The sequence below is a fragment of the Desulfitobacterium sp. THU1 genome, assembly GCF_038181555.1.
In the GTDB taxonomy this organism is placed as follows: Bacteria; Bacillota; Desulfitobacteriia; order Desulfitobacteriales; family Desulfitobacteriaceae; genus Desulfitobacterium.
The window spans coordinates 1-57,671 of the sequence record NZ_JBBWUA010000004.1 but is presented as its reverse complement, the minus strand read 5'-3'; the positions used below and the strand labels follow the sequence as shown (position 1 = coordinate 57,671).

55 protein-coding genes and 1 riboswitch (1 of these 56 running past the window's edge) are annotated in these 57,671 nt (G+C 43.6%); of the genes, 6 read left to right on the top strand and 49 right to left on the bottom strand.

The window, feature by feature from the left end:
* The 21 genes from AAC978_RS05395 to AAC978_RS05295 form a co-directional block, all read right to left on the bottom strand.
* Nucleotides 1–753, bottom strand: partial view of a sodium:proton antiporter gene (locus AAC978_RS05395; protein WP_341547012.1) — the 5' portion only. 648 nt of this gene lie to the left of the window's left edge; only the first 753 of its 1,401 coding nucleotides appear in the window; the start codon lies at nucleotides 751–753; the stop codon falls past the left edge of the window.
* Nucleotides 754–849: 96 nt separating this feature from the next.
* Nucleotides 850–2,625, bottom strand: a complete 1,776-nt coding sequence (gene cydC, locus AAC978_RS05390; RefSeq protein ID WP_341547011.1) for a thiol reductant ABC exporter subunit CydC — start codon at nucleotides 2,623–2,625, stop codon at nucleotides 850–852.
* On the bottom strand, nucleotides 2,622–4,397 hold the full coding sequence (cydD, locus tag AAC978_RS05385; RefSeq protein ID WP_341547009.1) for a thiol reductant ABC exporter subunit CydD: 1,776 nt from the start codon (nucleotides 4,395–4,397) through the stop codon (nucleotides 2,622–2,624). Before cydD ends, cydC begins: the two co-directional genes overlap by 4 nt.
* Nucleotides 4,398–4,459: 62 nt before the next feature.
* On the bottom strand, nucleotides 4,460–5,464 hold the full coding sequence (cydB, locus tag AAC978_RS05380) for a cytochrome d ubiquinol oxidase subunit II (RefSeq protein ID WP_341547007.1): 1,005 nt from the start codon (nucleotides 5,462–5,464) through the stop codon (nucleotides 4,460–4,462).
* Complete coding sequence (locus tag AAC978_RS05375) at nucleotides 5,455–6,843, bottom strand: cytochrome ubiquinol oxidase subunit I (protein WP_341547005.1); 1,389 nt, start codon at nucleotides 6,841–6,843, stop codon at nucleotides 5,455–5,457. The genes cydB and AAC978_RS05375 overlap by 10 nt, the downstream gene beginning before the upstream one ends.
* A 430-nt stretch (nucleotides 6,844–7,273) precedes the next feature.
* Entirely contained in the window at nucleotides 7,274–8,410 is a 1,137-nt protein-coding gene (locus AAC978_RS05370; RefSeq protein ID WP_341547201.1) for a pyridoxal phosphate-dependent aminotransferase, read from the bottom strand.
* Complete coding sequence (locus tag AAC978_RS05365) at nucleotides 8,379–9,356, bottom strand: GHMP family kinase ATP-binding protein (protein WP_341547004.1); 978 nt, start codon at nucleotides 9,354–9,356, stop codon at nucleotides 8,379–8,381. Before AAC978_RS05365 ends, AAC978_RS05370 begins: the two co-directional genes overlap by 32 nt.
* Nucleotides 9,356–9,916: a cob(I)yrinic acid a,c-diamide adenosyltransferase gene (locus AAC978_RS05360; protein WP_341547002.1), complete on the bottom strand. Its 561-nt coding sequence runs from the start codon at nucleotides 9,914–9,916 to the stop codon at nucleotides 9,356–9,358. The genes AAC978_RS05365 and AAC978_RS05360 overlap by 1 nt, the downstream gene beginning before the upstream one ends.
* A 2-nt stretch (nucleotides 9,917–9,918) precedes the next feature.
* Nucleotides 9,919–11,400: a cobyrinate a,c-diamide synthase gene (locus tag AAC978_RS05355; RefSeq protein WP_341547000.1), complete on the bottom strand. Its 1,482-nt coding sequence runs from the start codon at nucleotides 11,398–11,400 to the stop codon at nucleotides 9,919–9,921.
* Between the two features lie 319 nt (nucleotides 11,401–11,719).
* Nucleotides 11,720–12,688 (bottom strand): adenosylcobinamide-phosphate synthase CbiB, encoded by a 969-nt coding sequence (gene cbiB / locus AAC978_RS05350; protein ID WP_341546998.1) that lies wholly within the window; start codon nucleotides 12,686–12,688, stop codon nucleotides 11,720–11,722.
* The gene (locus AAC978_RS05345; protein ID WP_445900286.1) at nucleotides 12,685–14,265 is read right to left on the bottom strand and encodes a cobyric acid synthase; all 1,581 of its coding nucleotides are present in this window, start codon (nucleotides 14,263–14,265) and stop codon (nucleotides 12,685–12,687) included. The genes cbiB and AAC978_RS05345 overlap by 4 nt, the downstream gene beginning before the upstream one ends.
* Before the next feature lie 71 nt (nucleotides 14,266–14,336).
* On the bottom strand, nucleotides 14,337–14,975 hold the full coding sequence (locus AAC978_RS05340; RefSeq protein ID WP_341546996.1) for a precorrin-8X methylmutase: 639 nt from the start codon (nucleotides 14,973–14,975) through the stop codon (nucleotides 14,337–14,339).
* The gene (locus tag AAC978_RS05335) at nucleotides 14,972–15,340 is read right to left on the bottom strand and encodes a sirohydrochlorin chelatase (RefSeq protein ID WP_341546994.1); all 369 of its coding nucleotides are present in this window, start codon (nucleotides 15,338–15,340) and stop codon (nucleotides 14,972–14,974) included. Before AAC978_RS05335 ends, AAC978_RS05340 begins: the two co-directional genes overlap by 4 nt.
* A complete protein-coding gene (gene cobK / locus AAC978_RS05330) occupies nucleotides 15,330–16,130 on the bottom strand; it encodes a precorrin-6A reductase (protein ID WP_341546992.1) in 801 nt (266 codons plus the stop codon). The genes AAC978_RS05335 and cobK overlap by 11 nt, the downstream gene beginning before the upstream one ends.
* Nucleotides 16,127–16,813, bottom strand: a complete 687-nt coding sequence (gene cobJ / locus AAC978_RS05325; RefSeq protein ID WP_341546990.1) for a precorrin-3B C(17)-methyltransferase — start codon at nucleotides 16,811–16,813, stop codon at nucleotides 16,127–16,129. The genes cobK and cobJ overlap by 4 nt, the downstream gene beginning before the upstream one ends.
* Nucleotides 16,814–16,839: 26 nt before the next feature.
* Nucleotides 16,840–18,006 (bottom strand): cobalt-precorrin 5A hydrolase, encoded by a 1,167-nt coding sequence (locus AAC978_RS05320; protein WP_341546988.1) that lies wholly within the window; start codon nucleotides 18,004–18,006, stop codon nucleotides 16,840–16,842.
* Complete coding sequence (gene cobM / locus AAC978_RS05315) at nucleotides 18,003–18,803, bottom strand: precorrin-4 C(11)-methyltransferase (RefSeq protein ID WP_341546986.1); 801 nt, start codon at nucleotides 18,801–18,803, stop codon at nucleotides 18,003–18,005. The genes AAC978_RS05320 and cobM overlap by 4 nt, the downstream gene beginning before the upstream one ends.
* Nucleotides 18,781–19,527, bottom strand: a complete 747-nt coding sequence (cobI, locus tag AAC978_RS05310) for a precorrin-2 C(20)-methyltransferase (protein ID WP_341546985.1) — start codon at nucleotides 19,525–19,527, stop codon at nucleotides 18,781–18,783. Before cobI ends, cobM begins: the two co-directional genes overlap by 23 nt.
* Before the next feature lie 87 nt (nucleotides 19,528–19,614).
* The gene (gene cbiE, locus AAC978_RS05305; protein WP_341546983.1) at nucleotides 19,615–20,841 is read right to left on the bottom strand and encodes a precorrin-6y C5,15-methyltransferase (decarboxylating) subunit CbiE; all 1,227 of its coding nucleotides are present in this window, start codon (nucleotides 20,839–20,841) and stop codon (nucleotides 19,615–19,617) included.
* Between the two features lie 77 nt (nucleotides 20,842–20,918).
* A riboswitch (cobalamin riboswitch) is annotated at nucleotides 20,919–21,095 on the bottom strand.
* A 35-nt stretch (nucleotides 21,096–21,130) separates the two neighbouring features.
* Nucleotides 21,131–22,276: a cobalt-precorrin-5B (C(1))-methyltransferase CbiD gene (gene cbiD / locus AAC978_RS05300; RefSeq protein WP_341546982.1), complete on the bottom strand. Its 1,146-nt coding sequence runs from the start codon at nucleotides 22,274–22,276 to the stop codon at nucleotides 21,131–21,133.
* Between the two features lie 42 nt (nucleotides 22,277–22,318).
* The gene (locus tag AAC978_RS05295) at nucleotides 22,319–22,774 is read right to left on the bottom strand and encodes a MarR family winged helix-turn-helix transcriptional regulator (protein ID WP_341546981.1); all 456 of its coding nucleotides are present in this window, start codon (nucleotides 22,772–22,774) and stop codon (nucleotides 22,319–22,321) included.
* Nucleotides 22,775–22,933: 159 nt separating this feature from the next.
* On the opposite strand from AAC978_RS05295, the gene cls reads away from it, so the two are divergent.
* Nucleotides 22,934–24,463 carry a cardiolipin synthase gene (cls, locus tag AAC978_RS05290; protein WP_341546980.1) on the top strand — a complete coding sequence of 510 codons (1,530 nt, stop codon included), beginning with the start codon at nucleotides 22,934–22,936 and terminating at the stop codon, nucleotides 24,461–24,463.
* A 119-nt stretch (nucleotides 24,464–24,582) separates the two neighbouring features.
* On the opposite strand, the gene AAC978_RS05285 is transcribed toward cls, so the two are convergent.
* From AAC978_RS05285 to AAC978_RS05220, 14 genes are all read right to left on the bottom strand, one after another.
* Nucleotides 24,583–26,856, bottom strand: a complete 2,274-nt coding sequence (locus AAC978_RS05285) for a molybdopterin-dependent oxidoreductase (RefSeq protein ID WP_341546979.1) — start codon at nucleotides 26,854–26,856, stop codon at nucleotides 24,583–24,585.
* Nucleotides 26,857–26,884: 28 nt separating this feature from the next.
* Complete coding sequence (locus AAC978_RS05280) at nucleotides 26,885–27,187, bottom strand: hypothetical protein (RefSeq protein ID WP_341546978.1); 303 nt, start codon at nucleotides 27,185–27,187, stop codon at nucleotides 26,885–26,887.
* Nucleotides 27,188–27,212: 25 nt separating this feature from the next.
* Nucleotides 27,213–27,776, bottom strand: a complete 564-nt coding sequence (locus AAC978_RS05275; protein WP_341546977.1) for a 4Fe-4S dicluster domain-containing protein — start codon at nucleotides 27,774–27,776, stop codon at nucleotides 27,213–27,215.
* Between the two features lie 3 nt (nucleotides 27,777–27,779).
* A complete protein-coding gene (locus AAC978_RS05270) occupies nucleotides 27,780–28,031 on the bottom strand; it encodes a chaperone NapD (protein WP_341546975.1) in 252 nt (83 codons plus the stop codon).
* A gap of 196 nt (nucleotides 28,032–28,227) precedes the next feature.
* Nucleotides 28,228–28,932: a response regulator transcription factor gene (locus tag AAC978_RS05265; protein WP_341546974.1), complete on the bottom strand. Its 705-nt coding sequence runs from the start codon at nucleotides 28,930–28,932 to the stop codon at nucleotides 28,228–28,230.
* A gap of 11 nt (nucleotides 28,933–28,943) precedes the next feature.
* Nucleotides 28,944–30,614, bottom strand: coding sequence for an ATP-binding protein (locus AAC978_RS05260; protein WP_341546973.1), 1,671 nt, complete (start codon nucleotides 30,612–30,614; stop codon nucleotides 28,944–28,946).
* Nucleotides 30,615–30,718: 104 nt separating this feature from the next.
* Complete coding sequence (locus AAC978_RS05255; protein WP_341546972.1) at nucleotides 30,719–31,225, bottom strand: iron reductase; 507 nt, start codon at nucleotides 31,223–31,225, stop codon at nucleotides 30,719–30,721.
* 38 nt (nucleotides 31,226–31,263) lie between these two features.
* Nucleotides 31,264–32,079, bottom strand: a complete 816-nt coding sequence (locus tag AAC978_RS05250; RefSeq protein ID WP_341546971.1) for a dimethyl sulfoxide reductase anchor subunit family protein — start codon at nucleotides 32,077–32,079, stop codon at nucleotides 31,264–31,266.
* 300 nt (nucleotides 32,080–32,379) lie between these two features.
* Nucleotides 32,380–33,219 (bottom strand): dimethyl sulfoxide reductase anchor subunit family protein, encoded by an 840-nt coding sequence (locus AAC978_RS05245; protein ID WP_341546970.1) that lies wholly within the window; start codon nucleotides 33,217–33,219, stop codon nucleotides 32,380–32,382.
* A 2-nt stretch (nucleotides 33,220–33,221) separates the two neighbouring features.
* Nucleotides 33,222–33,800, bottom strand: a complete 579-nt coding sequence (locus tag AAC978_RS05240) for a DMSO/selenate family reductase complex B subunit (protein WP_341546969.1) — start codon at nucleotides 33,798–33,800, stop codon at nucleotides 33,222–33,224.
* Nucleotides 33,800–36,397, bottom strand: coding sequence for a molybdopterin-dependent oxidoreductase (locus AAC978_RS05235; protein WP_341546968.1), 2,598 nt, complete (start codon nucleotides 36,395–36,397; stop codon nucleotides 33,800–33,802). Before AAC978_RS05235 ends, AAC978_RS05240 begins: the two co-directional genes overlap by 1 nt.
* A 9-nt stretch (nucleotides 36,398–36,406) precedes the next feature.
* Nucleotides 36,407–36,982: a 4Fe-4S dicluster domain-containing protein gene (locus tag AAC978_RS05230; RefSeq protein ID WP_341546967.1), complete on the bottom strand. Its 576-nt coding sequence runs from the start codon at nucleotides 36,980–36,982 to the stop codon at nucleotides 36,407–36,409.
* A 17-nt stretch (nucleotides 36,983–36,999) separates the two neighbouring features.
* Nucleotides 37,000–39,576 (bottom strand): molybdopterin-dependent oxidoreductase, encoded by a 2,577-nt coding sequence (locus AAC978_RS05225; protein ID WP_341546966.1) that lies wholly within the window; start codon nucleotides 39,574–39,576, stop codon nucleotides 37,000–37,002.
* Between the two features lie 93 nt (nucleotides 39,577–39,669).
* Nucleotides 39,670–40,362 carry a TorD/DmsD family molecular chaperone gene (locus AAC978_RS05220; RefSeq protein WP_341546965.1) on the bottom strand — a complete coding sequence of 231 codons (693 nt, stop codon included), beginning with the start codon at nucleotides 40,360–40,362 and terminating at the stop codon, nucleotides 39,670–39,672.
* Between the two features lie 318 nt (nucleotides 40,363–40,680).
* On the opposite strand from AAC978_RS05220, the gene AAC978_RS05215 reads away from it, so the two are divergent.
* On the top strand, nucleotides 40,681–42,306 hold the full coding sequence (locus AAC978_RS05215) for an ATP-binding protein (RefSeq protein WP_445900283.1): 1,626 nt from the start codon (nucleotides 40,681–40,683) through the stop codon (nucleotides 42,304–42,306).
* Nucleotides 42,307–42,320: 14 nt separating this feature from the next.
* Nucleotides 42,321–43,022, top strand: a complete 702-nt coding sequence (locus AAC978_RS05210; protein ID WP_341546964.1) for a response regulator transcription factor — start codon at nucleotides 42,321–42,323, stop codon at nucleotides 43,020–43,022.
* Here AAC978_RS05210 and AAC978_RS05205 read toward each other — a convergent pair.
* The 5 genes from AAC978_RS05205 to AAC978_RS05185 all read right to left on the bottom strand — a co-directional run bounded on the left by AAC978_RS05205 (nucleotide 43,019) and on the right by AAC978_RS05185 (nucleotide 46,407).
* On the bottom strand, nucleotides 43,019–43,654 hold the full coding sequence (locus tag AAC978_RS05205) for a GyrI-like domain-containing protein (RefSeq protein WP_341546963.1): 636 nt from the start codon (nucleotides 43,652–43,654) through the stop codon (nucleotides 43,019–43,021). The genes AAC978_RS05210 and AAC978_RS05205 overlap by 4 nt on opposite strands.
* A gap of 93 nt (nucleotides 43,655–43,747) precedes the next feature.
* A complete protein-coding gene (locus AAC978_RS05200) occupies nucleotides 43,748–44,386 on the bottom strand; it encodes a DUF3786 domain-containing protein (RefSeq protein WP_341546962.1) in 639 nt (212 codons plus the stop codon).
* Between the two features lie 113 nt (nucleotides 44,387–44,499).
* Nucleotides 44,500–44,952, bottom strand: coding sequence for a hypothetical protein (locus AAC978_RS05195; protein WP_341546961.1), 453 nt, complete (start codon nucleotides 44,950–44,952; stop codon nucleotides 44,500–44,502).
* A 23-nt stretch (nucleotides 44,953–44,975) separates the two neighbouring features.
* Nucleotides 44,976–45,245, bottom strand: a complete 270-nt coding sequence (locus tag AAC978_RS05190; protein WP_341546960.1) for a DUF2164 domain-containing protein — start codon at nucleotides 45,243–45,245, stop codon at nucleotides 44,976–44,978.
* An 88-nt stretch (nucleotides 45,246–45,333) separates the two neighbouring features.
* Nucleotides 45,334–46,407, bottom strand: coding sequence for a methionine synthase (locus AAC978_RS05185; protein ID WP_341546959.1), 1,074 nt, complete (start codon nucleotides 46,405–46,407; stop codon nucleotides 45,334–45,336).
* 270 nt (nucleotides 46,408–46,677) lie between these two features.
* On the opposite strand from AAC978_RS05185, the gene AAC978_RS05180 reads away from it, so the two are divergent.
* Both AAC978_RS05180 and AAC978_RS05175 read left to right on the top strand, forming a co-directional pair.
* Entirely contained in the window at nucleotides 46,678–47,784 is a 1,107-nt protein-coding gene (locus tag AAC978_RS05180; RefSeq protein WP_341546958.1) for a GIY-YIG nuclease family protein, read from the top strand.
* A 67-nt stretch (nucleotides 47,785–47,851) separates the two neighbouring features.
* On the top strand, nucleotides 47,852–48,118 hold the full coding sequence (locus AAC978_RS05175) for a DUF1905 domain-containing protein (RefSeq protein ID WP_341546957.1): 267 nt from the start codon (nucleotides 47,852–47,854) through the stop codon (nucleotides 48,116–48,118).
* 96 nt (nucleotides 48,119–48,214) lie between these two features.
* Here AAC978_RS05175 and pstB read toward each other — a convergent pair whose 3' ends face one another.
* The 8 genes from pstB to AAC978_RS05135 all read right to left on the bottom strand — a co-directional run bounded on the left by pstB (nucleotide 48,215) and on the right by AAC978_RS05135 (nucleotide 55,651).
* Complete coding sequence (pstB, locus tag AAC978_RS05170; RefSeq protein ID WP_341546956.1) at nucleotides 48,215–48,994, bottom strand: phosphate ABC transporter ATP-binding protein PstB; 780 nt, start codon at nucleotides 48,992–48,994, stop codon at nucleotides 48,215–48,217.
* A 14-nt stretch (nucleotides 48,995–49,008) separates the two neighbouring features.
* Nucleotides 49,009–49,902, bottom strand: coding sequence for a phosphate ABC transporter permease PstA (gene pstA / locus AAC978_RS05165; RefSeq protein ID WP_341546955.1), 894 nt, complete (start codon nucleotides 49,900–49,902; stop codon nucleotides 49,009–49,011).
* Complete coding sequence (gene pstC / locus AAC978_RS05160; RefSeq protein WP_341546954.1) at nucleotides 49,902–50,825, bottom strand: phosphate ABC transporter permease subunit PstC; 924 nt, start codon at nucleotides 50,823–50,825, stop codon at nucleotides 49,902–49,904. Before pstC ends, pstA begins: the two co-directional genes overlap by 1 nt.
* Before the next feature lie 92 nt (nucleotides 50,826–50,917).
* On the bottom strand, nucleotides 50,918–51,919 hold the full coding sequence (locus AAC978_RS05155; protein WP_341546953.1) for a PstS family phosphate ABC transporter substrate-binding protein: 1,002 nt from the start codon (nucleotides 51,917–51,919) through the stop codon (nucleotides 50,918–50,920).
* Between the two features lie 330 nt (nucleotides 51,920–52,249).
* Nucleotides 52,250–52,654 (bottom strand): hypothetical protein, encoded by a 405-nt coding sequence (locus AAC978_RS05150; protein ID WP_341546952.1) that lies wholly within the window; start codon nucleotides 52,652–52,654, stop codon nucleotides 52,250–52,252.
* A gap of 444 nt (nucleotides 52,655–53,098) precedes the next feature.
* Nucleotides 53,099–53,758 (bottom strand): phosphate signaling complex protein PhoU, encoded by a 660-nt coding sequence (phoU, locus tag AAC978_RS05145; RefSeq protein WP_341546951.1) that lies wholly within the window; start codon nucleotides 53,756–53,758, stop codon nucleotides 53,099–53,101.
* A 239-nt stretch (nucleotides 53,759–53,997) separates the two neighbouring features.
* On the bottom strand, nucleotides 53,998–54,702 hold the full coding sequence (locus AAC978_RS05140; protein WP_341546950.1) for a response regulator transcription factor: 705 nt from the start codon (nucleotides 54,700–54,702) through the stop codon (nucleotides 53,998–54,000).
* Between the two features lie 355 nt (nucleotides 54,703–55,057).
* Nucleotides 55,058–55,651, bottom strand: a complete 594-nt coding sequence (locus AAC978_RS05135) for a superoxide dismutase (RefSeq protein WP_341547198.1) — start codon at nucleotides 55,649–55,651, stop codon at nucleotides 55,058–55,060.
* A gap of 287 nt (nucleotides 55,652–55,938) precedes the next feature.
* Here AAC978_RS05135 and speD point away from each other — a divergent pair, with 287 nt between their 5' ends.
* Nucleotides 55,939–56,769 (top strand): adenosylmethionine decarboxylase, encoded by an 831-nt coding sequence (gene speD / locus AAC978_RS05130; RefSeq protein ID WP_341546949.1) that lies wholly within the window; start codon nucleotides 55,939–55,941, stop codon nucleotides 56,767–56,769.
* 105 nt (nucleotides 56,770–56,874) lie between these two features.
* On the opposite strand, the gene AAC978_RS05125 is transcribed toward speD, so the two are convergent.
* Nucleotides 56,875–57,492 carry a LiaF domain-containing protein gene (locus AAC978_RS05125; RefSeq protein WP_341546948.1) on the bottom strand — a complete coding sequence of 206 codons (618 nt, stop codon included), beginning with the start codon at nucleotides 57,490–57,492 and terminating at the stop codon, nucleotides 56,875–56,877.
* Nucleotides 57,493–57,671: the final 179 nt, after the last annotated feature.

Below are 57,671 nucleotides of genomic sequence, written 5' to 3'. Positions count from 1 at the left end.
CAAAAGGACAAAGTTCTGAGAACCCAATATTTCTAATTTCTTGCCTTTCGCAGTACTTGCTGAGATAGATTGGGATTCAATCCTCTCCCCATTAGAAGATACTAAACCTAAACTTCCTTCCTTTTGTTCCTTAGCGAGATAGTATTTATCAAAGGCAATATAAGTTAAGAGAAGGCCAAGTAATACAACAGCCATTGGAACGATGAGTCGTAAAGTCCAAAAGAAGGGGACTCCATGTAAGAAGCCGAGAAATAAAGGAGGATCGCCCAACGGGGTCAGAGCTCCTCCCACGTTTGCTACCATAAAGATAAAAAACACAACCATAAACGCTCTATATTTACGGTCTTTATTCACACGTAAAAAAGGTCGAATTAAAAGCATTGCCGCTCCAGTGGTCCCCATCCAAGAAGCAATGATTGCCCCAACCGTCAAGAATCCTGCATTAACCCAAGTCGTACCTTTTAAAGTGGTACGGACTAAAATACCACCACCCACTGTAAACAACGAACCGATCAGGATGATGAAAGGAATATAGTCGATAATCAGCAGATGCAGCAACTCATCTACGCCTAATTTTCCATAAGCAATAATCAAGGGTATAGCTAATAGAGCTGCCCAACCTGCTGATACCTTGCCAAAGTGATGATGCCATAATTTTGGAAATAAAACTGGACCGAGGGCAATGGACAGCAACATGCCGACAAAAGGAAGGACAGAGTAGAGAGGTAACATCGTACCTATAGATTGTTCCATTTTCTCCTCCTTAATTTATGGGCAGATTAACCCAACCTTTATTGAAATTCACAATTATAATAATACCATAAAATTGATTATGACAAATAACATATGCTAAGTATTTGTGAACAAAACTTTTTGCATATATCCCTCATCCCATGAATGTCGATACTGACCCTCTCTAAGCATAAGGTCATGATGTTTACCTCTTTCGACAGCTCTGCCTTTATCCAACACTAGTATATCATCCATGTCTTTGGTTAATTCCAAATTATGAGTAATCATAATAAGGGTTCTTCCCTCTAGTAAAGCGAATAACTCCTGTATAAGCTCCTGCTCAGTGATAGGGTCTAGCCCCTTCGTTGCTTCATCAAATATAAGAATTGAAACATCTTTTAATAAGACACGGGCAATGGATAACCGCTGCTGCTGTCCACCAGATAGCTTCATTCCTTCTTCCCCAATCAGGCAGTCATAACCTTGCGGGAGGGAAAGAATAAACTCATGAATCTTCGCCTGACGAGCTGCCTCATGAATTTCTTCATCAGTGGCCTCAGGCTTTGCCAACAACAAATTTTCTTTAATGGTAGCGTGAAAAAGGTGGGGCTTTTGGGTTACTACACCTATCCTCGCTCTAACCTCCTGGGAGCATAATTCTTGAATATTTACCCCGTTTAAGCGAATCTCCCCTGAATCAGGCTCCCAGAACCGTAGCAAGAGATTAACAACACTGCTTTTCCCTGCACCGTTAGGGCCAACAACAGCTACCCTACTACCTACTGGAATTTCAAAGGATAGATTTTGTAAGACCTGAGGCTCATCTGCATGATACTGAAAACTAACATTGCTAAATTCGATAGCGGGACTCTGCCTAGAATCTGCCTCAGCATACTGCTTGGATCGTCGATTTTCATCAGCATCCAGTTCAAGCACCTTTTTACCTTCATCCACTAGATTCTTCAGTCGTTGCCCTGCCGCAATGTTTTCTTCTAAATAATGCTGGCTGACAGGCAGGGGTGACACCGCTTCAAAACTACTTAAAACCCCTAATGCTAGCATCCCTAACAAAACTCCATCAAGCTGCCCCTTGTCTACGTAAACTATTCCCAGTACCAAAACAGCCAACATCCCTAAATTCGCTACCATCCCCATCAATGCATTAGAGATTCCTGTCACACGGGCCATTTGCCGATCCGCCTGGCTCAGTTCACTCTGTGTCTTCTGAATTCGCTGCCCCATCGCCTTGCTCTGTCCAAAAGCTAACATCTCCGGCATCCCTTGTAACATATCTAAAATATATATGTGCATCTTGGCCTTGGCTTGAACCTTTCTTTGACCAATACCCCGCGCTAACGCCCGAATCAGTAAAGGCAAGGCCACACCTGATGCTAAAAAAGCAGCCGCTAAAACATAGGCAAACCCTAAGTCAATGTTGGCAAGAAATCCCCCATACCCAAGCAAAACCAACACTGCTACAAGAGGTGGAGCAAGCACCCGTAAAAATAGATTTTGCTGAACTTCCACGTCACCGACGATACGACTAAGCAAATCTCCCTTCCGTAGATCCTTTAAATAAGCGGGAATCAAGGGCTCGACGCCTTCGTAGACGATGACCCGAATCCGACTTAAAACACGAAAGGTCACATCGTGAGAGACCAAACGTTCAAAATAGCGAAAAACCGCTCGAGATATGCCAAAGAAGCGAACACCCACAATCGTCACCATCAAATCCATAAGAGGGGGATGAAGAGCTGCTCGCGCCAACAGATAAGATGAGGTCGCCATTAAACCGATATGGCTCGTGACCGTGAGAGCACTAAGCAGAAGCGCTAGGCAAACTCGAGGCCAAAAGGGAATGATTTCTTTGATGATCCATGCTAGATTCTTCATTCCTCTTCCCTCCGATAGGTCCTTAGGAAACGCGAGTATATTCCTGCTGTCTCCATTAAATCTTGGGGAGAACCTTGCTCGATAATTCTCCCCTCATCAAGAACGATGATTCTATCTGCTCGAAGCGTAGTCTGCATCCGATGAGTAGTAAAGATGACCGTCCTGCCCCGGCCTAAGTCTTCTAATGCTAACAGCAAATCTTTCTCATTTTCAGTGTCGAGAGCGTTGGTGATTTCATCTAATAATAGCAGTGGGGCATCCTTAAGGAAGGCCCTCGCTATGGCTAACCGCTGAGCTTGTCCCCCGCTTAGCCGTACTCCGCCTTCGCCGATGAGAGTTTCATAACCCTGTGGGAGGCATAGAATGAATTCATGAGCCTTAGCCTGCTGTGCGGCCTTGACCACCTCTTCAAATGTGGCGTCGGCTCGGCCAAAGCGAAGATTTTCCATAATAGATCCGGCAAAAAGACACGGTTTCTGAGGAACATATGACAACATCCCTCGCCAATCTTCAGCGGAAAAGGCCTCTATGTCTATGCCATTAACCCACACCTCGCCCCCTGTTGGCTTTACGAAGCGTAGTAATATCTGGAGGATCGAGCTTTTACCTGCACCACTTGGTCCGATAAGCGCTATGTGTTCACCCCATTGAACATCAAAATGGATATTCTCCAAGGCCTTTTCTCCATCTTTTTCATAACAAAGTTCCACCTGGTTAAATCTAAGCCAAGGATTCCCCTTGCCGACCTCAAACCTCTCTTGATCGATTTTGGTCACTAACTCTTGGAGTCCTGCCTGTGATGTGCCTTTTTCATCGAATCCACTCTCTAGCTCGAGGACATCATAAATCCGATTAGCCGCATTAGTCCCGGAGAGTCTGGCATGAAAATACAATCCTAAGGTTCTCAAAGGCAAATAAAATTCTGGTGCGAGAATCAAAATAAAGAGTGCTTCCGAATAAGGAATGGTCCCATTGATCAACCGTATACCTAAAGCGACTGCGATGATCGCCGTGCTGATCATTCCCATGAATTCCAGTACAAAAGCTGAGAGGAACGCAACTTGCATTACACTTAAGGTACTTCTCCGAAAGGCTTCACTGACACGTCCAATGACTTTGGCTTGAGCCTTACTCCGATTGAACACTTTCAGTGTTGCTAAACCTTGTAGCATATCAAGAAAATGTGCGCTCATGCGACTTAGGCCTTGCCATTGTCGTAACGACTTTTTTTCAGCTAGTTTACCAATTAAGAGCATAAAGAAAGGGATGAGGGGACCAGTGACTATTAAGACAAGAGCAGATGAGTAGTCTCTCGGAATGACGAAGGCTAACGTCATGATAGGTACGACCAAAGCGAGAATGAGCTGTGGTATATAGCGAGCAAAATAATCATCTAAGGACTCGATGCCTTCTACTGCGGTATTAAGTAGTTCACCCGCCCGTTCGCCACGAACGTACACGGGGCCAAGGAAGATAATTTTCTGCAATAATTGCTTCCTCATCCCTTCTTTTACTCGGATAGCAGCCTCACGGGCCATGACTTCACTGAAATACTGGAAAATCGCCCTCATGCCAATGATGCCTAAAATTCCCAGTACTAACCCCTTCACTTGAGCAAAAGCGACATCTTCCAAAAAGACTTGAGCGATGATCTGGGATAAAAAATAGGCTTGAACAATCGCCAAAAAAGCGATTCCTACCCCTAGGGCTATCGCTCCCATAAGATGACCTTTAACCTGTGTTGCTTCCCTCATCAATCGCTTATCAATCATAAATATAAAGGGGCAAGACTAACTTGCCCCCTCCTCCCTTGGCTAATCATAGTATTATCAAATCAATAGTGAACATTTTTAGCTGTCACACGTTTTCTAAATACCCAGTAGCTCCAAGCCTGATAGGCTAAAACGATTGGAACCATAGTTAAGGCCACAATAGTCATAATCTTTAAGGTATAAGGACTGGAAGAAGCATTATAGATATTCAAGCTCCATTCCGGATTCAAACTGGAAACCATGACCCTTGGAAAAAGGCCTAGGAATACAGAAACCACTAAGGAGGCAATGGTCAACCCGCTGGCGATAAATGCTTTACCGCTCTTTTTCTGATAGGTAAGCACAACAGTCACGACCATGGCCACAGCACAGACGAGAATTCCCACGGTGGCCCCAAAACTTGCATAGAGATCGGTCTGAAAATAAGTCATACCTGCCAGAACCACTAGAACCACTAAGGCCAAACTGCTTACGGTTTTGGCAATTCCCCACGCACGTTGCACCATCTCACCCTCTGTCTTTAAGGTTAGATAGAGGGCCCCGTGCTGAGTAAATAAGCAAAGAGTCGTCAACCCCCCAATCAGGGCGTAAGGTGAAAGCAAATCAAAGAAAGTCCCCACATATTGCATTTCCCCATTGATGGGTACACCCCGGAGAAGATTGGTAACGGCCACTCCCCAAAGAATAGCATTGAGGAGGCTTCCTATAAAAATCCCCCCATCCCAAGTGGAACGCCAACGTGGCGAGCGATCACTACTGCGAAACTCAAAGGCTACCCCGCGAATGATCAAAGCCACTAGGATAAAGAAAAGGGCTAAGTAAAAACCACTGAAAAGTGTGGCATACCAGTTGGGGAAAGCCGCAAATATTGCACCGCCAGCAGTAATCAACCAAACTTCGTTACCATCCCAGACTGGCCCAATCGTATTGATGACAACCCTTCGTTCAGGATCATTTTTGCCCATAAAGGGGAGGAGAATCCCTACGCCATAATCGAAGCCCTCTAAGAAGAAGAAACCGACAAACAAAACGGCAATTAGCATAAACCAAAGAATATTCAAGTCCATAATGATGCCCCCTTCCCTACATCTGTGGAGGAATCTTCATCCTCAGCCTCAACCGGTCCCCGTTTAACAAATTTTAGGATTAGGTACACATCAGCAATGGCCAAAATACCGTAGAGTAGAGTAAATCCAATCAGGCTGGTCCAGATATAGCCTGCTGACACTGCTGTAGAAACCCCGTCAGCGGTTTTCTGTAAACCATACACAATCCATGGCTGTCTTCCCGCTTCCGCCATATACCATCCAGTTAGGTTCGCAAGATATGGAAGGGGAATCATCCACGGCAGAAGTTTTAAGAACCAATGAGTATTGGCGAATCGCTTCGTCTTATACAGAAAGGCACCTACTAGAACAACCAAAACCAATAAAGTACCTACACCCACCATGATGCGGAATGACCAGAAGAGCGAAGTGACTGGAGGAATATAATTGCCCTCGCCATACTTTTGGACAGCATCCTCCTGCAAATCGTTAATCCCTTTCACTTCTCCACTGAATGTTCCGTAGGACATAAAGCTGAGCATCCTCGGTACTTTGATCTCAAAACTATTTTCTCTATTTTCGTTGTCCACGATAGCCAGCAAGTTTAATCCGGCAGGATCTTCTGTCTCCCAATGGGCTTCTGTTGCCGCCATTTTCATGGGTTGCGCTTTTACAAGATGCATGCCTTGTGAGTGGCCCACACCAGTTACACCGAAAACGCTGATAATCCCGAATACCAAGGCAAACTTAGCAGAACGCAGAAAAATATCTGTATATTGTTTCTTTAAAAGATGATAAGCGCTAATGCCTAGAACGAAAAAGGCTGCTGTTGTAAATCCACTAAGCACGGTATGGGGAAATTGATAGAAAACATGCGGATTGGTTATTACCGCCAAAAAATCGACCATTTCCGCACGACCATTGCGAAGCACATAACCCACCGGCTCTTGCATAAAAGAGTTGGCAATCAGAATCCACAAAGCTGATAAGTTGCCGGCAATAGCGACGAGCCAAATGCTCAACAAATGGACCTTCTTGGATAATTTATCCCAACCAAAGATCCAAACTCCTAAGAAAGTCGATTCAATAAAAAATGCTAAAAGTGCTTCAATAGCCAGGGGTGCCCCGAAGATATCTCCCATAAAACGCGAATACTCAGACCAGTTCATCCCAAATTGGAATTCCTGAACTAATCCGGTAGCCACACCCATGGCAAAGTTAATTAAGAAGAGCTTACCCCAAAACTTGGTCATTTTCTTGTAGGTCTCATCACCAGTCTTCACGTACCAAGTCTCCATGAGTGCAATCAGGACTGATAATCCTAAGGTAAGCGGGACAAATAAAAAGTGATATGATGTGGTCACCCCAAACTGTAACCTGGATAAGATCAGTTCGCTCAACTTTGTTTCCTCCCATCTCTTTCTTATATAGTTTAATATAACCCACCACTTCTTTATACTTATTATAAGTCTAAGTAATTTATTAGTCTACATTTTCGTGAAATATTTATTATATTTTATAAAGAAAGGCGACTGATACTATACTAATCGAGTTGAGTCGATACGTTTGCACCAGCCGCCTGTATACCCACGTCTTTTCATAGTAATCTCTTTTAAGAAACCCCTCAACGTTTAAGCAAATAGCAGAATAGCCAAAATAAATACAATCAGGGCTAGAATAAAGCTACTCACAATAACAGCTCCAATATTGCCTGAAGACATAACCTTCCACTCCCCTTTTAGACTGCTTTTTGTTTGCTTGTCTAGTCTATTCTATGCTGCAGTAGGTAGACGGTGACAAGCATTCAGCATAAACGGAGAATTTTTTATTTTAGAGCACTATGTTGTCAAATTCTTGGAGTCCCTCTAAAAGTGCCTTCATACTTTCTCGTTCTTTAATGGCCACACGGATAAACTCACCACTAAGGCCTTGAAAATTATCACAGTCTCTTACAAGTATTCCCCTAAACCCAAGCCTTTGAATGATTTCCTGTTTCCTACTCTTTATCCCTAAACTGTCTTTGGCACCTTCCGAGCTGAGGATTTCGATCAAAGCAAAATTTACAGTACTCGGATAGATCTTAATGCCTGATAACTTTCCTTCCATCAACCTGCTCTGAAACTCATTATAAAAATAGTTCTTGCTATCGCCTAGACGTCTCCTGACTTGCTCACCATAACCCTCATCTGCCAAGGCTGCTATTCCTGCTTCTTCGGCCAAGCCATTTACAGCCCATGGGTCTCTCTGCTCCTTCAGTCGGTCGAGGAGGCTCGGAGCAGCAAAGATGGAGCCAAGACGGAGTCCCGGTATAGAATAAAACTTGGTTAAGGAATATAACACCAGCAGGTTTGGAAAGTCGCGCAAATATTCCTTTCCGGACCAGCGAATTTCATCCTCCAGAAAGTCAACAAAGGATTCATCAAGAACAACCCAAGTTTTATATTTATGGGCTAAGGAAATCAGCCTCTCAAATTGTTCTCTTTTTAAAGAGCTACCTGTTGGATTATGGGGAGAATTGATAAAAATCAGGTCATTTTCAGCTATTGCCTTTTCCCAGATCCTTAGGGTACCAACAAGCTCAAGATCCAGTGAATTCCATCCTTCAACGTCGAGGATGAGCTTGTTCACCTCTGCCCCGCAGGCACGTGAAGCCCGCCCATATTCGCTAAAGGCCGGTTCAGGAATCAGCACTTTGCTAGGCTTTAATGCGTGCAAAAGCGTAAATATCAGCTCCCCTGCCCCATTCCCCAGCAGAATTTCTTTTTCTGATAAAGAGTAACGTTGAGCCATGTTCCGCCGGAGACGTCGATATTCCGGGTCAGGGTAATTAGCAATCGTTTTAAGCGATCGCTCAATTGCCCTCCAGACTGCCTCAGGAGGACCAAAGACATTGATATTAGCAGATAAGTCAATAAAGCTATCTCTTCCATACTCCTCAGCAGCTTCTAATAGATTGCCGCCGTGCATCTGCAATCCCCCCTTCCAGACCACCATCACAGGTCTCAATCCACTCAACTCTATTAGGGTAAAAACGCTGGTGACTTTCTCTAAGAATTCTATTTCGTTCTGCCTGAAGAAGCTGTATCGGAAAAACACCCGCTAACAGTGTTCCACTATGGGCGGTGATGACGCCAAGCCCTCCCATCGCTGTCACCCAGGCAAGAAACTCTTCAAAAAACGGCTTGGGATTAATCTCTTGGTTGCAGCGAGCACTGATCGTGCCGGCTCTGGCAATCTTTTCTAAATCGTTTTGAGCCAGGCCTTTATAGAATAGTGTTAACGCATTGCCTATTTCTCGCTCATTCCTGCGATAATGACCCGGTAGTTCTCCTCCTGCATTGAAAGCCTGAGTATCAAGAACTCCTCCCCCATCCAGCATCAGCAAGTGAGCCTCAACTCTCGGCCCAAGATATCTCATAAAAGCGCCGTCCCGATGGGCAAATTCAGTAACACCACGAAACATAACTGGATCGCTAGGTTCAATCGCCAAGACCAAATTTGCCATTTCCTCCGATGCCAAGGAAGTCCCTAAGGCATGGGCTATAGCACCTACCGCCGCTACCATATCCGCTGTCGAGCTGGCCATGCCTTTACCGACTTGTAATTGGGATTCCATCTGAATCTCGACTACACTTGGGGATAGGTGAAGCTTTTTGGTATATTCTCTCGCAAACCTTTGCAGGGCCTGATGCGTCTTCTCCTTACCCTCGGGAAGCTTCCATAGCCAGCCACTCCCTCTCTGTGCCAAGGAGTCCTCTTCGATAGCTTGAGGATCACTAAAAAGAATCTCCGCCCTCGCTTCCACAAACCGGTTTATAGGACAACCGATTAAAAAGGGAATGCCTTCCTTTGTCCCTTGAATCCATTCGCCACAGGATCCCGGACATCTTGCCCAACCGGTTATCCCTTTCATCAGTATTCAATCCCCCTCCGGCTACGTATTCCTGCTTGGAAAGGATGTTTTTCCGGTTGGAGTTCCCACCATTCATCCACAACAATAATTAGTTCTGTGGGCATATCTCTCCCCGTCAATATCCAATCCAAATCGTCTGGGCGTTGACCCATTATTTCTATCAGTACTTCTATTTCTAAAAACCCTTTATTTAAGGCGTGGCTTACTTCATCAAGAATGATCAAGCCTAGATGAGGATTTCTAATCTGCTCTTTAAGATACTCAACTCCTTGAAATACAAGGGGTAAAGCGACATCAGGGTCCCGATTCTGACGGAAGCATTCCCCACATCCCGTACAATGACGTAAACCCGTGCGGATCATGGCCGACCAGCGACACCCTACCCCAAACTGAATGATAGGTACACCTAGACGACCCAAGCCATAGAGTTCTCCCATATAAGTACTTCCCTTTAGAAACTGTATCATCAGCACTTCAACGCCCCGCCCCCTGGCTATAAGGGCTTCGCCTAAGGCTGAAGTGGTTTTCCCTTTTCCTTTTCCCGTATACACTCGAATCATGTTTATTCCCCTTGCCGCATATGCTCTGCCCAGTGTCGCAAAAGTTCAGGATGTCCTGCAAAGTTGAGATGGAGATAGGAAGCGACGATATTATCCCGTGCATAACCATCAAGCCGCAAAGATTCTCCTCCCTTTAGGAGCTCAAAGGCGGAAGACATACTATTCCCTTCATCCATGTAGCCTACTTGGGAATAGTGAAATTCATGACCATAGACCCTACTTCCTGCTCCACCTAAAAAACTGTCCTGCTGAAAAACCCCTTCCCTGTAGCCCATCCCTCTCAGCTTCCGAGTCATCTCTGCTCTAATCGGAATAAGACCAGCCATAGGGTAGGTTCTTCCGTCAAAGTCTGTTATCTGTTGACCGAGGTACATATATCCCCCGCACTCGCCATAGATAGTTTTCCCCGAACGGTGAAACTCTCTCAAGGATTCTAGAAATCTTAGATTCTGGCTAAGTCTCTCCAAGTGTAGCTCAGGAAATCCTCCACCAAAGAAAAGCCCATCCAACCCCTCCGGTAATGTCTGATCCCATAGAGGGCTAAAGGGGATAACCGTAAAGCCCAAGCATTCCGCAGTATCCAAGGCATCTTGATAATAAAAGGAAAAGGCTTCGTCCCAAGCGACTCCTAACTGTAATAAATCTTTTTTGTCTTTTTGATCACCCTTACTTGATTCTTTGTCCTGGACTGTGAGCTTAATAGACTCATTTTCTATATTATCTACAGATGGCTTTTCAGATAACTTTTCGAAAAATAATGCCATCCTTTGTTTATATTCTTCGTCATTTTGTGTTGTATTCAGCATAATCCCTTGAATCGCATCAAGGTCAATCGTACGTGTAACAATATCGATTAATCCCTCAAAAAAATCCTCCCGAAAAGCTTTTTCTTGGGAAGGGACTAACCCGAGGTGCCTTTCAGGCAGACTAATCCTTTCTTCTTTCGGTAGCACCCCGAGAATCGGCATCTCAATTTCTTTTAAAGCTTCGCGTAATATTTTTTCTTGGGCCGGAGATTTCACTCGATTGAGGATGACTCCAGCGATCCTTAAATCCGGATCAAATGTAGAAAAACCATGAACCATAGCTGCTACACTGCGTGATAAATTACCTGCGTCCACAATCAAAACCACTGGTGTGTTGAGGAGTCTGGCAATATCTGCACTGCTCCCATACCCTTTTGTTCCGGATACCCCATCAAATAGCCCCATGACTCCTTCGATGACCACCCAGTAATCTAGCGAACTCTTCAAAAAAACGGGGAGCAGCTCTTCCCTGAGCATCCAGCGATCTAAGTTCCGCGACGGACGGCCCGTAGCCAAGGTATGATAACTAGGATCGATATAATCCGGACCCACCTTATAGGGTTGAACGGGAAGACCCTTCTTGGCCAAGGCTGCCATGATCCCTGTGGCGATGGTTGTTTTGCCTACCCCACTGTGGGTTCCGGCGATAAGGATGCGTGGGGGCATGTGATGGGGCATTCGTCTTCACCTCTTTTTCTTTCGAGTCATACAATCTCCAGGATTTTGATTACATCGTTCGCTAAGTAAGCTACGCGGTGCCAAACTATTCGCTCAAGCTCTTCGCTCCGTCGGGTACCCAGCCAATTCGCTCCTGCTCAGTGGCTGGGTGGAAACATCCTGTTTCCAACCCGTCTCCGCTACTAGTTTTTCACGAAGTTTGGCATCCTGCTCGCTTAGAAGTCGCTCACTATTGCAAATCAAAATCCTTGGGTAGGTCCTGTAAGAAACCGTAATTTAGGCCTTGATCCACTCATCTCATCCTTTAGATGCAGAGAACTTAGTGGCGGTTAGCAAAAAGTAAACACGTAACTCCAAATATTAGCAGAAAACTAATCCAGGTCCCCAGCCGAACTAGTTTCTGGCACTGCTCAATATCCTGCCAAGACAATTCATGAAGGGGATCTCCCATTTCAGCTCGGTGGTGAATTTTTCCGTGATAGATGTTATTCCCGCCTAATTGGATTTCCAGCAATCCTGCTACCATACTTTCGGGATTACCCCCGTTAGGGCTGGGATGAGCTTTGGCATCTCGACGCCAGATCTTAAAAGCCTTTCGAACTGGGAATCTATAGAACCATCCCGCTAAGCCAAGAATGATGACAGAGAGCCGTGCCGGCAGATAATTAGCCCAATCATCGGTACGTGCGGCAAACCAACCGAAGTCCTCATAACGCTCATTGCGATAACCAATCATCGAATCTAGGGTGCTGACAGCCTTAAATGCCATGGCCAAAGGAGCGCCACCGATGAGTAGATAAAACAGCGGCGAGAGAATGCCATCAACAAAATTCTCAGCCAAGGTCTCGATGGTACCTCTAGCGATTTCCCCTTCTGATAAGTTCGTAGTATCCCTACTGACAAACCAACTTAAGCTTTTTCTAGCCGCCTCCAAATTTCCTTCCTTTAACGGTTGAAGTACTCGACTTCCAGCTTCGAGAAGGGATTTTCCAGCCAAGGCGGAGCCGATGAGAAGCGCCTCGATGATCAGGCCGAAAATCACAGAGATCTCATGAGCAATACCGATTAACCCTGCAGTCAAGGCGAAGCTCCCTGTCCCTAATATTAGAGTTAAAAGGGCACCCTTGAGGCGGCGCTGTCGGGGAGTGCCCTGATTAAAGCGTCCCTCATACAAGCTAATAACTTTTCCCATGAAAATAACTGGATGGGGCCATTTGGGCGGATCCCCAACAATTTGATCCCATAGGAATCCTAAACCAATCGATATCGGGTTCAGTATAAACATCATGACCATGATCCCTTTTGCAGGCCCATGATGGAACGAACTTTTTCCATGTCCATGCTATTTCTTACCCACTCAGCCAATTCATTAAAGGCTTGTTCACGAATAGCCGCCTGTGACGTAGTTTTGCCTACAGGTCGCTGTATTCCTCTTCTCTCCCAAAGCCATTCTAAAAAGGCGGTCCGCAGTGGGTCATTATCAAATATGCCGTGGAGATAGGTACCAAAAGCACTACCTACGAGTAAGCCATCCCCATAGGTCTCTTCTTGGGCTTCGATCGCAAAGAGTGGTTGCCCCTCCCCACGGGAACGACCCATATGGATTTCATAGCCTGTTATTTCTGTCCCTTGACAACGCTGGAAGAACAATTCTGTTCCTATGACCTTGCCTTGACTTTGTACCGTATGTTTATCGAAGGCAAATTCCGTCTCCATGGGCAGAATGCCTAGCCCGTTCATTTCCACTAGATCTGATTCCGTACCGAGGGGATCACGAACCACCTTGCCAAGCATTTGATAGCCCCCACAGATGCCAATAATAGGTACGTTTTCTTGCCAGAGCTCGAGAATTTTCTCCCCCAAACCACTATCCCACACAAAACGCAGATCGGATAAGGTATTTTTGCTCCCTGGGAGAATCACACAATCTGGCTGACCAACTTCTGCAACTTCTCTCACATAGCGCAGATTGACATCAGGTTCATCCTCAAAAGGATCAAAATCCGTAAAGTTCGACAAATACGGAAGGCGAATCACGACTACATCCAAGGTGTCTGCCCGGCTTTTCTCCTTGTGGTGTTTGCTATATTGCTCTTCCAGAACTACCGAGTCTTCCTCTGGTATTTTAAATTGATCATAGAAGGGGACGACTCCCACCACGGGAATTCCTGTTCTTTCTTCGAGAAAATCCAGAGCAGGCTGCAAGAGCTTTATATCCCCCCTGAATTTATTCATCACGATCCCTTTAACCAATTGGCGCTCTTCCGGCTCCAGAAGCTCCAGAGTACCCACAACGGATGCCAAAGCTCCCCCCCGATCAATATCTGCTACCAATAGCACAGGGGCTTGGGCTTCCATCGCCACGCGCATATTGACGATATCATTTTGCTTGAGGTTGACTTCGGCAGGGCTCCCCGCCCCTTCGATGACCACGATCTCGTTTTCTTCAAGAAGCTCATGAAGAGCCTTTTCTACAATCGGCCACGTTCTTCTTTGATACTCACCGTGATACTTAAGGGCGGAAAGTGTTCCCTGAGATTTACCGAGGATAATCACTTGGGAGCCAGTATGCCCCGTAGGCTTTAACAACACCGGATTCATCCGCACATCAGGCTCTAAGCCCGCAGCTTGTGCCTGGACAACCTGGGCTCTGCCCATCTCTCCCCCTGATCGCGTAATAAAGGAGTTTAAGGCCATATTTTGCGCCTTAAAGGGAGCTACCTGATACCCTTCTTGATAGAAAATCCGACAAAAGGCAGCTGCCAAGACACTTTTTCCTACATTAGATGATGTCCCCTGAATCATCAGCCTTGCAGTCTGCATACTCCCCTGCTTCGCAGTTTTGGATGTTTTATCTCCGCTCATCTTTTCACCTCCGGTTGATACTTTCATCTTGGAAGATCCTCCACTGGGTTCAGGATGATCATCTCATTGCTTTAGATTTCGCGTTTTACCGCTAAGTAAATCAATGCATTGACACAGGTTGCCGCTAAGGGACTTCCCCCGCGATTCCCTAGGATAGTAATGGAGGGGAATTCTTGATGCTCCTCCCAAAGAAGCTCCTTGGATTCCTTAGCACCCACAAAGCCCACCGGTATACCCACGATCAAAGCCGGTCGTGTCTGGAGATCTTTGGCAAGTTCCAAAACTTCCAGCAAGGCAGTGGGCGCGTTACCAATGGCCACAATGGATCCTTTTAACCGCTCTTTGTTCAAGCGCAAAGCGGCCATGGAGCGAGTAATCCCCCATTCAGCCGCCTGAGCCGCCACTTGAGGATCACTGAGAAAGCACTCTACCACGCCTCCCAGCTCGGCTAATTGTTTCTTAGCAATTCCTGCTCTGACCATTTCCACATCGGTAATGACCGTGGCCCCTCGCTTTAAGGCCTCAAGCCCTGCTTCAATGGCCTGGGGATGAATACGGATAGCTGGTTCCAAAGTAGGGTCGCCGCTGGTATGGATACAGCGCTCCACGATCTTCAGCTCCTGCTCAGTCCAATCCAGTTGTAAATACCCCTGAATGATCCGCATGCTTTCTCGTTCAATCTGATGTGGATCCGTTATAAATCCCTTCATGCCCCTAATGCCTCCCTAATTCTCAGGCTTGCTAACTGGGCAATAACATCATCAGCTCCTAGCTCATTGGTAAATACTATCTCGACCTCAGGATGTTTTTCCATAATCTCGCGAACCTCTTGGTGGACATCCACGGTAACATGCACTCCTCGAAATAAAAAGAGTGGCATAATGATAACCTTCTTGGCACCCTCTTGGATCTTTGCCAATACACCTTCTGGTAAGCTAGGGGCTTGATGGGCCATAAAGACCGGAGTTACTTCTTGTCCTAAAATATCGCTCACTTTATGAGCGACCTCTATCAATCCCTGATTCGCCTCTTTTCGACGACTCCCATGTCCCAAAAGAATCAGTTCAGTATTCAAGTATATCTTCCACCTTTCTGATAAAGTCTTCGACCGTTGTCGGCATGATTTGAGGCTTATTTTCATCGCTATTTAACTCTGGGTGAGCAGAAGCTGGCCGTTCCAAAAGAATGATGGGGATTCCCAACTTCAGACAGGCTTGGACTTTTTCCTCTATACCACCGATGGAGCCACTTTCCTTCGAGATGACGACCTCGATCTTCATTTGCTCCCAAAGGGCCTCATTGAACTTTTGGGTAAAAGGTCCCTGCATGGCAATTATCTGATAAGGTTTCAACCCCGAAGCTTCACACTGACTTAAGACCTGAGCCGTGGGGAGTACCCTGACGAATAGCTCACAATCTTGCAAAACAGGTATTGCCAACCATTGGCTAAGATTTTTGCTTCCGGTACTTAAAAAGACACGTCTGCCCAATTGGGCCGCCTTTTCGGCTGCATCTTCGAGAGTCGGCGCCGAATGAATGAGGCGGTGGCGAGGATACTCTCCCAGAGGACGTTCCCAACGAAAATAGGGGTGGTCACATTCACTGGCAATACGCTGCCCTAAGCCATGAATTGCTTGAGCATAGGGATGAGTAGCATCAATCAGGGCGTCAATCTCCTGTTCTCTCAGAATTCTCCTTAAGGAATCTTCGTCTAAAGCACCAGCGCGGGCCGTAAGACCTTGTTGCAGAGCAATTTCAGCGCCATATTCCGTTAAGGTAGAAACCAAGACCTGATGACCGCGCTTCTGGAAGGCAGAGGCTAGTTCTCTCCCATCCTCGGTCCCCGCCAAAATCAAGAGATTCATAGTACATATCCCCTCGGGGTGACCATATAAGGGCCAACGACACGAGTATTCGAATTACCAATAATGACCGCAGTCAACATATCGATAGGTGACTGAGTAAAGTCCTCTAGAGTCGTAATGATCACTTGGGATTCTCCCCGCAAGGCTTCACGGACAATCCCTACGGGAGTTGCGGGAGAACGATATTCCAGCACCGCTTTACGAACCCATTCTATCTGATCCTGACGACCCTTGCTTTTAGGATTATAGATAGCCATGACGAAATCTCCCTCCGCTGCCAGCATAACGCGCTTCTGGATAACTTCCCATGGGGTAAGCAAGTCGCTGAGACTAATTACGGCAAAATCATGCATTAATGGTGCACCCAACAAAGATGCTGCCGCATTGGCTGCACTGACTCCTGGAATAATCTCTAAAGGCATATCCAAGGCGCCTTTTTCTTCTAGACATTCAATCAAAATCCCTGCCATACCATAGACACCAGCATCTCCGCTACTGACTAAAGCAATTCGCTGACCCTCTAAGGCGATCTCAACAACTTCACGGCAGCGGTCAATCTCCTGCCGCATTCCTGTGGCGACTAACTTCTTCCCGGCAACCCAAGGTCGAACCAAATCAATATAGGTTTTATACCCTGCGACCACATCCACTTCACTCCAGAGATCCCGAGCACGTTTTGTCATATGCTCTTCATCTCCTGGGCCAATCCCTACAACAAAAATCTTTCCTTGCTGATGGCCACCGTGACCCCGTTCAGCTTCTGCTTGGGAAGAATCAATTCCCCCTCTTTCGTTCCCAGTAAACTTGCTGCTTCGCATACCCCATCCACTCCAATCATCTCTTTGACATAGTCTGAAGAACTTAACCTCAGTTTTTCATTTAACTCTTGTATCTGCTGTGCAGAAAATGTTCTAAAAGGCACTCCAAGGTTATGTGCTGTCTCGATTAGCCCAGCCTCCTCAGATTTTAAGTCGATGCTAAATATCCCAAAAATGCTCAATGGAGAAATCCCTAGCTGCCGAATACTTTGAGCGATGGCTTCGCTAATCCGGTCCACACTTACTCCCTTGCGACACCCGACCCCGACACTGTAAAACCGAGGAATTAACCTTACAGGACGTCTATCGTTGGGGATTTCATTAATCTGATTGTTCATATTGTTGCTATACTTGATACCGCTCATATCATTGAAATCGTTTTGTTCATTCTTGTCTTTATATTGTTGGTTATCTTGTGGCGTAATCCACAGATGTGCTTGTTCCTTTTTCTCATCCTCCAAAAAGCAGTAGGCTATGTCTTGCCGAAGTGGATGTCCCTTAGGAAGACAATCCGTCCATACCCCCAGACGACCTTCCTCTAGCAAGATTCGATTGACATATTTTAGCCCTGCCAAAGGTTCTATTGCCCAGCCAAACTGCCGGGCATACTCATCAGGTGCTATTAGCCCCTGCACATCAGTGGCTGTCGTTACCACCGGATGAGCATCCAGCCACTGAGCAACGGTTTTTGTCCAGGCATTAGCTCCCCCTAAATGGCCGGACAAGAGAGAGATGACAAACTTCCCCTTTTCATCCAGCACTATGACTGCCGGGTCCCGATCTTTGCCCGCAAGATAGGGAGCGATTTGCCGAACCACAATCCCTGTAGCCATAATGAAGATTAAGAGCGAGCTGCTCTGCCATATCCCTGACATTACTTCTTTTAATTGCTTATAGTAGTGGAGGTGCACTGTGTGCTTTTCATCAATATACTGACCTTTGAGGCGCCAGTTAAGCCATAACTCCAGCTTCAGTGGTTCCTCGTCGGACCATCTCTCGATTACCTTGTGCGCCGTTTTGAGTCCTTGACTAGTGAGCACGACGAGGGCAGCCTTCATACCGAACTTCCTTTTCGATATTCATGAGTAAATTCAGGGTCATAGAGCTTCGAACGCGCTCCTTTATCTCTAAGAAAATCGCCCACTAAGATTTGAGCATGCTTACGAATTCCAGCCTCTTTGACTCGCTGTTCAATCGTTGCCAGCGTCCCCTCCAGAATCTGTTCATCAGGCCAACTGGCTCGATAGACAATGGCGACTGGCGTATCTGGGGGATAACTCTGGCCAAGAGATTCTACCACTTCGCCAATCTCCTGCACACTGAGAAAAATAGCCATACTGGCTTGATGCTGAGCCAACAAAGCAAGATCTTCCTTCTCTGGTACAGGGGTTCTTCCGGCCAAACGCGTAAGGATTAAGGTTTGACTGACTTCGGGTAAGGTAAACTCTTTCTTGATCGCAGCCGCGGCAGCGAACACAGAACTTACGCCTGGGACTACTCCATAAGTAATTGTCAAAGCGTCCAACTGCTGCATCTGCTCTTGAATTGCACCGTAAACACTGGGATCCCCTGTGTGCAAACGCACGACCTTCTCGCCTTTGCTTACTCCTTCCACCATAATGGCGATGGTTTCTTCCAAGGTCAAACCAGCGCTATCGAAAAGAGTAATCCCTTCTCGGCAATGCTTGAGGATTTCCGGATTGACTAATGACCCCGCATAGATGACCCGATCGGCTTCTTCAAGAGCCTTTTTGCCTTTCAAGGTGATCAAATCAGGATCTCCAGGGCCTGCTCCTACGAAAAGCACCTGACCCAAGTTAGCTTTCACCTGATCATTCAAAATCTTCACTCCCATCCCTCTTGCATAGCACAAGGCTCAAATAATCCACCTTCTCCATCTCTTCCTCAGGCCGAAGCAGACGGATCTCTTCTCCGGTCTGACCGACACGTGTAGCTAAAACTGCTTGTGATCCTGTCTTCTGAATATGATTGAGTACAGCCGGTAAATTTCGCGATACCTTCATCAACACAAGATTAGGGTAATGCTCATACGCATCTAATCCCTCAATACCCGGCAAAACCACTAAGGGCTCGTCGCCAATGGCTAAGGGCAAGTTCACCCGGGCTGCTGCTGCTGACATAGCTGTGATGCCAGGGATAGTCTCAATCTGATCAGGTTCAAGCTGATTTTTAAGAATCGTCAGCAGGTAACTGTAGGTACTATATAAAGAAGGATCCCCTAAAGTAAGAAAAGCGACCGAATGCCCCAAATCAAGCTCAGCCCTAATCAGTCCTGCTGCCTTTTGCCAAGCCGCCTGAAGTATTTCTTCGTTCGAAGTCATAGGCATCTCTAATTCCATAATGCTCACCCCGGAAGGGCAGTGGGATTGCGCAATTTCCCATGCAACACTTTCCCTCTCCATCTTTGACTTGGGTATAGCTATGACTTCAATCTCTCGCAGGATTTCCACTGCCCGTAGGGTGATTAGGTTTGGATCCCCTGGGCCAACTCCCACCCCATACAATTTCGCTTTTCTTGTGCTCTGAGGAATTGTTTGTTCATTTTGTTCTTGCTGCACTTTGTTCCTCCTCCGTTCTATTCCTTCGACTTACAACAGCCGCTTGCTTACGTCCATGATGGCCACTTTTAAGTACCAATTTCACAACTAGCTAGTTTTCTTCCGCCCTGAAATAACAAACACCGGATTATGTGCTTGGGCAAGGTGAATATCTTTAATCCCCTTCCAGCGCACAGCTTGGATAGATACTACATCAATATCTTCATAAGCTAAACTTTTCAGGGCTTCCATCCCGTGAGTCAAGGTCTCCAAGGTTATGGCAGTCAGTACAACTCTTCCCCCTGGCACAAGGGGAGCTTCCTGTAATATTCCTCGGATTTGCCCATGACTCCCGCCAATAATACATATATCCATTGGGGGGATGTCCCGCAAGGCGGCCGGAGCTGTCCCCCGAATCAGTCTCAGATTTTTAACACTAAACTTCTCTTGATTTTGGAGAATAAGTTCTTGTGCCTCTGGGTTTTCTTCGATGGCGTAGACACACCCACGATGGGCTAAAAGGGCCGCTTCGATACTGATACTTCCTGTCCCTGCCCCTACATCGAGGATCCTTGCCGAAGCCGTGATCTCAGCCTTAGCCAAAACCTGAACCCGAATTTCACTCTTAGTCATAGGAACATTCCCTCTAATAAACACCTCATCCTTTATACCAAAACCTATTGGTACAATAGGAAAAGATGTGGCCTTGGTGATCTTAGACTCTTCTGAGTAGAGAATCATCACTGCATTCGCAAAATCTCCTGCTGAGTTCATGAGCTCTTGAGCATTTGTATTCAACCACTTTTCCTCGGGATAAGACAGTGTATTTCCCACAGAAATACGCGGGTTAAATCCATACCTTTGATAGTAACGAGCCACCGCTTGTGGGGTGTTCTCGCCACCGGTCAATATACCAATGGTTCGCTTAATATTCAGAGGCAATAAATCCAGCGAACGTCCATGGACACTGAGAAGCTCTGCCTCTTGCCAAGGAATCCCAGCACGAGCAAAAGCGAATTGAATAGAGCTGATCCCGGGTAAGACCTGAATATCCTCTTTAGGGAATTCTCTCTTTAATAGGGGAAGGAGGCTATAATAACCCGGATCTCCAGAGACCAACACTCCCGCCTGCTTCCCTTGCTCTATCGACCTTTGCAGTGTTTCTAGAGTACCTGATAAATCACCACTGACTTGGTAAGTATCTCCTTCAAAATCAGGAAATAGTTTGAGCGCACGAGAGCCACCTAGTAAAACATCGCATTGCTTCACACTATCTTGGATTGCAGGAGCAACCCATTCTGGCGTTCCCGGACCAATTCCCACGATTCGGATCATCCGCTTATCTTCCCTTCCACTAAAAAAATAAAAAGAGCCCTGAGCGGCTCTTTCACAACACCCATCGCTCGTAGGTGTGAATATTACAATTCAAGGCAGGTCTCCTGGCTTCCAGTCATCACGCCTCTTCCCTTCCCAGAACTATCTAGTGGGTTATTGAGAGGCACTCATGGCTCACAGTGGCGGGACCGCGTCGGACTCTCACCGACTTCCCTTTTCATCCTCAAAGAGGAACCTTGAACTTTTATTTAATTCTGGCTGTTTTATTTATTTCTTATCCTTGAATTCTCTATTTTTCCCTTAAATCCTGCTTTGCTTCCGGCCAATACCAAAATTCCTTGATAATATCGTGAGCTCGAGCATCCCAAGCAATGATTTCCCCATTAAGTAAGGTGAATGCTGTACCCACCTGCAAATCTCCACGAACATGCTCCTGGGCACGCTCACTTGCCCGCTGAGTTAAATGAAAGAGCAAATCTTCCCATCCCTGGGCCAAGACTTCTTCAGCAGCTCCTTCTACTGTAGGGAACTCAGCGAGCTTTTGCAATAACTCTTGAGGAACACCGGCCAGTGCCGCATGAGCCACTAGAATCTCCATGCGAGCATCGGCCACATGGGTATGAGTATGGAATATTCCACCAGCTACTTTAATGAGCTTTCCGATATGGCCTAAAAGAACCACTTTCTCAAATTTGCGATAAGCAGCTTCTTCCAATAAAAAACCAACAAAGTTGCTCATCTGAATAATAGCTTCCTCAGGTACTCTTAGTTGCCCGGTGGCCACCTTAAACCCATAGTTGCCTGGGGTCAAAATTATGGCTTTATGTCCATAGGCTATCGCTTGATCCAACTCCGGCAAGATCGAATTCTTAAACGCTTCTTCTGACATCGGGCGAACAATGCCTGTAGTTCCTAAAATAGATATTCCCCCGATGATTCCTAAACGGGGATTGAGAGTCTTCAGGGCAACTTTCTCTCCCTCTGGCACTTCAATCACAACTTGAACTTCTTCCCGAGGAAAAACCTCCCGTACAGCAGCTTCGATCATTTGTTGAGGTACCGGATTGATGGCAGGTTCTCCTTGGGGAACTTGAAGTCCCTTTTTAGTGACGACACCTATCCCTTGACCACCGCAGATATGAACTTCTCCTTGCTCGGAAAGGATTCTCACCTTGGCTTGTATTTCTAGACCATGGGTGATATCCGGATCATCTCCCGCATCCTTAATTATACCAACCCTTGCCCAATCATTTTCCTTTGCTTTACTGTAAATCGGTAGGGAGAGCTGTTCTCCTCGGGGCAGAGTAATCTCAATCAATGCACCCGAATCTTTCCCCCGGAGCCATAGACATGCGGCTTTAGCTGCTCCGGCTGCACAGGTGCCTGTGGTATATCCCGTTTTCCAAGAATGCCTTTCTTTCTTCTCTTTCCTCATATCTGCCGTCCTAACTTTCTTGGTATTAGCCTACAATTTAAGTTACTCTTTCGGGTCATATTCATACATTTCTTTAATAAACAACCGCACTTTATTCATGCATTCAGTAAAGCGTTGATATTCCTGTTCACCCTTGATTTCCAGAAATGCACCGCAGCGATGTTCGAGGGCTTTTTCAATCTGAAGAATGGTCTCTTCCCCATGCTTGGTAAGGGCTAGTTTTACATAACGCTCATCTTCCGGATCTCGTACACGCCTTAAGAAGCCTGCTGATTCTAATTTCTTACACATTGATGATGCATTACCACTGGAAAGGCCGATGATACTTCCTAAAGTGCCTACGGTGTGGGGACCGCCTTCCTTAATCTCAACTAAAATACGAGTTTGCATCAAAGTTAAATCAAATTTTTCGACGATCGGGCGGAAAGCATTGGCCATACTCTCATTGATCGTCCTTAAAAAGTCCCAAATCTCATTCTCAAACACCATACTTCTCATCGATACTGCCTCCAACACCAAGTAAATAGCTTCTTTACGCCATATATGTTATAGTTTATACTTGATTTAGTCAATAGACCTTCAAAGGGATCTTACTGGGATTACATGCTAAAGTGTCTAAATTATCATATACTAATGTAAAGAGGGAGGGAGATAAGAATGAAAAACTTACCCATGTTTTATCGAGTAGTATTCATCGCCTTGCTTCTTCTTCTCCAGATCTTTGCCTTAGTTATGATCATCTGGAGATTTAGTAACTTCTTTATCTATTTTTACATATTCAGTTTTTTGCTGAGCATTGTTGCTTTACTTTATATCATGAACCTCAAGACTGATCCTGCTTATAAAATTGCTTGGGTTATCGCAATACTCTTATTTCCCATCTTTGGGGGCCTCTTCTACCTCATGTTTGGCCGCACGAAGTTAAGCAAGCGGAAAAGACGAAAGATGCAAAGCGTTAACGATAAGATGATACAACTTCTGGTTCAAAAGGAAGAAACCATCCAAAAGCTTACAGCCCAAGATTTACGAGCAGCCAATCTTGCTCGCTATATTGAAAAGTACTCCTATTGTCCTGTCTACCAAAACACTCATACGGAATATCTTCCAATTGGCGAAAAAATGTATGAGCGACTTTTAATAGAATTGAAAAAAGCTGAGAGGTTCATTTTCTTAGAATACTTTATCATTGGCGAAGGCCTTTTATGGGATTCTGTACTGGCTATCCTTGAAGAAAAAGTTAAGGAAGGAGTAGATGTACGGGTTCTTTATGATGATGTAGGCAGTCTCTTCAAGTTGCCTTTTGGTTATGAAAAGGAGCTGGAAGCGAAAGGGATAAAATGCCGCGTCTTCAATCGCCTCATCCCTGTTCTTTCTATTCATATGAACAATCGGGATCATCGAAAAATTGCCGTAATCGATGGAAAAACCGCCTTTACAGGCGGAATTAATCTTGCTGATGAATATATAAATGCCTTTGACCGGTTTGGACATTGGAAGGATACTGCCATCCTTATCCATGGAGAAGCTGTCCTAAATTTTACTGTCATGTTTTTGGCCTTATGGGGATATGAGTCTGAAACAACTGAGGATTATACCCAATACAAGCTCCTTAGTCAAGAAGCTACAGCAATCACTTCGGATGGCTATGTACAACCCTTCGGGGATAGTCCCTTAGATGATGAACCAATCGGTGAAACCGTCTATCTTAATCTCATCGCCCAAGCTCAACACTATATCTATATCAATACCCCTTATCTTATACTAAATAATAGTATGCTTTCAGCCCTCAGCTCCGCAGCCAAACGTAGCATTGATGTTCGCATCGTTACCCCCTTTCGCGGGGATCGCTGGTTTGTCCATTCCATGACCCGTTCCAACTATCGGTTGCTGATCGAAAGTGGTGTGAAAATCTATGAATACTCTCCCGGCTTCATCCATGCCAAATCCATTGTGGTCGATGATGCACACGCTATAGTAGGTACTATTAATATGGATTATCGGAGCCTTTACTTGCATTTTGAATGCGGTGTTTATGTTTACAATACTCAAAGTGTTATAGATATCAAGGAAGATTTTTTAGAAACCCTAGAACTATGTCAAAATATCACATTAGAGGATTGTTATCGGGTAAAGTGGTATAGGCGATTAGGTCGTACAATTCTACGCATTTTTGCACCACTGATGTAGCTTAGTAGGTTTACACTTCTCATTACCTAACGACATTTACCCTTTCTTAACCAAAATACAAATGTGCTAATTGACCGAAATCCTCCCACCGAATAGGTAGGAGGATTTCATTTAATTCATTAGACCTTTTCGATTCTTACCGCGCAAATCTTGAATTCAGGTTCTTTAGAAGCGGCATCGACGGCATCGATCGTTACTATATTAACTAAGGGATCCGGTTCAAACCAGAGTGCAAAGACCAGACCAGGCATAGGTTCCCCTGGTCGTCCTACTTTAGCGGGAATTTCAACTTTCCCTCGACGTGAAATTAGCCGCACCACATCGCCCTCTATGATTCCTAATTCTGTGGCATCCTTAGGGTTTAATTCCACATATTGCTTCGGTACAGCTTTCATGATAGTGGGACATTTGCCTGTCATGGTCATGGTATGCCAGTGCTCTAGAACACGACCGGTTGTCAAATAATAAGGATATTCCTTATCTACTGGTTCAGCAGGTCCCTTATATGGCCTAGCAAAAATTACTGCCTTATGGTCCTTGGCAGAATAGAAATCAATTCCTTCCTTTACATACGGATCGTCGGGAGCCACATAGCGACGTGTCGCCCCTTTTGTACCTTTATGGTCTTTAACCGGCCACTGTATGCCATGTGCCTCCTTCAAAGCTGGGTAGGCCGCAAGCTCCATATGGGTTCCGGTTGTACACTTAAGATATTCATTCCAAACATCTTCGGGCGTTTTGAAAGGGAACATATCTGCGTAACCTAGACGATGAGCAAAGTCAAGAAGGATATCCAAGTCAGGCTTAGATTCACCGGCTGGTTCGATAGCTTTGGCCAAGTGTTGAGTGCGGCGGTCTGTATTGCCATAAACGCCTTCCTTCTCACACCAGAAGGCTGCCGGGAGAACTACATCAGCATACTGAGTGGTAGCTGTCGGATGAAAAGCCTCAGCAACAACTAGGAATACCTTTTCGAATCCTTCTTGGTAAGCACTAACATTAGGTAAGGAATGGGCCGGATTTGTGCACATAACATATAAGCATTTAATTCTGCCATCCCCACAGGCTTTAAACATCTCCATGGTATGAAGACCGACCTGCCCTTTAATCCGATCGGCAGGTACACCCCAAAGTTCAGCAATTTCTTTTCTATGCTTCTCATTAGCAATTACACGATGCCCGGGTAGTAAGTGGGATAAGGCTCCGGTCTCACGAACACTTCCGCAGGCACTGGGTTGACCAGTCAACGAGAAAGAAGTTGAACCAGGTTTGCAGATTTTACCTGTAATTAGGTGGAGGTTATGCAGTAGATTATTAGCCCAAACACCGGCTACCCTTTGGTTGATACCCATGGTCCACATGGACATGGTATTCTTGCCCTTCTCACCAAATATCCGGGCAACCTCGCGAATCTGATCAGCCGTCAGGCCTGTAATTTCTGCAGCCCTTTCCGGTGAGAATCCCTTAAGGAACTCTTTATACTCAGCAAAGGTTATTGCTTCCTTGCCATTGGAAAAGCTTGTATGCTTCGCCATAAATTTCTCATCTGCCATGCCTTCTTCAATGATGACATAGGCCATAGCGTGGAACAGAGCCATATCTGTCCCCGCAATAAATTGCAACGAAATGTCTGCAATTTCATGGGAACGATGCCTTCTCGGGTCAGCGATAATAATTTTTGTATCTGGATCTTTCTTCTTTTTATCTGTCAATCTGGCAAATAGGACTGGATGGGCTTCGGCAATATTCGATCCAGTGATAAAGAACACATCCGCATGTTCAAAATCATCCAGACAGCCCATAGGCTCATCGGCTCCAAAGGTAGTTGTAAATCCACCAACTGCGCTAGCCATGCACAATCGCGGGTTCCCATCGATATTATTGGTACCTATTGCACCTTTGAAGAGCTTATTGGCCACATAACCTTCTTCGGCCAGCTGCTGTCCAGAACCATAGAATGCTACAGAATCCGGACCATTCTTTTCAATGGATTCCTTAAACTTGGAAGTAATAAGTTCCATGGCTTCATCCCAGGTACTTTCCTCTAACTTACCGTTTTTTCGAATCAATGGTTTGGTAACCCGTTCATTATGATAAATTACTTGAGGTAAATAATACCCTTTCACGCAGAGCAATCCTTTGTTTCCTTCATTATCAGGATCACCTTTAACAACAGTTACTTTGCCATCCTTCACACCGATTAGCACTCCGCAACCAGTTCCACAGTATCTGCAGACCGATTTAACCCATTGATCTACATCATTTTGTTTAGGTGCACTATTTGTCTTGCTAGAGTCGACCTGAGCAGTTTGAGTTTGATTTGAGCAACCTGTTGCCATCATTGCTGCTGTAATTGCACAGGTTTTAAGAAAGTTTCTTCTACTAAACTCCATGTTTTAACCTCCTTAATTTTAGACCGTCTTAAACATGACACTGACGACAGACAGAAAGCTCTGGATGCGATGTCTTTGGTGCACCCCCGATACCTTCGTTATGACAAGAAGCACAATTTTCTTTGCCTTCAAGGCCATGAGTGATCGGTGGCGGAAAACCTTGTACCGTTTTATCCCCTGTCTCTTCGGCTACAGGGCTTGCAACAGGAGCCGTTGTATCCGCCGGCTGGTTCGTGGGTTGGCTTTGGCAACCTACTAATACAACCACGCATAAAGTAAGTACAAGAAGCGCTAAGAGCAGGACTTTGGATCTTCTTTTTGTACAATTCATTTTTCTCTCTCCTATCAAGTTTTGATTACCTGGGAACAATGGTAATTGCCAAATCTTCTGCAAGACAAGTCTTGATGCAGAGACCACACCCTAAACAATCTTCCACTCTAACTTTTGGATAGCGAAAGTCTTTTAGGTCAAGGGCTTTTACCCCCATTGGACAAGCATAAAGGCACGAGCTACAAAGCTGTTCCTTATATGCTAGACACTGATCCTGATTAATAATTGCTACGCCTATGGAATAGGATTGCAAAGACTCTCGATACTCGAGAACTCCACTAGGACACGCTTCGATACATCGCAGACAGAAGGTACAAGGCTGTTCTTCTGGGATAAGATAGGGCGTACCCACAGTAATCCCTTCATCTGGTCCAGCCATGTGAATCGACTTATTTTCACAAACCATCCTGCATTTTCCACAGCGCTGGCACCCAGCCAAGAAAGCAATTTCCTCAAGAGCTCCAGGAGGTCGTAACAGCCTTTTCTTCGGTGCCGCCGTCTTGATAGCTGACACAGTCAACTTGCATAGATCATTGACCATTGTTCCAAAGAAGTCCCTGCGACTGATTGATTCATTTCCCGGATGCAAAATTTACACCTCCTCCTTAGGGAAATCCTCATCCATTGCTATATAAACTGGATAAACTCCAGTGACTCCAGGCAACGAGCCAATCTTACTTTCTACAAGCTGAACAGCATCATTGACTAACTCATTTTCTAAGACAAGGATGATGTCTCCATTAATAACTCGTTCCACTGAAACCCCTTTAATTTGCTCTAACTGATTGGGAAGAGAGTCCTCAAAACTTCGCAAGCATTTTACAATTAAACTTGATATCACCATATAGATTACTCCTATCCACATTTATTTTTCTTCTCACCCATTGGACTGATTTGAGAATGTAGTAATTTTCCCATAAAAAAATACTTGCCTTAAATATAGCAAGTATTTCTTACGAGAACGTTAGACAAAACTTCACTTTTCATTAACAAAATCTTCGCGTTTTCTTACGGAAGTATTAACATAATATTAATACTTCCTACTCGGAAAACTTATACCCTATTCCCCATACTGTTTGGATATATTGTGGCTTAGCAGGATCAATTTCAATTTTTTCTCTGAGCTTGCGGATGAATACCGTAATCGTGCTCGTATCATTCACATACTCATCTCCCCACATATGCGCAAAAAGTTGTTCCCGGGTAAAGACTTGGGCTGGATGTTCCGCCATAAAACTGAGCAGATCAAATTCTTTAGGAGTCAAATACACGAGGTTGCTACGGACAAATACTTCGTGGCTTTCAAAATTGATTTCCAAATCGCCTAGACTAATCCTCTTAGCTTGTCTTCCCTTAGGCTGCACCTGATCTTTATCAAAGGACCTCCGTAAAAGAGCCTTTACGCGCAATCCCAATTCTACCGGGCTAAATGGCTTCACAAGATAATCATCTGCACCTAGATTAAAACCTACACTTTTATCGATAATCTCACCTTTGGCAGAAAGCATGAGGATCGGAACATCACTCGTTTCTCTAATTATTTTGCATATCTCATAACCATCAACCAAAGGAAGCATCACATCGAGAATGATCAAATCGGGCTTTTCTGATTGAAAGCATTCCAAAGCCACTTCCCCATTCTCCGCATAAATCAGCTCGCAAGCTTCCCTCCTAAGAACTTGCTCGACGACTTTATAGATGCTCTCTTCGTCATCAACCAAGAGAATCTTACAGGTACGCTTCATTCCTTCCCCTCCTAGTGCATCTCGCTACGTAAATCTTCAGGATCTTTTGGTAAATAAACTACAAAAGTGCTCCCTTTATTCACTTCGCTCTCAACCCAGATATTCCCTTTATGTAGCATCACTAATTCTTGGGCTAGCGCCAATCCTAGTCCTGTCCCACCATATTTTCGAGAATTCGAACTATCCATTTGGGTAAAACGCTCAAAAATTGTTTCTTGCTCTTCTTTGGGAATACCTATTCCTGTGTCGATCACGCGTATGGAAATCCATCCTCTTTCAGGAGCGTTTTCCACAATAATCGCTACTTGGCCTCCAGAAGGTGTGAATTTAACAGCATTCCCAGCTAAGTTTTCAATGGCTCGTCGGAGTTTCTCCGGATCAGCACGCAGCAGAGAAACTTCAGGTGCTAGATCAATCTTCCAATTGATTCCCTTCTCTTGCGCCAGAGGTGCAATTACACTATCAATCGCCTCCAGAACATCGGCCATATCTACATATTCCAGCGTCAATTCTTGGCGACCTGCTTCAATCTTCGCAAGATCGAGGGTCGTATTAATTAACTTTAGTAGGTTTTCGCTATTCGTTTTGATGTAGTTAAGATTCTGACGTTCCTGCTGCCAATCCTGGGGGATATCTTGGAGCAACAAATCCGTAAAGGCCATGATGGAGGTTAAAGGGGTTCTTAATTCATGGCTCATAATCGCCAGAATTTCCGATTTATACGTATTGATTTCGCTTAATTTCACATTAGCTGCTTCAAGTTCTTCCTGTTTGACTCTCAAGACATCATTCGCTAGCTCCAGTTGCAAGGTGCGCTGTTCCACCTTAGTTTCAAGATTTTGATACAAATCCTTCAATTGATTGGCCATATCCTGAATATGTTGAGTCAATCCCTTGATTTCACCCCTTGCTTTGATCTGACTTAAATCAAGATCAAAGTTACCCTGCCCTACTTGTGCAGTAGCCATCTTTACTTCTCCCAGAGAGCGAAGAACAAGGCGGGTGACCAGTAAATACATTGAACCTAATATGACTGCTATCAATAAAAGAGAAAAGGCTAATTGTCGGTAGATATCCGTCTTAATACCCTGAAGAAATAATTCCATGGGCATAACCAGGCTAATAACACCACCCAAATCCCCCACTTGATAGCCCTCTTTCGGGTGACCACTGACATCGATTTCCCCTCGGGGTTCGCCATGACAAGCTAGACATTCATTCTTGATTTGGAGAGGAACCATATAACGAAAAACCCGCTTCCCCTCTACGACATCTTCTCCCCAGATTTCGGTAAGTTGAGGCTGCCGGTTAAACTTTTGAATCCCTTGGTACTCAAAATCATCCGGAGTATTGCGACTATCTCGGTAGTCGATACGAGTCTGCTTGATTGAGTAATTCGTCAGCTCTCCAAAAATATCACCAATCTCCATGCCGACAGCAGCGGGATTGAAATGCTTAAATTCGAAATTTCCCTCGGTATCATAATTGATTCGATCCTGATTTTTAGCAATGACTTCCCGAGTAGCAATCAATTGCTTTGTAATAACTTGTGCTTTTTCGTGCATTTCCAAAGTTGCTTGATCTCTTTGGGTATGGTAATCCCAAGCAAAATTAATGAGCATAATGAACACAACCACAATAGTAGTGAACATCATAAAGCGATACGTCAAACTATCTCTCATTCTCTCAGCTCACTTATCATTAAATACAATCTATACTCAAAGGTTAATATAATCACACACTAACTATAACAAGTTTAACCCATAGAAAGAAATAGAAAGCTATCTTACTGAAAATTGATATGAATGATAATCAATACCGCTAGTAGCATGGTCACGATTAAGTGATTGAAGTATACGGATTTAACCTCTTTACTTTTAGCCATGATGTTTTTGTCGAGACCAGAGGTAATCACCAAGCTCATGGGAATTAAGGCTAAGACCCCTGTGACATAATAGTTCGGAGATATATTATTCTCTGGCCAGAATGCTAAGGACAAGAAATATAAACTATGGTAAATGACAAAGATAAACGTCATCCAGCCAAAACCCATATGCAGGAGTTCAAAGACCTTCTTGCCCTTTTGGCTCAATTTCTGATTCCGGACAAACTCTAAGAATAGAACTTTCAGAACTGCTAGAATAAGAATTCCTGCAATAAAGAAGCAGGCTATTCCCCCAGCTTGCTTCACTGTGTTTCTCGACACTGCAGTAATCAATAGGAAAACTACCGATAAAAATAAAGCAAAGAGAATCTTTTGATATGTTTTTGTAAAGTGGTTAAGGGATAGCACGCAATCACCTCATTAAAGTTAAATCCTATACAGTTTTCTTAGCCCATGATAGGCACCGCACTACTGTAAAACAGGTAACGTCCCAAGACCTGTGCACTAAAGAGCAATACCAAACTCAGATAAAACACGGGTCGTAAACCATTACCAGATTTGTTGTATCTTTGAAAGCTATAAACCAGGAAGTTAATTCCACCCAAAAAAAGAAGGATACAGTAAAGCACTGGAAGGAAGGAATGCACCTCCGAGTTGACGATGAAAAACGCGCCCTGGATAAGCAGCACTCCCATGGTAAAAAGCGAGAGTTTCCAAAGAGTGGTTCGTGCTCCTTGGTGAGCAGTGAAATCTTTGCTCGTTTCCATGAACATTGTACTGGCTAGGGAGCCTAAGATGATCATAGTGGCAAAGAAACTGATGTAGGTATTAGGAGAAGCCCAGGCAGGAATTGGCGTTGTGTAATAAATACTTGCCATGCTAAACACTGCAATCAATCCCAAAAAAGAAGTAACCCATCCCAAGATCACACTTGAAGTCCCTCGCCGATAAACCAAAATAGAGATCACCCAGAAGAATAAAAACAACCCACTAAACACAATCTCCCGACTTAACCAAGACGTCAGTAGATTGGCTACTGATGCATAGGCCTGTATTGGAGAACCAAGGTGGAATATCGAGATCACTAAGGCAATACACATGAGAGGACCAACCACCAAGAGGGGGCGCCAAGTAAGTTCGGCTGCAATGTTTGGCTCTGTCCCTTTTGTAAACGTCCTAAGCCCAATGGCCACTACCCAGATTCCTACCGCACATTGGGTTAAAATGCTGAAGATAATTAAAGACCATTCTCCGCTAACCATTCATAATCCTCCTCTTCTATGTGTCTCATTATATATGCAGACATGATTCTAACAAAAAAATAATTATAAAACTATAAAATATTTGTGTTTCCCAATAAAAAATCCCACTTTCCAAGATTGAACGAGACTTCGTTCAGAGGGAGATTCAACCCCCTCTGAATGCTAGTCGAGTCCATACTGGACTTAATCTCCCTTTGATACCCAACCAATATAGAGGCAGGGGACAAACGCGAGTTAGTTCAGTAATAAAGAAAGCAGGATTATGTTAGGTATTGTACGAGTAGGGCAACTAAAGATTCTTTAAGTCAGTCCAATCGTTGAAGCAACCATTCCTGCGTAAAAGACATATCTTCCAATGAATTGTCCGCAGATCAGGGCTCCGAGAGAAGCGTAAATTAAACTTGAAGATTGTCCCTCTGCCTTTATGGATTTCTGAAGGGTTGGCCAAAGCAGAACAACAGCTCCACCTAGAACAAGAATCCACTTAAGACTAATCATAACACTCATTCCACTGAGGATTTCCGCACTGGCTTGAGCAGCAGAACCTCCAAGACCTAAGCTTATAGCGTAGGGAATAGCCACTGCAGCCTGTAGGATAACAGCAGCTAAAACTGCCAAGCCAAAAACTTTTTTATCGACATCCTGTAACTCTTTTAGGCTTAACACTAAGAATAGGAGAGCACCTACCGCTATGGTTGTAGCATAAAAATCCACGAAGGTATTGATTCCCTGCCAGACAGGTACTGATGCTGTAGTATAGAGTTTGCCCATGGAGAACACAGCAATCAGTCCAACGCCGCTGCCAATCCATCGTAACCCTGCACTCAAAGCAGATGCATCCGCTTTAAACCATTGAACCAATGCATAGGCGACGGCAACACCCATAAATAAACCGCTAAATAGAACTTCTCGGCTTAGCCATGAACTACCCAAGTTCAACAGAGAATTCAAGGCGTGGAGGGGTTGACCCAAATGGGCTAAAGAGGCTAGAACCCCAACGATGCTTAATCCAGCAGCTGTTACAGCTGCTCCTTTAAAAGCTTTTCCTTTATACAACTGATGACTTAGGGTCATAAAAAACATCATCCCTATAGCCGCTTGCATACAAAACGAAAACACCAATAATGCCATATCTCCCATGATTAATCCTCCTTCAACATGAAATCTTTAAGAAGTGCCACAGACTTTGGCTTTATGAGAACCGATGGAGTTGTTTTTGAAGAATTCGGCAACACCGGCAAATCACTGACTGCCTCTGCACCATAGATTGCCCGTAATTCTTCGAGATCACCCCAATGGATAGCCCGCATTGTGCAGGAATCCACACAAGCTGGGTTTTCCCCTTCCTCCACTAAGTCCTTACACATATCGCATTTATTGACCCGACCGGTTTCTTCGATGAATTGAGGATGTCCGTAGGGGCAACTCCAAGTGCAATAGCGGCAACCGATGCATTTTTCCTTATCATGGGCAACGATACCATTATCGAGCTTATGCATAGCCTGTGTTGGACAACCTTCTACACACTTAGGTTCTTGGCAATGGTTACAACTGATGGAAAGATAATAGATCCAAGGCATAGGGAATTTGCCACCTTCAAACCCCTTGACCTTTCTAAATAAAACACCAGGCTTTAAATCGTTGCGATCATTGCAGGCGATTTGACAGGTCTTACAGCCCCCGCAAGCGGTCATATCAAAGTAAAATCCGTATTGAGCCATTATTTACCTCCCCCTTGCGCAGCAACTATCCGTTTTGGCCATAAATAATCCTTCTGTAACTTACCCTCATATTTCTCGACTTGGACAATACAGGTGTTATAAGCCTGCACCCCCTGACCGGTAGGAAGTCCACCGTTTAACACATTGGTGGCACCCGCTATACAAATTCCCGAATCATCATTCACTTCCGCCCAAGCTCCTTGCCCTAACGTAAGGGTTCCTGGCATGATTCTTTCCGTGATATACACGGGCCGAATCACTGCTCCATGTCGGCTGCTGACTTTTACAATGTCATTTTTATTGATTCCTCGTGCTTGTGCATCCATCGGGTGAATATAGAGTTTGTTTTGGAAAGCTTCTCTTAGCCAGGAGATGTTATCTAAGGAAGAGTGGCTACGACGTGCATAGTGGATCGTGGTCAGCTGAAGCGGGTACTCACTTTTTTCCTTTTTTTCAAAGTTGGCGAAGGTCTCTTCATACCCTTCAGTAACATATTGGTATTTGGCAATAGGTGCTAAGGTATTCCATCCATAAGCATTGATCGTATCTGCTAAACCTTGACTATGAATCTGGAATTTTCCGCTTTCTGTCTCGAGAGGATTCTTCTCTGGATCCTCAATGAAATCTTTGTAATCAATATAAACATACTGGTCTCCATGTGAACGGGGCACTTGATAGATCCCTTTTTCTTTAAATTCCTTATAGGTAATACGCCCTTCTTGAGGTTTACCTTTCACACCCATCTCTGCAATGTCTTGTGCCGTTATGGTTACAAGCGTCTCGAAACCCGAACCGTCTTCATTCATTACGGTGCAACCAGCTAGTTTATTGAAGAGCTTTTGTTTAGGGGAGAGGGGATCGAATTCAGCAGGATCTAAGCCAAGTCGCTTTCCAATCTCTTGATACATCCATTCGTCATCTTTAGCTTCATACATGGGTTCTGTGATTTGACTATAGAAAATAAGCATTTCTGGGTTGCCACTTAGGAATCCGCCCACTCTCTCCCACTCAGTAGTTGCCGGAAGTACGATATCAGAGTATTGAGCAGTGGCTGTGAGGAAATGAGCCGAGGTCACCACGAATTCAACTTTGCGGAAGGCTTCAATACCCTTCATGAGATCTGTGTTTTGATTCAGTGTATTACCCGATCCAATATTCCACAGCATGCGAATATCGCAAGACTGCTTACCTCGTACGCCAGCGGTGTACTCACCATTGATCACTGCATCCCAGGCCTCGTCAATGACGATTCCCTGCCAGTCGGTCTTGAATGGATCAGGTCCTGGGAAGGTCGCTTCTTTATAAATAGGGTTAGTGGACTTTGGACTTTTATCGCCGCCTGCTTTGACGAGAGTTGGTCCCCCATAGCTTTGGGTATTATGCCGATTGTTTGAACAGACGCTGGCACCTGGTTTTCCTACATTCCCTGTCATCCAACCTACTGTCAAGAACGCTTGACAGAACTGCTCTCCCACGGAGGTTCTGGCTGCTGCGGAGGAACTGGTGAAGGTCATGGGTTTCGTCACAGCGATCTCGTGAGCAAAGGAGCAGATGACGTCCGGATCAGTGCCACAGTGTTCTGACGCCCATTCTGGAGTTTTGGGTGTACCGTCATACGTTCCTAATACGTAGTCTTTAAAGTTCTCTTTAGGATCAGCACCTTCGGGCATATGATCGGCATCAAAGCCTACACAAAATTTGTCCAAAAAGTCTTGATCATGTAGGTTATTGGTGATCATATAGTGAGCCATCCCTAACAAAAGGGCTGTATCCGTACCGGGTCTTACTGGAATCCATTGATCAGCAAGGATCTGTGCTGTATCGCTATAGAAGGGGTCCACCACAATGAATTTTGCTCCAGCATCTTTAGCCTGTTTAAAGTTATAAGCTGGATTACCGGCGCTACTCCATACAGGGTTCGATCCCCACAGAACAATCAGCTTTGAATTTCTTAGGTCCAGTCGGTCATTTGACCCTCTTGAACGATTGCCATTCATAAACTGCTGAGGCTTTGGCCATGCTCCATCAGAAGTACATCCCCAGTAGGTCATAGCCCCACCATAAGCATTCAAGGCTGGGCCTGTGCTTTTAGCGAGAATGGATTGATTGCCGTAGGTTTCTTTGACTCGCTTGAGCTCTGAAGCCACATGATCGAGAGCTTCTTCCCAAGAAATTCTTACCCACTCATCCTTACCTCTGAGCTCTTTTTTTCCGCCATCACCCGGGTTCCAATTCTTTCGTTTCATAGGATATCTCAAGCGATCCGCACCAAAAATTTGCTGGCGTTGGGATCTTCCTCTTGCACAACCCCTTTGTTGTGGGTAATCCGGGGTATCCGGATGGGTATCATCGGTTTTTTGACGGATGACAATACCGTCCACTACCAGAGCTTTGTTAAGACATCGTCCACCGCAGTTATGCCAGCAGGCAGCTGTAATCCATTGACCTTCTTGCGCTGCCGCCTGACCTGCATTGGTCGTGGTTAAGCTATTTCCACATCCCACCAAGGACAGGCTGGCTGCGGCTGCAGTGCTCGCCTTAATGAAATTTCTACGGCTAATCGTTAATTCGTTCATCTTATCGATAAATTTTGTCATGAATGGTGTCTATACCTCCTTATACTTAAAGTCTTTTTGCTGGGCAATTGCTTTGGGTTTAATGACCAAAGAGGGTTTAGTCCGAGAGGATTCAGCGAGAATCGCCAGATCACTGGTCGTATTACTGTATTTCATTCTCAATTCATCCGTATCTCCCCACTCTATGGCTCGCATGGGACAAGCATCCACACAGACGGGATTTGCCCCCTCGTCGCGCAAGTCCTTACAGCTGTCACACTTGCCCACTTTCCCCAGATCCTTAATGAATTGGGGTACACCGTAAGGGCATGCCCATGTACAGTAACGACAGCCAATACATTTGTTCTTATCATGTTGGACAGTGCCATCCTCCGCACTATGCATCGCTCCCGTAGGACAGCCTTCCACACATTTGGGGTTGGCACAATGATTACACGTTCCGGAATAGTGATAGACACCAGGTGCCGGATAGGCCCCTGTTTCGTAGGTTCTGGCTTGTCTAAATATCGTCCCGACCTTTAAGTCGTTTTTATCCTTGCAGGCAACTTGACACGTTCTACAGCCGATACAGGCCATCATATCAAAATAGAATCCCAAGTATCCCATGATCTACACACTCCCTTCTAAAAAATGATTCTTTGAGGTTTTTCGACATCAGGAATTAACGGAGCGGCGGTGTATTTTTCGAGGTTCACAACGCAGGTATTCCATCCTGAAGTACCTTGCCCGGTGGACACTGGTCCACAAAGAATATTATCGGCCCCGCCTTTATCAATCCCAGTCTTTTCGTCCATATCTACCCAAGAACCATGAGGCAAACCGATTACACCAGGCATATAGCGTTCGGTAACCAGGGCAGTTCGTAAAACCTTACCGTGTTGACTGGTTAACATGACCGTATCCCCATCCATAATCCCTTGTGCCATTGCATCTTTGGCGTTAATGAATACAGGGTTAGGCCAAGTTTCTCTGAGCCACTGGACATTATCGAAGACAGAGTGTGAACGACGTAGGTAATGAGGATTAATCACTTGGAAGGGATAGTCACCCTTCGTCTTGCTATTCCAATTGCTGAAGGTCGCTTGATACCCTTCAACCGGTGAAGTATAGGTTGGGATGGCCTCGATTTTGCTGTATCCCATATTGTTGATTCTCTTAGCAAGAGCGCGAGAATAAATCTCCATCTTGCCGCTTTCCGTTTCGAGAGGATTCGCCACAGGATCATCTCTGAAGCTCTTATAAGCAATAAACCCATAATTATCCCCAGGTTTTCTCTCTACCTGATAAAGACCTTTTTCCTTGAATTCTTTGAGTGTGATTTGTCCTTCTTGTGGCTCACCCTCTACTCCCCATTCCGCAATGTCTGCCTCTGTGATTGTCACTAAGGGAGCTTTTTTCTTACCATCGGGCAAAGTCACTTTACTGCCAGCGATTTTATTAAAGAACTGTTGTTTATCATCAAAGGGGAATGCTTTCGTAACATCGACGCCCAGACGCTTCCCTAATTCCATGGCAATCCATTGATCGCTTTCACATTCATACATCTTCTCAGTAATTTGGGAATACATAATCAAGATCTCCCGATTGCCAGTTACGAAACCGCCTAATTTCTCCCACTCTGTGGTCACGGGTAACACAAAGTCTGAATACTTAGCATTCGTTGTCAGGAATTGCGCGTGGCTCACAACGAGATCAACCTTACGATGTGCTTCAATCCCTTTAGTCATCCCATCTGCGGTTTGCAGTCGCGCACTTGTATCATGGTAAATAACGCGGATATCTATATCACGCATTTCGCCTTTTTTCCATTTCATCTGGCCTGTAAAGTTGTATTTTCCGTCGACAATGGCTTTCCACATTTCGGTATGGTTAATACTATCATCTACCGGATTTTCCACTGAAGGCAACCCATCTTTACCTGCAGTAACCAAGCCTGGGCCACCATTACTGGAGCCGGTATGGCAACTTACGCCACACATATGTCCGGGTTTCCCCATATGCCCGGTCATAGCGCCAACAGTCATAACAAGCTGGGGAAGGCTGTCCGAATTTTGAGTTCTCGCTGATGCCCAACCGAAGATAATGGCTACCTTTTTGTTTTTATTCATGGCTCTGGCCAGATAGCGAATGCGATCGGGATCAACTCCACAAATTTCGGATGCCCACTCTGCGCTCCTCGGCGTGCCATCATAGGTTCCTAAGACATAATCTTTGAAGTTACCTTTGGGATCTTCTCCTTCTGGCATGCTATCTGCATCAAAGCCGATGGTATTATTCTTCAGATAATCCCAGTCGATTAAGGGGTTGGTTATGGGATCGTCTTCGACGATTAGGGTATGTGCGACACCTAATAGTAGTGCAGTATCTTCGGAAGGGCGTGAAGGTATCCAATCCGCTTCTAGCAAAGCATAGGTATCATTATAGTATGGATCTACCGCAATGAACTCTGCACCAGCCTTTTTAACTTGCATGAAGTTATAGGCAGGATTGCCTGCTGAACTCCACGCTGGGTTCATACTGAACATGATGACTGTATCACAGTTTCTCATATCAATTCTGTCATTGATTCCTTCAACCGCAGAAGGTCCGATGCCTACTGGACCATTGGTTCCATGCCAGCTTCCTCGAGATGTTGTTCCCCAGTTACTCACATAACCACCGTATAAGGCAAGTGCTTTTGAAGCATCCCCGCCATCGGCAAAGATGGCACGATTTCCATGTTCATCTTTAATTCGTTTTAATTCACTAGCAATCGATTCAAAAGCTTCTTCCCAAGAAATCCGAACCCATTCATCTTGCCCACGCAGTTCTTTTTGTCCGCCACCAGGAGCCCAATTCTTCCTGCGCATGGGATATTTTAAACGATCAGCACCGAAAACCTGTTGTCTTTGCGAACGTCCACGCAGACAAGCTCTTTGCTGAGGAAAATCTGGGCTGTCTGAGTGAGTATCGTCTGTTTTTTGGCGAACGACCACACCGTCAATGACCAGAGCTTTATTCAAACAGCGACTTCCACAGTTATGCCAACAAGCAGCTGTCCTCCACTCACCTTCCACGCTGGCCATTTGATCAGGGCTTGCAGTAGTTAGGGTGCTTGCACAGCCTGTTAAGGATAAACTCGCTGCGGCAGCGGTGCTGGCTTTAAGAAAGCTTCTGCGGCTTAGATTCAATTCGTTAATCTTATCTAGAAAATTCACCATACCTTCTTAACCTCCTAAAAAAATTTTAAACTCTTTCATCGTGTATAGATTCACCTTTAGAATCTATCACCCCCTTCAAGAATCTAGGGACAATTACATTACACCCAATATTTCCTGTAAAGTGTCATTATCCTTAAACAGAATCTTTTCTGTTAATGTCGCCATTTGCGGATAAAAGAAATGTGTCTTAGAATTTTGGATCTCCTTGGTAAAGCTCTTAATCCACACCAACAAATGCTCATCTAGAAACTTTTTTTGGTTGATTAATATTGTTTTTACCGCTTTATAGTTTTGATCCTCAAATAGGCCTTGGGCAAGCTTACTTAAATGAACCATAAAGTCTAGTTCCATAGCCAGATGATCATCTGCCTCGTGCGGGTAATTTGATGGTAAGAACTGATATTCCAAGTAAGCTCTGCGGACTCTTAATGTGCTTTCCTGGAAAATAGTCCTCTCCTCATTCAGATAAACAGATTCCCATGGCGGCGCTGGTAAAGCATTGGGACCGATAAATAAGTAAGTGTATTCACTATTTAATTCCTCAAGAAGCTTATCTCGGTCATTAGCGAGTCCCACTCTCACTTCACTCAGCAAGGATAAATAGTCGCTTAGCTCACATTCTTCCTCGTTAAGCCAGAGCTGCAAGGACTGCCGGGTGTGATCACTGGTAACAACCTCAAGCAATGGGGGGCTTGGCTCATTGCCAAAGATATGCTGGAGTAGTCCATAGAGGTAATATCGATTAGCAAGTACTATTGCAATACCATCATTCTGCTCATTTTTCATGATCAAGCACCTCAATTGTTTTTTCTCTCTTGTGCAGTCTATCACAAAAATATTAATTCTCACCGTGTAAATATTAACAAATTATTAAAATGATATTATTTTTTTCACATACTCCACCTTACCACAACTTACATAACCTTCACTACCTGACAAAACATAGGTTTATATGGTACACTTTTAACTAGTCCAAATAATATAAAAGCAAAAAAGCTGGATTGATTATGATTTTTTTCACATATGCAATTATTAAAGGGGGGTTGAGTTATAAGCGGCCTAAAGGAAAAAATCAAGACCACGGATAATTTAACCTTTCGTTTTATGCTGGCAACTGTTATTGTAATCATTGTAGTCATGGGTATGAAGTACTTCTGGGATTATAATGGAGAGATGAAACAAGCAGAACGAGAGATGCTGGAAAAAGCACAGATCATTACCGAACAACAAAAAGCCCTCTGGGAGTTTATGGCCATTAATCAACGAAAAATCAATTATGATCTGGATGGCAACCTAGAATATAAGTTTTTAAGTTGTTCTACTGTAGCCATGGGTGTTGGGGCTATGTTGGCTGCTGAAACCGATTATAGACTGAAGCCAACGAACACCAATTATCGAAATATACTCAATGCACCGGATGCCTTCGAAGCCGAAGGCATTGTACATCTTAAACAATTCCCCTCCACCACAGAATATTGGGTAATCGATGATACGGCTGGAAAACAAGTTTTTCGGTATATGACACCTTTAACCATTGATAAGTTTTGCTTGGATTGTCATGGGGAGCCTAAAGGCGAAATTGATATCTCCGGTTATGCCAAAGAGGGGCTAAAGGTTGGAGAGTTTGCTGGAGCATTGAGTTTGACCATGCCCATGGATATTTATATGGAGAATATGCACGATAGTCAAAGAAGCAACGCTTTCTTTTTCTTTTTACTCATTGTTGTTTGTATTACCTGTATCTATTTTTTAGTTACCAAAATGGTCACTAGCTCTCTTGGCGAGCTAGAGCATGCCGTGTCCAAGGTAGGTGCGGGTCAATGGGACATCAATCTAAAAGGCCTAAAAGCTAAGGGTGAAATCCGTAGACTGACCAATCATTTTCAAAGTATGACTGAACAATTAAAGGACCTCTATACCAACCTAGAATTGAAAGTCGAGCAACGTACGGATGACTTAGAGAAGGCTAACTTAATCTTAAAGAAACACCAAAATGAACTTGAGCAAATGAATCTCCGCCTTGAAGAAACCAATGTTCATAAGTCGGAATTTTTAGCGGTAATGAGCCATGAATTACGTACTCCTCTCACCTCAATTATTGCCTTTACTGAACTTTTGTTAGTGGATATGCCTCCAAAAAGCGAGAATAAGCTCCATATCCTTGAAGATATCCAAACGAATAGCCAAATCCTGCTCCGACTCATCAACAACATTTTAGATCTAGCGAAAATTGAAGCAGGCAAAGATCAACTCAATCTTGAAATTGTAGATATGCAGGACATTATCGTTTTAGTGGAAAGCGTTATTACCACCTTAGCCAAAAGCAAAGAAATCGATCTAAGTGTCCATGTGGATTCAGACGTTCCCTTAACTAAGGCGGACCCAGAAAAGATTCGCAGAATCATTGAGAACCTAGCTGGCAACGCCGTTAAATTTACTGATCCTGGAGGAAGAGTTGAAATTTCAGTTCAATATGATCCATCCTCCAACGAGATTATCTTGCTGGTCAATGATAATGGCATTGGCATAAAAGAAGACGCACAGAAATATATCTTTGAGAAATTCACTCAAGCCGATAGCTCATCTTCACGAAAATATGGTGGTACTGGACTAGGTCTCTCCTTAGCCAAGGAATTAGTGGAACTTCACCAAGGTTGGATAAAAGTCGAAAGCCAATATGGAGGTGGAAGTCGCTTCATCGTAGGTATTCCTGTTCAGAATCTAGATTAAAGAGAGGAGAAACTATGGAAAAGCAAATGAAGATAATGCTAGTAGACGATGAAGACAGTATACGCAAAGTAGTTGCTCACCTTGCTCAAAAAGAAGGGTATAACTTTTGCTATGCTGCTGACGGAGAAAAAGCATTACAAATGTTTACCCAGGAGAACCCAGATTTGATCATTCTGGACGTGATGCTACCTGAAGTGGATGGATTTGAAGTCTGCCGTCGAATACGCAAAGTAAGCGCTGTACCCATCATTCTCCTTTCTGCCAAAGGGGATATTGTAGATAAAAGCGTGGGCTTTAATATGGGAGCAGATGACTATATGACTAAGCCCTTTAGCCCCATCGAACTAGCTCTGCGCATGAAGGCCATGTTCCGGAGAGCCTTTCGAACACTTGCCGAGAGTTCTCCAGAAGATAAAGACCGTATCGTCTTTAAGGACTTAGAGATCAACAACAAAACCTTTGAAGTCATCGTGCGTGGCAAGAAAGTTGATCTAACTTCAAAAGAATTCGAACTCCTTTCATTTATGGCCAATCACCCTGGCCAGGTGTTTACACGTCAACAACTCTTTGACAACTTGTGGGGAGAAAGATATCTCGGAGACTCTGGCACGATCACTGTCTTTATACGCAAAGTAAGGGAAAAAATCGAGTTAGATCCCGGTCGACCCGAATACGTTCTGACAGTTTGGGGTGTGGGTTATAAATTTGCAGGTTAATGTAAAAAGTTCTGTGGCTTTACCCAATATCTCAAAACGGTTTTTAACTTCCCTGGTTCGACCTTTCTCGCATCGGTCAGATAGATTTCTTTGTGCAGTAAGGTTGTTCTCTCCAGATTGTTATTCTTAATAAATTCCTTCATGAGTTCGAAGCTTCTCGGTTCATCATCATATGAACCAACATGGAGAATCTGTACGGATAGTCCTTCTTCGGTGTTGCCAAATACGACTTCATCCAGTAATGGGTGATGTTTCTTTTTTCTCACACTTTCCAAGGCTCTCTCAACCACATCTTTGGTTACAAAATCCGGCTGTCTGATCATGATGGTATAGACTAGCTCACCCTTATTAAGAGTATCCAGCTTTCTCCCTGTTTCTGTCAGATCCCATACCCCTTCCAAGGGATATACTGTGTACTCAGTGTACCCTTCAGGGGTATAGCCTTGTTTAGGCATCATACGGACCGCATAGGCTAAAGAATAAAGCACTGCCACCCGTTCAGCAAAATCTTCTTGGTTAGGATTACCTTGGCCTCGAATCATGAGGAACTTTTGTTGAGGAACGGTGATAAGTACAGGCTTCTCTTTAGGAAGATACAAATCTTTTTCTTGCTTTCGCCATTCTAGTTTCATTAATTTTTGCCCCTTATCTATACTTCAATCTATACTTCAATCTCCACTACCATCGATCTTAAGGTAACAATATCCTGTTGACCAAACTGCTTCCTAAGTTGTCCTAGGTATTGACTTAAACCCAGCTGCCCTTTTATGTAGTTGAGCCGCTAAGGAAATCCCGAGGCCAATAATGCTTTCGCTATGTAACATGGGCTCTATTGAAGGATCAAAGAGAATTGTGGCATTGGCTTTAACCTCTTCATCCCCTTCCCAGATGACCACACCTACCGGGATCTCCGGAAACGCCTTAAAAACGACAGAAGAATTTCCCATGTATGCTGGTTGACCTCCTAAGGAGGCCCCCACAGTTTTTAAGAGCTCAGCTTGATGGCCAAAGGCCTCGATCAATGGTGCGATTGCAGTCTTTAAAAAGGCTGAATAAAAAATCATCCCTCCGGGTATCTCCTTGATGCTCACCCACCTAGACTCTACTTCTAATAACGGCTGCGCATAAGCTAAATAATTAAGCACTATAATTGCATTCATTATATCTAGATGATGTCCATCGCTTTTCCGATAAACTGTTTCATAGTTGCTATCTACGATAATCTCTCGATCAAAAAACATGACCACAAATTGCTTTGTATCTCCATCATAAGATACGGTTCGCGTTGAAGTAATCCCTTCAGGTTCTCGTTTCTTTATATCCTGCCAGAACTTATCATAGGCAACTCGGTAATTCGTTTCCATCGTCAGCCCCCTCCGATCAATAATTAACATCATAGTAACTTTGTACGGGCGGGAGTAAGGTTATTGCCTGTATTAATAAAGCTGTTTATTGGGTGCTAAGGTCATATTATCCCTCACTTTACAGGTGTCCACCTTAAGACTGGCCAGGGCAAATCCAGAGGTTTAATAGCCTTCTTTTCCCCCACATTTTGCACTCTTGCGTTGCAAAACCCTTTATCCTCTAACATGATGAGTTGCTTTACTTCAATATCTGAAATGCTTCCCGAATAATCGGTTACTCGTATTGAAGTAATCCGATCTCCCTCTTTAAAAGTGCCCACGATAATATATTTATCATTTTTTATACAACTTTTAGTATGAGAGTCAATGACAGGCAGCATTTCTATCGTGCCTTCATCGGCAACCAGTGCTACCCCTTTAAAATGGGCATTTCGACATCCATGCTCCTTAATGTATTCAAATGCACCAGCTGCCCCCATATCCTGAACTGTGGAGGTAATCTCATCAAGTAAGCGATACCCTAATGTTCTATGCCGTTCTTTGATAACTGCAATGACTCTAATCACAAAAAAACACCTCTTTATTTTTTCTATAGTTGCATCCTCAGCTTATCTTTCATAATTCCTAATAAATCTTCTGTTCTTTCCTCCATATATCTATACGAATCATAAACGCCTTGATTATAAATAGAAGGTGCTATCTCTTCAATAAAAAAATCCAAAATAAAGCCCGCTGCTAAATCTCCTAATTCCTCATCTCGTTCCTTTGAAAAATAGTTTTTGATGGCTAAAACCATTTTTTCTTTGGATTCTTTATTTACTTCAATTTTACTAGAAGAATACTTACCAGACAAAGTCATCCCTCCTCATTGTTATCTGCATTCATTATCCTCTAGTTGCAGGAACGATATATTGTGTGAAATAATACGATAAATAGGTGAGCACGTTTTAGACAGTATAAGCCGAGCTTAATTCCTGCAAAAGCCCATAAATTCTTTCTGACAAACCGATATTTAGCGTACCTGTGCCGCAGCTTGGGGTAAGCATACTTTGGCACCGCAACCTTTCTTCATTAACTCCCCGCCTGACCAATTCTTTGATATTGTTCTCAAGACGCGCTTTCAGACTTTCAGCAGATTCTTGCCAAGCTTTTGTGGAAGTAGGTACAATGCCCCAAGATAGAATGCCGCCTCGTTGGAGAAACTCTTCAAGCTGCCCGGCTACTACAGCCATGCTTGTCATGTATTCATAGGCATCAAAGTTAACCACCTTAATTTTGGAATCAAATAACAGGGTCCAATCCATTCCAGCGCATACATGGACACCCGGTATCCCACCTTCATCGAGAATTCCTTCCGCGATTTCATTGATATCTCTTATGAGGGTGCTCCGATCCAACGTAAGATAGGTTGAGGAACCATAGCCATAAAGACTAGGGTCATCGATGGATATCAAAACAGGTAATCCAAACTGAGCTAGCTTTCTGGTCTGCCAACGAGCGTGGAGTCTCAAAGACTTAACAAGGATATCCCGTTGAAACTCATCATAGTAAGCAGCTCTGCGGTTCTGATCAGTAATTTGCATGCCAAGGGTGACAGAACCGCTTAGCTGACCTTTTAAGATTTGCGCTCCCATAGGACCTTTTTGTTGAAGCTCCTTGTAAAACTCATTAAAGCCAAATCCTCCGTCGTCAGTGAAACCAAACCCTTCAAGAGCCTCTTGATCTCCTGACTCAGCTTGAAGATAGCGTTCATAAAATCTTGCCATACGGTCAGCCCAATCAGGAGCCTCACCTTGAAAGCGGGGGTGTTCAAACCCTTCTATACAACCTGTATCCACGAGCACCTTTAAATATTGTCCGACGAAGGAGCTCTCCGCCCCTAATTGTGGAAGCTGTGGCCAATGGGGTGCTTTAGGTGCGGCTTTCCATATTTGCTCTAAAGCAGTGATGGGATTTTCGTAAGGTAGACTTCCTACCCCAGTGGCAAGAAAATGGGGTTTCCAACCTTGATAATCGAACATTGCGTGACCTACTTTCTCAGCATATCAGACTTCTATATAGCTTGCTTAGCACCCCATAGGCATGAAAAATAAGTCCCGGGTGCATCAGGAACTTCGCCTTCGAGGGGAAGTTGTGCTGTCGGAAATCGAAGTATCTTGAAGATTTAGATTGCTAATAGCTAAATTATATCTGGTGAGGGAGAATTAGGCAATTCTTTCATAATTGTCACTTCCATTACTTGAGGTTTCTAGGGAGGTTGGGGTATTGGAATGCCATTAAACAACAAATCAATGTTGAAAGATAAAGCAAAGTGCCTACCAGAAAAACCCGGAATCTACCTGATGCAGGATTCTTTGGGCAATATTATCTATGTGGGTAAAGCCAAAGACCTCAGGAGCAGAGTCACCCAATATTTTCGCTCAGAAAAAAATCGGGACCCCAAAGTAGAAGAAATGATTCAACATATCACGAATTTTGAGCATCGGGTTTTAGATACGGAGCTGGACGCCCTCCTCGAGGAATGCCGAGCAATTAAAGAGCTCAGGCCACGTTATAATCGCCAGATGAAAAACGACCAAAACTATGTCTATATTAAAATCCCTGCTGAAACCTTTCCTAAGCCGGAGATTGTGCAGGAACGAAAAGACGATTCAGCGTTCTATTATGGCCCATTTAATAGCCGCTCCCGAGTTGAAACAGCTATGCTGTACCTAAAGGATAACTTTTTGATCCGCAAATGTACCAGCCCAGGGTTAGCCAAAAGGAACAGCGGTTGTCTCTACCGGCAATTGAACACCTGTCTCGGTGTATGCACCAGTAAAGTTAGCCCTGAAGAATATAAGGCCCATTTACAGGCATTTTGTCGGGTCATCGAAGGGCGTGACAAAGGGGCCATGAAGGAAATCAATGGCCAATTAGTAAAGGCTATTGCGGATCTAGACTTCGAGAAAGCAGCTCGTTATCGAGAATATCAATTAGGGTTATACTATATACAAGGTCGGCAAAAGTTCCTCAACTCAACGCGCTGCAATACAAGTCTCCTAGCGCTGGAATTTCTACATGACAAAAAGACAAAGGTAAAAGTATATTTGATCAAAGGCAACAAACTATTATCAAGTATGATTTTTGACCTTGATAATTCTATCAAACCGCATTATTTACCAACCGAATGCAGAGCAGATATCAGGCATTTTCTTAATTCAGCCCATAAAAAGCTACTTGCCGATCAAGGAAGCCTTCGAGAGTTATCGCGACAGGAAGTAGACGAGGCCCAGATTCTCTATAGCTATCTTCGTAAAGACCGAATCTTTACCATTCGCGTTACCAAAAAATCTTTGCATGAAGATGATTTCGAGGAGAAGATGCTTGAGAGGATCGAAAAAGCATTCAATCCATAAGGATTTGTAGACAATCCCAGGGCCATTTCACCGATAAAAATACTTATTAAATCAGGGAGGTAACTTTGTGGGTAAGATCTATGAATTTGAAGCCGTGATCAAAAAAGTGCCGGATATCGACGGAGCCTATGTAGAAATACCCTTCGATGTGAAGGCGGAGTTTGGAAAAGGCCGCGTGCCTGTTACTGCAACTTTCGACGACGAAGTGTACAAGGGAAGTCTGGTCAAAATGAGAACCCCTTGCCATATCATCGGGATTCGCAAAGATATTCGGGCAAAGATCGGCAAACAACCTGGCGACATGATTAAGGTGACCCTGCAAGAAAGGGATTAAATAGTAGCAAAAGGCAGGTGACAAACATGGGTTAATCCTGTGTTAAAAAATGACCTTGGCTGAAAGTTATTCACTTTCCACCAAGGTCATTTCATTTTAACCTATTCTTCCGGTAATATAATCCTCAGTTCGCTTATCTTTAGGGTTAGAAAAAATCTCCGTTGTCTTATCAAACTCGATAAGATCGCCCATGAGGAAGAATGCTGTTTTGTCAGATATCCTGGCCGCTTGTTGCATCGAGTGAGTTACGATGGCGATCGTGTAGTCTTTCTTTAAACTTTCCATGAGTTCTTCAATCTTATAGGTTGCAATCGGATCAAGTGCCGAAGTGGGTTCATCCATCAAAATGACATCAGGCTGTACTGCTAAACATCTAGCGATACACAGACGTTGTTGCTGACCGCCAGACAGACCGTAGGCATTATCATTTAAGCGATCCTTTACTTCATCCCACAGAGCTGCATCTCTCAAGCTTTTCTCAGCGATTTCCATGAGCATTTTCTTATCCTTAATACCATGGATTCTTGGGCCATAAACTACATTGGCAAAAACTGATTTTGGAAAGGGGTTTGGTTTTTGGAAAACCATGCCAACCTTAGTCCGAAGCTCTTCCACACGCACCGATTTATCAAAAATATCTTGCCCTTGGTAAATGATTTCACCAGTCGTTTTAACACTAGGGACATTTTCAATCATTCTGTTCAACGTCTTGATGAACGTCGACTTTCCGCAGCCGGAAGGGCCAATGATTGCAGTCACTTTATTATTTTCAATTTCTAAATTGATGTTCTTAAGCGCTTGATTTTCACCATACCATAAGTTAAGCCCTTTAACATCAAATACAACATGTTCTTCCTTACTTATTATGTTCGTCAATTAAATTCCTCCTGTTAGAATCTTTGTTGGAATTTGTTTCGAATGATAATCGCTACTGAGTTCATGAGGAACAGGATTATGAGCAAGACGACGATTGTGGCCGCCGCTAGATTAGCGTATTCCGGTTTTAGTACGGCATCCAGTGTCCAATAATAAATCTGGATCGGCAAAACGGTAAAATCATCCATCAATGAAGAAGGAATTTTCATGATTAGAGTCGGGATTCCTAAGACAACTAAAGGAGCTGTTTCGCCAATGGCTCTGGACATTGCCAAAATCGTGCCGGTCAAAATTCCCGGCAAAGCCACGGGGAGTACGACCTTACGCACGGTGGTCCATTTATCAGCACCCATCGCATAAGAGGCCTCCCTTAAAAATCCAGGCACGGCTCTTATAGCTTCTTGAGCAGCAACAACGACGATTGGCAGTACTAAAAGAGACATGGTAAGGCCTCCAGCTAAAATGCTCGACCCCAGATTCATAAGTCTGCCAAACAAGGTTAAACCGAGGAGTCCAAAGATAACGGAAGGAACACTGGCAAGATTAGAGATATTAACATTGATGTAATACTGAAGTCTACCCTTTTTAGCGTATTCTTCCAGATATATGGCTGTCGAAACACCCAATAACGTCGTTACGGGGATAACAATGAGCATCATCAATATTGTACCAATGATTGCTCCGTATATTCCGGCTTTATGTGGAAATATCGAAAGATTGCTCGTCAGGAATTGTAGGTCAAGCCAGCCAATACTATCCGACCCAACTTCGTATAAGAGAACTCCCAATACCAAGATAGAGAATACGGTTGAAAAGGAGAAAATATACTTAAAAATGTTATTTAACATTATTCTTTTTTCAATGAGCTTGCTATCAATTTTTATCCTTGGTATTTCATGACTCATCATCAATACACCTCTCTGTATTTACGGGATATATACTGGGCTAGAAGGTTAATCAGCAAGGTAAAGACAAATAGCAATAATCCCACGGCATAGAGACTGTAGTACCCTAGTGTTCCGCTACCTGCGTCTCCGCTCGTAAATTCGACAATGTAAGCGGTCATGGTCTGCATAGATTGAGTTATATCAAGGGTAAAATTCTTAGAGCTTCCACTCGCAATGGTAACAATCATGGTCTCGCCGATTGCTCTCGATATCCCCAAGACAACGGAAGCCATAATTCCAGAGATAGCGGCAGGTATAACAACATTGAAAGTCGTTTCCAGCTTTGTTGATCCCAAACCCAGTGCACCTTCCCGCATGATCTCCGGCACTGAATTCATCGCATCCTCTGACAAGGAAGCTACCATAGGAATAATCATAATTCCCATGACAATTCCCGGGCTCAAAGCGTTTTTAGCTTGGAGAGATGGAATCACATTCATCAGCAACGGAGTTACAAAAGAATAGGCAAAAAAACCATACACGATGGTTGGAATACCCGCTAGAATCTCCATCATAGGTTTCAAAAATCTGCGCAACCTAGCTGAGGCAAATTGACTTAAGTAAATCGCTGCTCCAAGCCCGATCGGTACAGCAACGATCATGGCAATGATTGTCGTCATTAGGGTTCCGGTTATCAAAGGCAATATACCATAGGAAGGGTTTGCACTTAGGGGAGCTAATTTTGTGCTAAATACCTCCGCTAAGGGAACTGCACTGAAAAATTTCGAGGCATCCACGACCAAGACCGCGATAATGCCAAGAGTGGTTATAACCGATACTGAAGCCATTAACAAAAAGAAGCTCGGCATGACTTTGTCGGAAGTCTGCCTTTTTGTTGAAATGTTCTTACGGATTATATCTCTTACCTTTATTTTATCATCCATATCTTCACCTCTGCGACATTCTTCTGTAAACACAAATTTTAGGATGGGATTTTAATTGAATTCCCACCCTAAAACCCTAAAATAAAAGTTGTTTACTTAACTGCCTCTAAAGCTGCGGTGTACTCTGCATAAACTGATTCAGGTAGGGGAGCAAATCCGTTATCTGCAGCTAATTTTGCAGCGCCTTCCGGGGAAACTACGAATTTAGCAAAATCGAGGACTTGTGGTTTTTCTTTAGCAAAGTTCAGGTTCAAGTAGGTATAAACAATTCTTGTAAATCCTGCATAACCAAGGTCTTCACCAATAGTTTCTAGTCCAGGAACAACCGCACCTTTACCAAAATCAATTGCTACAGCTTGTAATTTATCGGTGTTGCTAGCATAGTATCCATAGCCAAAGAAAGCAATGGCGTTTTTGTCTTGTGATACTAAGTCAACCAAGGTAGAGTATTCTTGTTGTAAGTTAACGGAACCAACAAGGTCTTTTTTCTCGAGGATGTTTTCATAGAAGAATTCATAGGTTCCATGATTTTCGTTTGGTCCATAGAATTTAACTTCTTCTTTCGGCCAATCGGTACGAATATCAGACCAAAGAACTTTGTCATCTGCTTTTACTGCTTTAGAAGTAAACATCTTAATAACTTCGTCTTTAGTCATTTCTTTTGCCCAAGTGTTATCTTTGTTGATTACAACGGTCAGTCCGTCATAAGCGAGTTTGACTTCCATAACATTGGCGCCCATTTCCAGACCTTTAGCTTTGAGTTCTTCTACTTCAGAACCTTTAATTTTTCTGGATGCATCAGACAGGTCAGTTTCGCCGGGGATGAACTTTTTAAATCCAGCACTGGATCCTGCGCGTCCAACTTGAACACTGACATCCGGTTGCTTTTCGGTCATATAATTTTCAGCAATATGAGCCATAAGGGGATATACGGTGCCGGAACCGTCGACGATAACGCTACCACTTAATTTTTCGGCTTGCGCTTGATTATTGGCTCCAGTTTGATCCTTAGGAGCTTCAGTTTTTCCGCATCCGGCTAAACTAAAAACCAGGCCTAAGCTAACAATTGCCGCAATAACTTTCTTATTGAACATTAATAAACCCTCCTAAAATTTAAAATATAATTCTAGTATAATGTCAAACTAATTTATCTACTTTCTGATTCGACTATCATTGAACAATCTAAAAATAATCTTTCTTTGGCTAGACAAATAGATACCTTCCACTTAACCTCTTCCAGTTACTGACTACCCCCTTTATATTTCGAGACTGTACCTTGGAACTTTCAGCAAACGAAGTTTTGTATATGTAAATAGAAAATATACAACCCTTTGCATAATCAAAGTATAAACTGCTATTGTTTTTTGCAGGTTAACTTATTGTAAAGTTTAGGTTAATATTTAAATCACCAAATAATTTAGCCTTTAGGCAATTTGAAAACGCCCAACGAGCACCTGAAGATCGCGTGCTAATTCATCTAGCATCTCGCACGCTTTTGTTATTTGCTGTACTGAAGCCGCCTGCTCTTCCATTGACATGGATACTTCACCGATGCCGTGCGAGTTTTCTTCAGATATGTTTACAACCCTTTGTAGTCTGTCTTCTACCTCTAAGCGCATTTCATCCATCTTCAAGCTTGATTCATTAGATAATTTAACTTTATCTTCAGTGGCGGTTATAGCTTTGGCAATTTCAAGGTATTTATCCTTAGTTTGCACAACACTTTCGACTTGTTTTATGTTTATTCCCACTAGGTTTTCCATGGTCTGAACGGCTTCGATATGGTCTTTATTAAGATTTTCGACAATCTTTCTGTTACTCAATTTCAAGCTATGATTCCTCCTACAATTAAAATGAATCCATATGAATCTTGATGTAATAACCAATTCCCTTAGCCTAACTAAGGGAATTGGTTAAAAGAAAAATCTTTTGTGATTTTACCATTGGATTGTAAGTACTCCGCTTGTTAATTGTAAACTTAATGTAAATTAACGTAACTCTAACAAACATAATATACAGTCTTAACATTCTTCTGTTATATTGGAAATCACAACATCCTTCTTACTTTTTTATAGATGAGGAAATTTCCTCGCATCGCTGCCGCTTTAGCGGTAGTTTTTTTATTTTACTTGCTTATTAGAATTATAGAATACTGTAATTAGCTTTATAAATCTTATATTTTCTATCAAATAAGAAGAAGAGCTAATGCTTTCATACAAAAGCTTAGCTCTTCTTACTTGACTATTAATGTGTTCCACTGAAAAAATCAAATTTTAAAGATTAAGATCTGACCTCTTTCCTGTTTCCACGTATACGACCTCTTCAGCAATGTTGGTGCAATAATCTCCCATTCTTTCGAGAAAACGACCAACGAAAATAAGGTAAGTGGCTTGACTGATCGTTTTCGGATCTTCCATCATAAATACGAGCAATTCGCGGAAGACTTGAGCATAGAGATGATCCACCTCGTCATCCATTTGAGCCATAGCTTTAGCAGCTTCTGGGTCTTCCATTTTATAAGCTTCAATTCCTAAAACAACCATCTGTTGGACAATATCCGCCATTCTTGGCAAATCAACCAAAGGCTTTAGAGCTTTTTGCTCTCCCGTACGAATCGTATGTTTTGCTATATCAACAGCTAAATCGCCAATTCTCTCCAAATTAATAGAAAGTTTAAAGGCAGCAACAATTTTGCGCAAATCCTTAGCCATGGGTTGTTGGGTTGCAATCAAGAGCATACAACTTTCTTCGATTTTTGATTGAAGTTCGTTGACTTCCAAATCGCCTGTTGCCACTTGATTGGCAAGTTCCAAATCCTGTTTAACCAAAGATTGCATAGAAGCATCCACCCGAGAATTTACTATTTTGCCTAATTTAAATACTTTTTGGTTGAGCTCTTCCAATGAATTATCAAATACATTCCGATTACTCAATTTATGCTCCTCCTTTGATTAAGTACTGTTCCCTGACAACAAGTTTTCGAACCGTATATAAGTACAATTCATACTATGCTTATATCATAAAATGCTCTCTATTTAGTTTTTAGTCAAATAGAGTTTATGTACTTTGTGGAAATACCTAATAATTGAAATACATAATAATTGAAATATATTATAACATAGATTTACACCAATATAAGGCCTTGATTCTATTTATTATTAGGTTGTAAACATTAGCAATTTTTAGTCTTCGTTGGGCTAACTGCTAAACGATACCCTACACCTCGTACAGACTCAATAATAGGTGTAACGCCTTTAAGCTTACTCCTCAGGTTACTAATATGGACATCGACGGTTCTCGTATCTCCACTTATAGTATATCCCCAAACCTTCTGCAACAGATACTCGCGGTTGAAAACTTGATTAGGGCGTTTCATAAAGAGATGAAGCAGCTCAAATTCCTTTCCTGTAAGTGTTACATATTCTCCTCTAATCGTTACCAAATAGCTTTCCGGCCAAATTTCCAGGTCTCCCCAAGTAAGTGAAACCGGTTCAGGAACGGAATTTCGCTTTTCCTCTCGCATCCGTGCTTTGATGCGCGCTAACAATTCCCGGGGGCTGAATGGTTTGGTGATATAATCATCGGCCCCCAGCTCTAAACCAACTACTTTATCAGCTATTTCATCACGTGCACTTAGCATAATAATGGGTAGGTTTGCCGTCTCGGTATTTGCTCGAATAGCCTTACATACTTCAAAGCCGTCTAATTCAGATAGCATAACATCCAAGAGAATCAAATCGGGTTTCTCCTTTTTCAGAAACTCCAAGGCACTTTTCCCCTCATCAACGGTCTCTACGGTGTACCCTTCCCGTTCAAGATTAAAAGTGACAAGCTCTTGAATCATCACATCATCTTCGACAAGCAAAATTTTCACCATGACATCCTCCACTAGCATCCCTTAGTAGCGCAAAACTTCTATAATTTTCTATACTCTCATATTATCCGGATCATGTTAAGGTAAAATGAAGTTAAGGTTAAGTTAAGGTTAAGTTGATTGATTATCCAGTAATAATAGAGCATAAAATTAGTTTTCTGCAAAAATGCTAGTCAACGATAAATCTTTAGGCTACCTTAACATATTATTAACAGCAATTTGACTTTGTACTAATAGAATCTAATTATCTTGGCTGCCCAAAACATTGGTTTTAAACTCGAATTAAAAAATAGAAAGGTGCCTCTTCAGTCTCCTGAAGTGTCTGGCCCTTTCTATTTTTGAGTCAAAGCGAGATAATTCATCTCACCTTAGCAAACCGTTCAGCTACATCCATCCAATTGACAAGATTCCACCAGGCTTCTACCCAAGCTGCTCGCTTATTCTGGTATCTAAGATAATAAGCATGCTCCCAAACATCCACCGTCAAAAGTGGGGTCACGCCCCATTGGGTGAGGTTTTGGTGTTTTTCCGCTTGTAATATCTCTAGCCTCTGGAATTCTGCATTCCAGACAAGGACCGCCCAACCTGAACCTTCAACGGCTACAGCGGCCGCTGAGAATTGTTTCTTGAAACTCTCAAAAGAACTAAAATCTTGATTAATCCTCGCTGCTAACATGTCGCTCGGAGCTCCTCCACCTTGGGGACTCATGTTCATCCAAAAAAGGGTGTGCAGTAAGTGACCGGAACCATGGAAGGCTAATTCTCTTTCCCAATGCTTCACTAAGGAGAAATCTCCTTTTTCGCGAGCTTCCGCAAGCTTTGCCTCCGCATTGTTTAGCCCATCCACATAGGTTTTGTGATGGGCGTCATGATGAAGGCGTACAGTGGCCTCGTCATAAAAAGGCTCTAGGGCATTGTAGGCATAGGGTAGTTCCGGAAGTTGGTGAGACATCATATTTTCCTCCTTTATTCCTAAACTCATTTCCAGCTCCTGTCCTATCCTATTATCTTCAATAGCACAGGAAATATTAAATAATAATGCTAGCCTCAGAAAGAAACTTGTATTATAGTATCCTTATATGAAAAATCTTGTGGTATCTATTCTTTCTTATAAGAGGATTATCCTTCTTTTTTCTCAAAAGCCAAAGCGTATAGCCCCATCATATACTATTGAATCAGGAATAATTCGGAGGTTTTCAAGGGAAAGTACCATTAAAAGCTGTTGGGAGGAAGTAGAGATTGGAAGTAAGACCGATAAAAAGACTAAAGCTTTATGGGTTTAATAATCTTACCAAAACTTTGAGCTTTAATATGTATGATATATGCTACGCTAAAACGCCAGAACATCGCGATGCCTACATCCAATATATTGATGAGGAATACAATGCTGAGAGACTAACCAATATCGTCACAGAGGTAGCCCGTATCGTCGGAGCCACGATTTTAAATATTGCCAAGCAAGACTATGATCCCCAAGGGGCTAGCGTGACGATGCTCATTGCGGAAGAACATATGGATCCTGAGCATTCGGACGATAATCCCTCCGAACGCAATTATACGGACAAAGAGGGACCTCTACCCGACGCCGTGGTTGCTCACTTAGATAAAAGCCATATTACAGTGCATACCTATCCTGAAAGCCATCCCCACGGTGGAATATCCACTTTCCGAGCCGATATTGATGTCTCCACCTGCGGACAGATTTCCCCACTGAAGGCCCTTAATTTTCTGATTGAGAGCTTTGGGCCGGATATCGTTGTCGCCGACTATCGAGTTCGCGGATTCACTCGTGATGTAGATGGAAGAAAGGTTTTCATTGATCATAAGATTAATTCTATCCAAAATTACATCAACCGGAAATATCGAGATATTTACCAAATGATCGATGTCACAGTCTTTCAGGAAAATATCTTCCATACTAAAATGATTATCAAGGACTTCGATCTGGACAACTACCTCTTCGGCACAGCAAAAAAAGAGCTTTCCATCGGTGATAAGCGCAAAATCAAGCTCAAGCTTAAAAAGGAAATGTCTGAGATTTTTTATGGCAAAAACATGCCAAGAATTTAAGACATAAGTTACGATAGAGCAGAGTTAAGCCCCTCGTTTCCATCAGGATTGTTGGGAACGAGGGGCTATTTAGACCCATTACATTAACTCTATGGGGCTGATCTCTTACCAGGTTTTAGTTTGTGTAGATTGAGCATCTTTAGACGAATCTCCTGATGATACAACGCGCTCTAAGTTAACTTTTCCGGCAGCCATGGAGATATCAAACTCAAGTTTAGTTTGAGCTTCATGATAATTCGGGCTTACCCAATCTTTAGAATTTAGGATAAGACCATCCCCGGCAAAATTTGTTTCACTGGCAATCCCGTTCATATCAATTTTCAAGCCCACATTCTCAGGAACTATAAGGTTCAGATCGGTAGCTCCTGTACTAAGATCGACCTTTGTTGCGACACCGGTATCGCCAAACCTCAGCTCGATTTCACTAGCTCCCGTATTGATCTCTAAATCTTCAATCCGTAGTCGGCTGAAATCCATAGTTCCGCTGACAACTCCGGCATTTAGTTTTATACCTTCATAGAGCACATAATCAGAAAGGTTCAGCTGCAGTTTGCTGTCACCGGTACTGGTTCTTTTTTCAGAATCAAAACGAATCCGTGTAGTATCCCCATTCGTTTGATACGAAAACTTTGGATCCTTGGCGCTCTTTTGGCCCCCCCATTCATAGATGCCGTTGACCACTTCACCGGGACGAGACTTCCCCTCTATTCCCTGTACATCCATGGTCACTCCCCCCAAATTTAGGGTAAGATCTGCCTTCTTCCTAGATTCTACGTCAGTACTTCAAAAAGCATAATCAAAGCCTTGATAAATATGCGTTCCTTCGAAATTCAGCTTTCACCCATTGGGTGAAAGAAAAGTGCTCAAAAATATGTTAAATTATCAGCTTTTATGACTCGATA

What these genes read in the sequence shown, in the direction of transcription:
- cydC (WP_341547011.1), bottom strand. Translation starts at nt 2,625, where the DNA reads ATGAAGAATCTAGCATGGATCATCAAAGAAATCATTCCCTTTTGGCCT.
- cydD (WP_341547009.1), bottom strand. Translation starts at nt 4,397, where the DNA reads ATGATTGATAAGCGATTGATGAGGGAAGCAACACAGGTTAAAGGTCAT.
- cydB (WP_341547007.1), bottom strand. Translation starts at nt 5,464, where the DNA reads ATGGACTTGAATATTCTTTGGTTTATGCTAATTGCCGTTTTGTTTGTC.
- AAC978_RS05370 (WP_341547201.1), bottom strand. Translation starts at nt 8,410, where the DNA reads ATGCACGGCGGCAATCTATTAGAAGCTGCTGAGGAGTATGGAAGAGAT.
- AAC978_RS05365 (WP_341547004.1), bottom strand. Translation starts at nt 9,356, where the DNA reads ATGAAAGGGATAACCGGTTGGGCAAGATGTCCGGGATCCTGTGGCGAA.
- AAC978_RS05360 (WP_341547002.1), bottom strand. Translation starts at nt 9,916, where the DNA reads ATGATTCGAGTGTATACGGGAAAAGGAAAAGGGAAAACCACTTCAGCC.
- AAC978_RS05355 (WP_341547000.1), bottom strand. Translation starts at nt 11,400, where the DNA reads ATGCCCCATCACATGCCCCCACGCATCCTTATCGCCGGAACCCACAGT.
- cbiB (WP_341546998.1), bottom strand. Translation starts at nt 12,688, where the DNA reads ATGATGTTTATACTGAACCCGATATCGATTGGTTTAGGATTCCTATGG.
- AAC978_RS05345 (WP_445900286.1), bottom strand. Translation starts at nt 14,265, where the DNA reads ATGAGCGGAGATAAAACATCCAAAACTGCGAAGCAGGGGAGTATGCAG.
- AAC978_RS05340 (WP_341546996.1), bottom strand. Translation starts at nt 14,975, where the DNA reads ATGAAGGGATTTATAACGGATCCACATCAGATTGAACGAGAAAGCATG.
- cobK (WP_341546992.1), bottom strand. Translation starts at nt 16,130, where the DNA reads ATGAATCTCTTGATTTTGGCGGGGACCGAGGATGGGAGAGAACTAGCC.
- cobJ (WP_341546990.1), bottom strand. Translation starts at nt 16,813, where the DNA reads ATGACAAAACGTGCTCGGGATCTCTGGAGTGAAGTGGATGTGGTCGCA.
- AAC978_RS05320 (WP_341546988.1), bottom strand. Translation starts at nt 18,006, where the DNA reads ATGAAGGCTGCCCTCGTCGTGCTCACTAGTCAAGGACTCAAAACGGCG.
- cobM (WP_341546986.1), bottom strand. Translation starts at nt 18,803, where the DNA reads ATGGGAGTGAAGATTTTGAATGATCAGGTGAAAGCTAACTTGGGTCAG.
- cbiE (WP_341546983.1), bottom strand. Translation starts at nt 20,841, where the DNA reads ATGATCCGAATCGTGGGAATTGGTCCGGGAACGCCAGAATGGGTTGCT.
- cbiD (WP_341546982.1), bottom strand. Translation starts at nt 22,276, where the DNA reads ATGAGGAAAGAGAAGAAAGAAAGGCATTCTTGGAAAACGGGATATACC.
- AAC978_RS05295 (WP_341546981.1), bottom strand. Translation starts at nt 22,774, where the DNA reads ATGAGAAGTATGGTGTTTGAGAATGAGATTTGGGACTTTTTAAGGACG.
- cls (WP_341546980.1), top strand. Translation starts at nt 22,934, where the DNA reads ATGAAAAACTTACCCATGTTTTATCGAGTAGTATTCATCGCCTTGCTT.
- AAC978_RS05285 (WP_341546979.1), bottom strand. Translation starts at nt 26,856, where the DNA reads ATGGAGTTTAGTAGAAGAAACTTTCTTAAAACCTGTGCAATTACAGCA.
- AAC978_RS05280 (WP_341546978.1), bottom strand. Translation starts at nt 27,187, where the DNA reads ATGAATTGTACAAAAAGAAGATCCAAAGTCCTGCTCTTAGCGCTTCTT.
- AAC978_RS05270 (WP_341546975.1), bottom strand. Translation starts at nt 28,031, where the DNA reads ATGGTGATATCAAGTTTAATTGTAAAATGCTTGCGAAGTTTTGAGGAC.
- AAC978_RS05265 (WP_341546974.1), bottom strand. Translation starts at nt 28,932, where the DNA reads ATGAAGCGTACCTGTAAGATTCTCTTGGTTGATGACGAAGAGAGCATC.
- AAC978_RS05260 (WP_341546973.1), bottom strand. Translation starts at nt 30,614, where the DNA reads ATGAGAGATAGTTTGACGTATCGCTTTATGATGTTCACTACTATTGTG.
- AAC978_RS05250 (WP_341546971.1), bottom strand. Translation starts at nt 32,079, where the DNA reads ATGGTTAGCGGAGAATGGTCTTTAATTATCTTCAGCATTTTAACCCAA.
- AAC978_RS05245 (WP_341546970.1), bottom strand. Translation starts at nt 33,219, where the DNA reads ATGGGAGATATGGCATTATTGGTGTTTTCGTTTTGTATGCAAGCGGCT.
- AAC978_RS05240 (WP_341546969.1), bottom strand. Translation starts at nt 33,800, where the DNA reads ATGGCTCAATACGGATTTTACTTTGATATGACCGCTTGCGGGGGCTGT.
- AAC978_RS05235 (WP_341546968.1), bottom strand. Translation starts at nt 36,397, where the DNA reads ATGACAAAATTTATCGATAAGATGAACGAATTAACGATTAGCCGTAGA.
- AAC978_RS05230 (WP_341546967.1), bottom strand. Translation starts at nt 36,982, where the DNA reads ATGGGATACTTGGGATTCTATTTTGATATGATGGCCTGTATCGGCTGT.
- AAC978_RS05225 (WP_341546966.1), bottom strand. Translation starts at nt 39,576, where the DNA reads ATGGTGAATTTTCTAGATAAGATTAACGAATTGAATCTAAGCCGCAGA.
- AAC978_RS05220 (WP_341546965.1), bottom strand. Translation starts at nt 40,362, where the DNA reads ATGAAAAATGAGCAGAATGATGGTATTGCAATAGTACTTGCTAATCGA.
- AAC978_RS05215 (WP_445900283.1), top strand. Translation starts at nt 40,681, where the DNA reads ATGCTGGCAACTGTTATTGTAATCATTGTAGTCATGGGTATGAAGTAC.
- AAC978_RS05210 (WP_341546964.1), top strand. Translation starts at nt 42,321, where the DNA reads ATGGAAAAGCAAATGAAGATAATGCTAGTAGACGATGAAGACAGTATA.
- AAC978_RS05205 (WP_341546963.1), bottom strand. Translation starts at nt 43,654, where the DNA reads ATGAAACTAGAATGGCGAAAGCAAGAAAAAGATTTGTATCTTCCTAAA.
- AAC978_RS05200 (WP_341546962.1), bottom strand. Translation starts at nt 44,386, where the DNA reads ATGGAAACGAATTACCGAGTTGCCTATGATAAGTTCTGGCAGGATATA.
- AAC978_RS05190 (WP_341546960.1), bottom strand. Translation starts at nt 45,245, where the DNA reads ATGACTTTGTCTGGTAAGTATTCTTCTAGTAAAATTGAAGTAAATAAA.
- AAC978_RS05185 (WP_341546959.1), bottom strand. Translation starts at nt 46,407, where the DNA reads ATGTTCGATTATCAAGGTTGGAAACCCCATTTTCTTGCCACTGGGGTA.
- AAC978_RS05180 (WP_341546958.1), top strand. Translation starts at nt 46,678, where the DNA reads ATGTTGAAAGATAAAGCAAAGTGCCTACCAGAAAAACCCGGAATCTAC.
- pstA (WP_341546955.1), bottom strand. Translation starts at nt 49,902, where the DNA reads ATGATGAGTCATGAAATACCAAGGATAAAAATTGATAGCAAGCTCATT.
- pstC (WP_341546954.1), bottom strand. Translation starts at nt 50,825, where the DNA reads ATGGATGATAAAATAAAGGTAAGAGATATAATCCGTAAGAACATTTCA.
- AAC978_RS05155 (WP_341546953.1), bottom strand. Translation starts at nt 51,919, where the DNA reads ATGTTCAATAAGAAAGTTATTGCGGCAATTGTTAGCTTAGGCCTGGTT.
- AAC978_RS05140 (WP_341546950.1), bottom strand. Translation starts at nt 54,702, where the DNA reads ATGGTGAAAATTTTGCTTGTCGAAGATGATGTGATGATTCAAGAGCTT.
- AAC978_RS05135 (WP_341547198.1), bottom strand. Translation starts at nt 55,651, where the DNA reads ATGTCTCACCAACTTCCGGAACTACCCTATGCCTACAATGCCCTAGAG.
- AAC978_RS05125 (WP_341546948.1), bottom strand. Translation starts at nt 57,492, where the DNA reads ATGGATGTACAGGGAATAGAGGGGAAGTCTCGTCCCGGTGAAGTGGTC.